Origin of the sequence: Streptomyces sp. NPDC051133, from assembly GCF_040682635.1 — a bacterium.
GTDB lineage: Bacteria > Actinomycetota > Actinomycetes > Streptomycetales > Streptomycetaceae > Streptomyces.
In genome coordinates this window covers 1-45976 of sequence record NZ_JBFBBK010000064.1, presented here as the reverse complement: position 1 = coordinate 45976, position 45976 = coordinate 1, and the positions used below count along the sequence as shown (strand labels likewise).

The 45976-nt window shown below is 69.1% G+C and carries 47 protein-coding genes and 9 pseudogenes; 28 read left to right on the top strand and 28 right to left on the bottom strand.

The window, feature by feature from the left end; translation table 11 throughout:
- Nucleotides 1–263: 263 nt before the first annotated feature.
- A pseudogene (locus AB0N17_RS39710) lies at nt 264–1009 on the bottom strand (NADP-dependent oxidoreductase).
- 70 nt (nt 1010–1079) lie between these two features.
- Between AB0N17_RS39710 and AB0N17_RS39705 the strand changes: the two are divergent.
- A complete protein-coding gene (locus AB0N17_RS39705; protein ID WP_366016536.1) occupies nt 1080–1688 on the top strand; it encodes a helix-turn-helix domain-containing protein in 609 nt (202 codons plus the stop codon).
- 158 nt (nt 1689–1846) lie between these two features.
- Here AB0N17_RS39705 and AB0N17_RS39700 read toward each other — a convergent pair whose 3' ends face one another.
- On the bottom strand, nt 1847–2386 hold the full coding sequence (locus AB0N17_RS39700) for a hypothetical protein (protein ID WP_366016535.1): 540 nt from the start codon (nt 2384–2386) through the stop codon (nt 1847–1849).
- A gap of 30 nt (nt 2387–2416) precedes the next feature.
- Here AB0N17_RS39700 and AB0N17_RS39695 point away from each other — a divergent pair, with 30 nt between their 5' ends.
- Nucleotides 2417–3163, top strand: coding sequence for a winged helix-turn-helix domain-containing protein (locus AB0N17_RS39695; RefSeq protein WP_366016534.1), 747 nt, complete (start codon nt 2417–2419; stop codon nt 3161–3163).
- Nucleotides 3164–3344: 181 nt separating this feature from the next.
- Nucleotides 3345–4136, top strand: a complete 792-nt coding sequence (locus AB0N17_RS39690) for a DUF4239 domain-containing protein (RefSeq protein WP_366016533.1) — start codon at nt 3345–3347, stop codon at nt 4134–4136.
- Nucleotides 4137–4178: 42 nt separating this feature from the next.
- On the opposite strand, the gene AB0N17_RS39685 is transcribed toward AB0N17_RS39690, so the two are convergent.
- Complete coding sequence (locus AB0N17_RS39685; protein WP_366016532.1) at nt 4179–4634, bottom strand: VOC family protein; 456 nt, start codon at nt 4632–4634, stop codon at nt 4179–4181.
- 332 nt (nt 4635–4966) lie between these two features.
- On the opposite strand from AB0N17_RS39685, the gene AB0N17_RS39680 reads away from it, so the two are divergent.
- On the top strand, nt 4967–5260 hold the full coding sequence (locus AB0N17_RS39680; protein ID WP_366016531.1) for a hypothetical protein: 294 nt from the start codon (nt 4967–4969) through the stop codon (nt 5258–5260).
- 239 nt (nt 5261–5499) lie between these two features.
- Nucleotides 5500–5952 (top strand): RICIN domain-containing protein, encoded by a 453-nt coding sequence (locus AB0N17_RS39675; protein WP_366016530.1) that lies wholly within the window; start codon nt 5500–5502, stop codon nt 5950–5952.
- Nucleotides 5953–6070: 118 nt separating this feature from the next.
- Here AB0N17_RS39675 and AB0N17_RS39670 read toward each other — a convergent pair whose 3' ends face one another.
- The 3 genes from AB0N17_RS39670 to AB0N17_RS39660 all read right to left on the bottom strand — a co-directional run bounded on the left by AB0N17_RS39670 (nt 6071) and on the right by AB0N17_RS39660 (nt 9667).
- Nucleotides 6071–7936, bottom strand: a complete 1866-nt coding sequence (locus tag AB0N17_RS39670) for a SpoIIE family protein phosphatase (RefSeq protein WP_366016529.1) — start codon at nt 7934–7936, stop codon at nt 6071–6073.
- Between the two features lie 183 nt (nt 7937–8119).
- On the bottom strand, nt 8120–8473 hold the full coding sequence (locus tag AB0N17_RS39665; RefSeq protein WP_366016528.1) for a hypothetical protein: 354 nt from the start codon (nt 8471–8473) through the stop codon (nt 8120–8122).
- Between the two features lie 483 nt (nt 8474–8956).
- Nucleotides 8957–9667, bottom strand: coding sequence for a type 1 glutamine amidotransferase domain-containing protein (locus tag AB0N17_RS39660; protein ID WP_366016527.1), 711 nt, complete (start codon nt 9665–9667; stop codon nt 8957–8959).
- 493 nt (nt 9668–10160) lie between these two features.
- Between AB0N17_RS39660 and AB0N17_RS39655 the strand changes: the two genes are divergently transcribed.
- The 3 genes and pseudogenes from AB0N17_RS39655 (at nt 10161) to AB0N17_RS39645 (ending at nt 12736) form a co-directional block, all read left to right on the top strand.
- Nucleotides 10161–11135, top strand: a complete 975-nt coding sequence (locus AB0N17_RS39655) for an alpha/beta hydrolase (RefSeq protein WP_366016526.1) — start codon at nt 10161–10163, stop codon at nt 11133–11135.
- Between the two features lie 201 nt (nt 11136–11336).
- Nucleotides 11337–12065: pseudogene (locus AB0N17_RS39650) on the top strand (aldehyde dehydrogenase family protein); the annotation flags it as partial.
- Between the two features lie 149 nt (nt 12066–12214).
- A complete protein-coding gene (locus AB0N17_RS39645) occupies nt 12215–12736 on the top strand; it encodes a hypothetical protein (RefSeq protein WP_366016525.1) in 522 nt (173 codons plus the stop codon).
- Nucleotides 12737–13347: 611 nt separating this feature from the next.
- Here the strand turns inward: AB0N17_RS39645 and AB0N17_RS39640 are convergent.
- On the bottom strand, nt 13348–14340 hold the full coding sequence (locus AB0N17_RS39640; RefSeq protein WP_366016524.1) for an immunity 49 family protein: 993 nt from the start codon (nt 14338–14340) through the stop codon (nt 13348–13350).
- A gap of 446 nt (nt 14341–14786) precedes the next feature.
- Between AB0N17_RS39640 and AB0N17_RS39635 the strand changes: the two are divergent.
- Nucleotides 14787–14894: pseudogene (locus tag AB0N17_RS39635) on the top strand (IS5/IS1182 family transposase); the annotation flags it as partial.
- A gap of 320 nt (nt 14895–15214) precedes the next feature.
- Here AB0N17_RS39635 and AB0N17_RS39630 read toward each other — a convergent pair.
- Nucleotides 15215–15397 (bottom strand): annotated as a pseudogene (locus AB0N17_RS39630) (helix-turn-helix domain-containing protein); the annotation flags it as partial.
- Between the two features lie 83 nt (nt 15398–15480).
- Nucleotides 15481–16725, bottom strand: a complete 1245-nt coding sequence (locus AB0N17_RS39625; protein ID WP_366016523.1) for an NADH:flavin oxidoreductase/NADH oxidase family protein — start codon at nt 16723–16725, stop codon at nt 15481–15483.
- Nucleotides 16726–16819: 94 nt separating this feature from the next.
- On the opposite strand from AB0N17_RS39625, the gene AB0N17_RS39620 reads away from it, so the two are divergent.
- Nucleotides 16820–17443 carry a TetR/AcrR family transcriptional regulator gene (locus tag AB0N17_RS39620; protein ID WP_366016522.1) on the top strand — a complete coding sequence of 208 codons (624 nt, stop codon included), beginning with the start codon at nt 16820–16822 and terminating at the stop codon, nt 17441–17443.
- Nucleotides 17444–17558: 115 nt separating this feature from the next.
- On the opposite strand, the gene AB0N17_RS39615 is transcribed toward AB0N17_RS39620, so the two are convergent.
- Together AB0N17_RS39615 and AB0N17_RS39610 are read right to left on the bottom strand one after the other, a co-directional pair.
- Complete coding sequence (locus tag AB0N17_RS39615) at nt 17559–18071, bottom strand: GNAT family protein (RefSeq protein WP_366016521.1); 513 nt, start codon at nt 18069–18071, stop codon at nt 17559–17561.
- A gap of 189 nt (nt 18072–18260) precedes the next feature.
- Nucleotides 18261–19505 (bottom strand): DUF2993 domain-containing protein, encoded by a 1245-nt coding sequence (locus AB0N17_RS39610; protein ID WP_366016520.1) that lies wholly within the window; start codon nt 19503–19505, stop codon nt 18261–18263.
- Nucleotides 19506–19729: 224 nt separating this feature from the next.
- Here AB0N17_RS39610 and AB0N17_RS39605 point away from each other — a divergent pair, with 224 nt between their 5' ends.
- From AB0N17_RS39605 to AB0N17_RS39590, 4 genes are all read left to right on the top strand, one after another.
- Nucleotides 19730–20632 (top strand): NADP-dependent oxidoreductase, encoded by a 903-nt coding sequence (locus AB0N17_RS39605; protein WP_366016519.1) that lies wholly within the window; start codon nt 19730–19732, stop codon nt 20630–20632.
- Between the two features lie 74 nt (nt 20633–20706).
- Entirely contained in the window at nt 20707–20979 is a 273-nt protein-coding gene (locus AB0N17_RS39600) for a hypothetical protein (RefSeq protein ID WP_366016518.1), read from the top strand.
- 353 nt (nt 20980–21332) lie between these two features.
- Nucleotides 21333–21779, top strand: a complete 447-nt coding sequence (locus AB0N17_RS39595) for a hypothetical protein (RefSeq protein WP_366016517.1) — start codon at nt 21333–21335, stop codon at nt 21777–21779.
- Nucleotides 21780–21903: 124 nt separating this feature from the next.
- Nucleotides 21904–22350, top strand: coding sequence for a VOC family protein (locus AB0N17_RS39590; protein WP_366016516.1), 447 nt, complete (start codon nt 21904–21906; stop codon nt 22348–22350).
- A gap of 27 nt (nt 22351–22377) precedes the next feature.
- Here the strand turns inward: AB0N17_RS39590 and AB0N17_RS39585 are convergent, their stop codons facing one another.
- Complete coding sequence (locus AB0N17_RS39585) at nt 22378–22770, bottom strand: hypothetical protein (RefSeq protein ID WP_366016515.1); 393 nt, start codon at nt 22768–22770, stop codon at nt 22378–22380.
- A gap of 118 nt (nt 22771–22888) precedes the next feature.
- On the opposite strand from AB0N17_RS39585, the gene AB0N17_RS39580 reads away from it, so the two are divergent.
- The gene (locus tag AB0N17_RS39580) at nt 22889–23542 is read left to right on the top strand and encodes a methyltransferase domain-containing protein (RefSeq protein WP_366016514.1); all 654 of its coding nucleotides are present in this window, start codon (nt 22889–22891) and stop codon (nt 23540–23542) included.
- 90 nt (nt 23543–23632) lie between these two features.
- On the opposite strand, the gene AB0N17_RS39575 is transcribed toward AB0N17_RS39580, so the two are convergent.
- The gene (locus tag AB0N17_RS39575) at nt 23633–23950 is read right to left on the bottom strand and encodes an antibiotic biosynthesis monooxygenase (protein ID WP_366016513.1); all 318 of its coding nucleotides are present in this window, start codon (nt 23948–23950) and stop codon (nt 23633–23635) included.
- A 114-nt stretch (nt 23951–24064) separates the two neighbouring features.
- Nucleotides 24065–24751 carry an SDR family oxidoreductase gene (locus tag AB0N17_RS39570; protein ID WP_366016512.1) on the bottom strand — a complete coding sequence of 229 codons (687 nt, stop codon included), beginning with the start codon at nt 24749–24751 and terminating at the stop codon, nt 24065–24067.
- 350 nt (nt 24752–25101) lie between these two features.
- Between AB0N17_RS39570 and AB0N17_RS39565 the strand changes: the two genes are divergently transcribed.
- Together AB0N17_RS39565 and AB0N17_RS39560 are read left to right on the top strand one after the other, a co-directional pair.
- Nucleotides 25102–25632, top strand: coding sequence for a hypothetical protein (locus tag AB0N17_RS39565; protein WP_366016511.1), 531 nt, complete (start codon nt 25102–25104; stop codon nt 25630–25632).
- Between the two features lie 183 nt (nt 25633–25815).
- On the top strand, nt 25816–26388 hold the full coding sequence (locus AB0N17_RS39560; protein ID WP_366016510.1) for an EF-Tu/IF-2/RF-3 family GTPase: 573 nt from the start codon (nt 25816–25818) through the stop codon (nt 26386–26388).
- A 97-nt stretch (nt 26389–26485) separates the two neighbouring features.
- Here AB0N17_RS39560 and AB0N17_RS39555 read toward each other — a convergent pair whose 3' ends face one another.
- On the bottom strand, nt 26486–27082 hold the full coding sequence (locus tag AB0N17_RS39555; RefSeq protein ID WP_366016509.1) for a TetR family transcriptional regulator: 597 nt from the start codon (nt 27080–27082) through the stop codon (nt 26486–26488).
- A 54-nt stretch (nt 27083–27136) separates the two neighbouring features.
- Here AB0N17_RS39555 and AB0N17_RS39550 point away from each other — a divergent pair, with 54 nt between their 5' ends.
- Nucleotides 27137–28024: an NAD(P)H-binding protein gene (locus AB0N17_RS39550; protein WP_366016508.1), complete on the top strand. Its 888-nt coding sequence runs from the start codon at nt 27137–27139 to the stop codon at nt 28022–28024.
- Between the two features lie 207 nt (nt 28025–28231).
- Entirely contained in the window at nt 28232–28657 is a 426-nt protein-coding gene (locus AB0N17_RS39545) for a DUF3592 domain-containing protein (protein WP_366016507.1), read from the top strand.
- A gap of 225 nt (nt 28658–28882) precedes the next feature.
- Here the strand turns inward: AB0N17_RS39545 and AB0N17_RS39540 are convergent, their stop codons facing one another.
- Nucleotides 28883–30013: a transposase gene (locus AB0N17_RS39540; protein WP_366016537.1), complete on the bottom strand. Its 1131-nt coding sequence runs from the start codon at nt 30011–30013 to the stop codon at nt 28883–28885.
- Nucleotides 30014–30665: 652 nt separating this feature from the next.
- Complete coding sequence (locus AB0N17_RS39535; RefSeq protein ID WP_366016506.1) at nt 30666–31238, bottom strand: HutD family protein; 573 nt, start codon at nt 31236–31238, stop codon at nt 30666–30668.
- A 496-nt stretch (nt 31239–31734) separates the two neighbouring features.
- On the opposite strand from AB0N17_RS39535, the pseudogene AB0N17_RS39530 reads away from it, so the two are divergent.
- A pseudogene (locus AB0N17_RS39530) lies at nt 31735–31899 on the top strand (hypothetical protein); the annotation flags it as partial.
- Between the two features lie 58 nt (nt 31900–31957).
- A complete protein-coding gene (locus tag AB0N17_RS39525) occupies nt 31958–32098 on the top strand; it encodes a hypothetical protein (protein WP_366016538.1) in 141 nt (46 codons plus the stop codon).
- 113 nt (nt 32099–32211) lie between these two features.
- Here the strand turns inward: AB0N17_RS39525 and AB0N17_RS39520 are convergent, their stop codons facing one another.
- A complete protein-coding gene (locus AB0N17_RS39520; RefSeq protein WP_366016505.1) occupies nt 32212–33060 on the bottom strand; it encodes a class I SAM-dependent methyltransferase in 849 nt (282 codons plus the stop codon).
- A gap of 326 nt (nt 33061–33386) precedes the next feature.
- Between AB0N17_RS39520 and AB0N17_RS39515 the strand changes: the two genes are divergently transcribed.
- On the top strand, nt 33387–33950 hold the full coding sequence (locus tag AB0N17_RS39515) for a dihydrofolate reductase family protein (RefSeq protein WP_366016504.1): 564 nt from the start codon (nt 33387–33389) through the stop codon (nt 33948–33950).
- 15 nt (nt 33951–33965) lie between these two features.
- Here the strand turns inward: AB0N17_RS39515 and AB0N17_RS39510 are convergent.
- The 5 genes and pseudogenes from AB0N17_RS39510 to AB0N17_RS39490 all read right to left on the bottom strand — a co-directional run bounded on the left by AB0N17_RS39510 (nt 33966) and on the right by AB0N17_RS39490 (nt 36517).
- Nucleotides 33966–34810, bottom strand: a pseudogene (locus tag AB0N17_RS39510) (IS5 family transposase).
- Nucleotides 34811–34909: 99 nt separating this feature from the next.
- The gene (locus AB0N17_RS39505; RefSeq protein WP_366016503.1) at nt 34910–35293 is read right to left on the bottom strand and encodes a barstar family protein; all 384 of its coding nucleotides are present in this window, start codon (nt 35291–35293) and stop codon (nt 34910–34912) included.
- Between the two features lie 83 nt (nt 35294–35376).
- Complete coding sequence (locus AB0N17_RS39500; RefSeq protein WP_366016502.1) at nt 35377–35979, bottom strand: dihydrofolate reductase family protein; 603 nt, start codon at nt 35977–35979, stop codon at nt 35377–35379.
- Complete coding sequence (locus AB0N17_RS39495) at nt 35976–36113, bottom strand: hypothetical protein (RefSeq protein WP_366016501.1); 138 nt, start codon at nt 36111–36113, stop codon at nt 35976–35978. Before AB0N17_RS39495 ends, AB0N17_RS39500 begins: the two co-directional genes overlap by 4 nt.
- The gene (locus AB0N17_RS39490) at nt 36110–36517 is read right to left on the bottom strand and encodes a YciI family protein (RefSeq protein ID WP_366016500.1); all 408 of its coding nucleotides are present in this window, start codon (nt 36515–36517) and stop codon (nt 36110–36112) included. Before AB0N17_RS39490 ends, AB0N17_RS39495 begins: the two co-directional genes overlap by 4 nt.
- 279 nt (nt 36518–36796) lie before the next feature.
- Between AB0N17_RS39490 and AB0N17_RS39485 the strand changes: the two genes are divergently transcribed.
- Nucleotides 36797–37330, top strand: coding sequence for a 2'-5' RNA ligase family protein (locus AB0N17_RS39485; RefSeq protein ID WP_366016499.1), 534 nt, complete (start codon nt 36797–36799; stop codon nt 37328–37330).
- Here AB0N17_RS39485 and AB0N17_RS39480 read toward each other — a convergent pair.
- The 4 genes from AB0N17_RS39480 to AB0N17_RS39465 all read right to left on the bottom strand — a co-directional run bounded on the left by AB0N17_RS39480 (nt 37256) and on the right by AB0N17_RS39465 (nt 42214).
- A complete protein-coding gene (locus tag AB0N17_RS39480; protein WP_366016498.1) occupies nt 37256–37558 on the bottom strand; it encodes a carboxylesterase family protein in 303 nt (100 codons plus the stop codon). The genes AB0N17_RS39485 and AB0N17_RS39480 overlap by 75 nt on opposite strands.
- Nucleotides 37559–37575: 17 nt before the next feature.
- Entirely contained in the window at nt 37576–38031 is a 456-nt protein-coding gene (locus tag AB0N17_RS39475; protein ID WP_366016497.1) for a GNAT family N-acetyltransferase, read from the bottom strand.
- A gap of 734 nt (nt 38032–38765) precedes the next feature.
- Nucleotides 38766–40625: a gamma-glutamyltransferase gene (gene ggt / locus AB0N17_RS39470; protein WP_366016496.1), complete on the bottom strand. Its 1860-nt coding sequence runs from the start codon at nt 40623–40625 to the stop codon at nt 38766–38768.
- Between the two features lie 323 nt (nt 40626–40948).
- Nucleotides 40949–42214 carry a M20 family metallopeptidase gene (locus tag AB0N17_RS39465; protein WP_366016495.1) on the bottom strand — a complete coding sequence of 422 codons (1266 nt, stop codon included), beginning with the start codon at nt 42212–42214 and terminating at the stop codon, nt 40949–40951.
- Between the two features lie 11 nt (nt 42215–42225).
- On the opposite strand from AB0N17_RS39465, the pseudogene AB0N17_RS39460 reads away from it, so the two are divergent.
- The 4 genes and pseudogenes from AB0N17_RS39460 to AB0N17_RS39445 form a co-directional block, all read left to right on the top strand.
- A pseudogene (locus AB0N17_RS39460) lies at nt 42226–42720 on the top strand (polysaccharide deacetylase); the annotation flags it as partial.
- Nucleotides 42721–42825: 105 nt separating this feature from the next.
- Nucleotides 42826–42991, top strand: a pseudogene (locus tag AB0N17_RS39455) (IS5/IS1182 family transposase); the annotation flags it as partial.
- A gap of 187 nt (nt 42992–43178) precedes the next feature.
- Nucleotides 43179–43757 carry a GNAT family protein gene (locus AB0N17_RS39450; protein WP_366016494.1) on the top strand — a complete coding sequence of 193 codons (579 nt, stop codon included), beginning with the start codon at nt 43179–43181 and terminating at the stop codon, nt 43755–43757.
- 160 nt (nt 43758–43917) lie between these two features.
- Nucleotides 43918–44547 (top strand): hypothetical protein, encoded by a 630-nt coding sequence (locus tag AB0N17_RS39445; RefSeq protein WP_366016493.1) that lies wholly within the window; start codon nt 43918–43920, stop codon nt 44545–44547.
- A gap of 138 nt (nt 44548–44685) precedes the next feature.
- On the opposite strand, the gene AB0N17_RS39440 is transcribed toward AB0N17_RS39445, so the two are convergent.
- Entirely contained in the window at nt 44686–45363 is a 678-nt protein-coding gene (locus AB0N17_RS39440) for a hypothetical protein (RefSeq protein ID WP_366016492.1), read from the bottom strand.
- Between the two features lie 346 nt (nt 45364–45709).
- Here AB0N17_RS39440 and AB0N17_RS39435 point away from each other — a divergent pair.
- A pseudogene (locus AB0N17_RS39435) lies at nt 45710–45976 on the top strand (hypothetical protein); the annotation flags it as partial.

The following is a 45976-nucleotide window of genomic DNA, read 5'->3' as shown; positions in this document are numbered from 1 at the left end:
AACTACGCCGCACACCGCTACGGCTCCATCGACAACGTCAACTCCGCCTACTGACCAGGCCCCTGGCAGTACTGACCAGGCCTACTGAGCCGACTACGGCGGCCGGTCAACAGCCGGCCGGCCGAACGTGAGGCGGAGTCGGCCCGGCCGGTCGCGCCCGGCGTGCGCGCCTCTCGCCCCCGTCCGGCCGACCGGGTCACACCCCCGTAGGCTGATCCTTCACGTCGCCTCTTACGGCGGGTCGCCGACGGCGCAGCCGACCGTCAGACGACCAGGACCCGGCGCCCGCGTGTGTGGCCGGCCTGGCTGTCAATGTGTGCCGCCGCGGCTTCGGCGAGCGTGTACCTCTTCGCGACGGGGATGTGGAGCTTTCCCCGCGAGATGAGGCCGACGGCCTCGCTGAGGGCGTCCGGCATGTTCCCCGCCGTACCGGAGAAGCGGACGCCGAACTCGGGCGCTGTGAGGTCGGCGATGGAGACGCCCGCGACCGCGGCATCACGGTGATCGGCACGGCTGGGGCGGAGAACCAGGACTACCCGATCTGCAGCACCGCCGATCCGACACCTCCGGACGCGCCGCTGACCAGCAGAGTCTCCCCGGACCGCACACCGACCTCGCCGATGATGCGCAGTGCGGTCTCCACCACGCTGGGGTAGCCGGCCGCCTCTTCGAACGACAGGCCCTGGGGCATATGGGCCCAGGCTGTCAGCACGGCGTACTCGGCATAGGTGTTGACGCCTTCGCCGAACACGGGGTCGCCGGTTTCGATCCCTTCGACGCCCTCGCCGATCTCGTCCACCACGCCGGAGGCGTCCAGTCCGAGCCCGGAGGGCAGCTCGACCGGATGGGCCTTGAGGATCTGGCCCTCGCGGATTCTCCAGTCGGCGGGGTTCACGCCCGCCGCCCGCACGGCGATGCGTATCTGGCCAGGGCCCGCGTGGGGCTCCTCGGCGTCGATCAGTTGCAGTACGTCCGGACCGCCGAAGGCGGCGAAGCTCACTGTCTTCATGGAGCCGAGCATAGCCCTAACGGTTAGTGTTTCGAAACGGTTGTTGTTTCGTATCTGGTAGCGTCAGGACATGACCGACGTGCCGTCCGGACGCCGCGAGCGCAAAAAGGCCGCGACCCGCCAGAAGATCGCCGACACCGCCCTGCGGCTCTTCCTGGAACAGGGGTACGACGCGGTGGGCATCCGTGACGTGGCCGCCGAGGCCGACGTGGCCGTCACCACGGTCTTCTCCCACTTCGCCTCGAAAGAGGCCCTGGTGTTCGAGCAGGACGAGGACTTCGAGCAGCGCCTCATCCGGGCGGTCAGCGACCGCGGGCCGCACGAGCCGCTGATTCCCGCGCTGCGTCGCGAGGTCCAGGCCCTGGTGCGGCACTGTACGGCGGACAGCGCCGCCCCGGTCTGGCACATGATCGACCAGTCACCCGCCCTGCGGGAGTACGAGGAATCGATGAGACTGCGCCATGCCGAGTCGCTGGCCACCGCCATCGCCGCCGATCCCGGCCTGTCGCGGACCACGACGACCTGTCGGGCGATCGCGCGGTTCGTGATCGACGCCTATGCGCTGGCCCGAGAGGCGGCCGACCCGCAGGCAGCGGTGGAGGAGATCTTCCGGATGATCGAGGCGGCCTGGGCCGTCACCTGCTCCAGCGCCGACTTCGCCGACTCCGCCGACCGCTGACTCCGCCGACCGCGCCGGCACGGGACCGTAGCCGGGCCGGGCGTAGGGCGCGTACCGAGTCGTGATCGATCGTGACCGAGCGCTTCCTCCGGCGACGAGGGCCGGAGTGAAGCGCTCCCTCCATCGTGCGCCGTGATGCAGCCGTGCCGCACCGCTCCCTATGTGCTGGACAGACTGCGCTCGAAGAACGTGAGGACGTAGTCGCGCACCATCGGTATCGAGCACGCCGGGTCGAGCGCCCCCACCATCCGGTCGCGGCCTTCGACGGTCATCAGCCCGTCCGCCTGGAGCTGGGGGACCATAGCGGCGAAGTCGCTGATCACCCAGTGCATCGCGTCGTCGATCTGCCGCCGGCGGGTGCGCCGGTTCGGGTGGTCGAGCATGGCCGCCCAGGAGCGGTCGATGTCCGCGTCGCGGAAGCCGTCGGTGCCCAGCAGGAGCATCGGCCGGTTCATTCCGTACCGGGCCACGGGAACAAGCGGCGCCGGCTCGCCGGGCCGGTCCGACGGATGGTCCAAGTAGCCTTCCAGGTTGACCACCGCGCGGATGCGGCGGTCCTCGTACGCGGCCTGGGCAGCCGCCGTGCCGCCCGCCGAGTGCCCGTACATGCCCACTCGTGCCGGATCCAGCGCTCGCGGAAGGTGCCGGGGCAGCGGGCGTCCGACGGCGCGGCGCTTCCACTGAGGGACCTCGTACACGCGGGGCGGGCCCCTGGTTTCCTGGATGTATTGCGCGACACGCTGCAAGACGGGCTCGAAGCCGCCCGGTCCTGGCGCCCGGAGCCGGTCCGCGCCGAACTCGAGCGCGTCTACGCCGGCATCCCGAGCCTTTCTCCGCCCCCGCCCTGGGTCCGCGACCTGCACCGGGGCGACGCTGACGCCTGGCAGATCCTCAGCCGCGCGCAGCAGGCCGCCTTCGAAGCCGTACTGCGTCAGGTCTGGCCGGCCGTACAGGACCTGCATCAAGCGCAGTTCACCCGTCATGCCGTGACCGTCGCCGAGCACGGCATCGGCGTCGCCCTCACCGACCTGGTCCCCGGCTCCCGGCTGCTCGGCGGCGTCTGGGAACTGGACGCGCCGGACGGACTCGACATCCGGCCGGAGGGCCGGGGGCTGCTGCTCCTGCCCACCTTCCACTGGACCGGCAACCCTCTCATCTCCGACCTGCCAGACCACCCCGTGGCCGTGACCTACCCGGCCGGTCCCGGCTTGCCGCTCCACCCGTCCGCAGGTGAGACCTCACTTTCCGAGGTGCTCGGCCGCACGCGCTTCGCGATCCTCCTGCTCCTCGAACACGAGCACACCACCAGTGACCTGGCCCGGCGGCTCGGCGTCAGCAACGCCACCGCCTCGGCCCACACCACCGCCCTGCGCGGCGCGGGCCTGATCACCACGTTCCGGGACGGGCGTGCCGTCATCCACCACCGCACCCACCTGGGCAGCCTCCTCGTGCACCGTACGCAGAACCAGCCCTGACCGCCGGGCCACAGAAGGCGGGCGCAACTCCGGCCGAAGGCCCCTCTCCTGAGGCGTTCGCGGGGTACGCAGGGGCCGTCACGGTGCCTCACTCGTTGGTGTGAACCCCGCGCGGACCCACCGCGGTTGTGCGGGATCGGGGTGCCGGAGGGGAGCTCTGCCAGGCCTAGACTCCGCGCTCATGTCGTTGTGGCTGCTCAACCATTTCAGCACCGTCACCCTTGCCGTCGTCACTGTGGGCGGGAGCGTCCTCGTGGCGCTGGCCGGCAGTGTGCTGCTGCGCCGCAGGTATCCGTCGGTGGCGCGTGGTGAGCACAATGACATGGTCGGTGTCACTCTTGGGATGTTCGGCGCGATCTACGGGATCATCCTCGCGTTCGTGATCGTCACTTTGTGGACGCAGTTGGAGGACACGCAGAAGATCGTCGCGTCCGAGGCCACCGACGCGGCGCTCATCTCCCGGGACGCCGCCGCGTTTCCGGCCCCGGTCCATACCCGCCTCGACTCCGCTCTGAGCGGCTACGTGCACGCGGTCGTGGAGGACCAGTGGCCCCGGATGCGTGCCGGGCACCCCGGCTACGGTGCCACGGAGAGTCATCTGCAGGCCGCCTTCGAGGTGCTGCAGACGTATGAGCCGAAGGGGCAGCGTGAGGAGGTCTTCTACGAGCAGGCGGTCAGCCATCTCGACGACGTCGCTTCCCAGCGTCGCGCCCGCATCACCATGGCGCAGCAAGAACTCCCGCCGCTGCTGCAGGTCCTGGCCTTCGGCGGAGCGATCGTGCTGATCCCGCTGACCTTCCTGTACGGCATGCGCAAGCTGCGGGTCCAGCTCCTGTTCGTCGCCTCGGTCGCCGGCCTGGTCGGCTTCAGCCTGCTCCTGGTCTTCGTGTTGGACCGCCCCTTCGCCGGTGAGCTCAGCGTCAGCCCGGCCCCGTACCGGGAAGGGGCGCTCGCCCAGTACTGGAGGCCGTGATCGGGCCCGGGCTTGGTCCTTCGCCGTCCGTCACAACGGTCCTCAGACGACATCGAATTCGTTGCCCTCGGGATCCTGCATGGCGGCGGCGTAGAGCCCCGTGTCCGGCTCATTCCTGATCCGCAGCACGGTGGCACCAGCTTTGACCAGCCGTTCCACCGTAGCGTCGACCCGCTGTGCGCGGACGTCCAGCGGGACGTCACGACCCCCACCGACCTTCAGGTCGAAGTGCCACCGGTTCTTGGCGACCTTCGGCTCCGGAACCTGCTGGAACCACACCCTCGGTCCACGTCCCGCGGGATCGATGATCGACTCCGGAATGTCCCCGGCACCGGCCGGCAGTTCTGCCTCGGGCACTCCCACTGCCGCCCAGTAGGCACGCCACGTGGCGTGCCCACCCGGCGGAGGCTCAGGCACGTAGCCCAGCGCCTCGGCCCAGAAAGCCACCATTCTCTGCGGATCGGAGCAGTCGATCGTCAGCTGCACTGTCATCTCCATGCTCGAAGCATCCCAGGCAGGTCTGACAGAGGACCACTTTCGCAACAGGCTTGGACCGTCGCGCCGTTGAGCCGAGTCTCTGCGTCGGCCGCACTCCCATCGCCGCCCTCGGCCGCCGTGTCCGGGACCCGGCGCTCGCTCGGTCGGGGTCGGGAACGCGTGCCCCTCTCGACCCGTCCTCCCCTTCGGGATCGGGACGATCATGATGGTTCCCGTGTGATCACGGCGCCTGCGGACGACCGCGATCGCACCCCGTCGCAATACCCCCACCGCAACCCCTTCACCGCAACCATCCGCACCGCAAGACGCCCCGCAGGACGAGGAGATCAATCATGGCGACCGGCAAGCACGATCAGACTGACGGACCTCACCCTCAGGCGCCGTGGTGGTGGGGGATCGGTCCGGTGGGCGCCCTCGTCCTTGTCCTCGCCGGGATCGCCTTGGCGCTGTGGGCGTTCTTCGGCCCGTCCGAGGCCGCGGACCACCCGATGCTCGGCTACCAGGCGAGCAAGGCCATCGCCGTCGGCCTTGTCGTGCTGGGCGGCGCCCTTCTGGAACGCCTGCGCAGTCGCAGGTCGACCACCCACCACGCAGAGGGTGAAGACAACGGTCAGGGCCGCTTGTAAGGGCTCCTGGACGGGCCCGCGCAACCGGGTGACGGTCGCGGTGACCGCCCAGGCGGCCCTCGACAACTCGGGGAACGCCTTGTGGCGGCACCATGCGGCGGGGTCCGGAATAGTCCTGAATGTGATGCCGGATGTCGGATCGGGCGCTGATGGAAGTGGGTGCGTACCCGGTAGTCTCCGGTTCAGCGGAACAGGCCTCGACGTGATCTCGGCCCATGGAGCCGGGCAGAGGGGGACTCGTGCTTGTGAACCGGCTGGCCGCGGTGGGAGTAGGAATCGTGCTGGCAGTGGGCCTGAGCAGTGGCCCGGCGAACGCGGCGTCGGTGACCACCCGTTTCGAGAATCAGGTCGAGCCGTTGAAGTGCCTGGACTTCAGGGCCGATCGAGGCGTGTACGTCACCGGATGCAACAGCGGCGACTACCAGAAGTGGATCTGGAGCAGAACCCCCGACTTCACCGCACTGCGGCAGGTGGCGACCAGGCTGTGTCTCACCTTGCGCAACGGCCAGGTGACCATGAAGCCCTGCGCCGCTGCGGACAAGGCGGCACTGTGGTCCGTCATCGAGACACCGAACGGTACGCAGCTGGTGAACAGCGTGAGCGGCACATGCCTGGCACGGCTGGCGAACGACAACGTCCACGTCGCACGGTGCACCTTCGGCGACTCCCAGCGCTGGCTGGTCTTGCCGTAGTACGTGCCCGGCCGGTCTCCTCGATTCGCGCGGGCGTTTCGCGGACCACGCGGACCCCGGTGACGCGCACGGCGTTCCTGACGGGCACTCGATCACCTGCGGGGCAGTCGGCTTCCGACTACAGGTCGGGTCTGCTGGGGTCCTGCAGTGCCTCGCGCGTCTCTCGTGTGGGGTCTTGAACGGGAGCTTGCTCCTCGAGGGAGCCGGGGGCGGCTCGTTCCGGGGCGGCGGGGCTGTGGGCGCCCTGCGCGGGTGGTGGCGTGCTGTGATCGCCGGTGGTGCCGGCTCCGGCCGGTGGGAGGCGTAGGGCGAGCAGAGCGGTGTCATCGCCGTGAGGGGCCAGGCATTGCAGAAGTTGGTCGCAGAAGTCGTCGATGCTTCGGTCGGGTGATTGACGGGCCAGGACGGAGGCGTGATGGCGGAGTCTGGCCATGCCGGCGTCGATCGGGCGGTCGCGGTTCTCGACGAGGCCGTCGGTGTAGAAGAGGACGATGGCTTCCGGGGGGAGCGTTTCGTGCGCGTCCGGCCAGGTCAGGCCGAGGTGCAGGGTGGCACTGATTCCGATCAGCGGTCCATGCCCGCTGGTGAGGAAACGGGTGGCTCCATCAGGCGTGATCAGCAGCGGCGGCGGGTGACCGGCGTTGACCCAGTGCAGTTGCCAGGGGCCTCCTTCGGGGCCTTCGATGCGGGCGAAGACCAGGGTGGCCATCGGCGCGTCGCTGGTGTGGGTCACCGCCTCGTCCAGCCGGCGCATGATCATGCTGGGTGGCTCCACGTGGGTCCAGGCCAGAGCACGCAGCATGTTGCGTACCTCGGCCATGTGGACGGCGGCCTGAAGGTCGTGGCCGACGACGTCTCCGATGACCAGGGCCATGATGCCGTCGGCGAGGAGGAAGGCGTCGTACCAGTCGCCTCCGATCTCCATGGCGCGCTGTGCCGGCAGATAGCGGGCGGCCATGCGCAGGTGGTCGACTTGCGGCAGGGGTGCCAGGAGCTGGCGCTGCATGGTCTCCGCGACGTTGCGCTGTTCCTCGTAGAGCCGGCTGTTGTCCAGCACCAGCGCGAGCCTGCGTCCGATGTCGGCGAGGAGCCGTGTCTCGGCCTCGGTCGGCGGCCGGCGGTCGTCGGCCCGGGCGACGGTCAGCAGGCCGTGGTAGTGCCGACGGGAGCGGATCGGTACGGCGGTGGCCCAGTGGCCGCCGAGCTGCTCGAACAGGATGCGGTGGGTGGCTGCGAGTGGGGAGCTCGGATCGGTCGTGTCGGCGGCCTGGAGCAGGATCGGACGGTCGCCGCGGAAGGTCTCCGGCCGATGCGAGACGGGCAGTGCGAGCGGTCCCGTCAGCCCTTTGGCGTGATCCGGGTGGGCGGGGCTGCGCACCGCGACGCGTTCGAGGGCGCCGGAGTGTGCGTCGATGAGGTCGACGGCGGCCCAGTGGCCGAGTTCCGGTACGAGGAGGGGAAGCAGTTTCCGCGCTGCCGCGGCGGCGTCGATGTGGGACATCAGGACCGACGACACTTCGGAGAGGAGATTCAGCCGGTTGGTGAGTGCTTCCAGTGCGGCGGTGTGGGCGCTTGCCCGTTCTTCGGCGTCCCGGTGCAGGCTGAAGTCGCTGAAGACGACGACCAGCCCGGCCGGCTCGCCTGCCAGCAGCAGGGGCGTCGCCGACCAGATGATCGGCAGCAGGACGCCGTCACCGCGCAGGAAGTACTCCTCGCTGCCTTCGACGGCGTCCCGGCTGCCCGTCAGCGGGGTCCGCATCAGGCACTGCTCACGCGGGACCGGACTGCCCTCGGGGCTGCGGTGGAGGAGGTCATGGGAATCGTGTCCCCGCATCTCGGCTGCCGGCCGGGCCAGCAGCCGTTCCGCCCATGGGTTGGCGTAGGTGATCAGCCCGGCCGTGTCCAGGGTGAAGACACCGGCGCCCACGTCGCGCAGGACGGCACCCGCGAAGTCAGGATCCAGCACGTCACGCGAACCGGTCATGGGCCACCACTACTCCTCCCGACCAGGCTCTAAGCCGCCGGGATCCCCGTCAAACCCGCCCGGGAGGCAGCCGTCGCCCTGAGGGGACCTGTTTGAGGCCGCCCGGGTCCCTTTCGCGCTCCGTCATCGAGGGGTTTTCGGCACGATCGTCCTGGGCTTCGTCTTCATGGCGGCGTGGCTTGTTCATAGCGACGCGGCTTGTTCGTGGAGCCGAGCGAAGGCGGATGCGTGGGGTGAGGTGGCGGCGAGGGTGTAGGTGACGACGGTCAGGCCGGGGGCGGCGGGGATTTCGAGGGCGTCGTAGTCGAGGTCGAGATCGCCGACGTCGGGGTGGTGGAAACGCTGTCGCCCGCTGCGGTAGTACTCGACGTCATGGGCGTCCCAGCGGGCGGCGAACTCGGTGCTCTGGGCGGCGCCTGGACGCCGCCGTTGCGTCGGCCGCCGCGCTGGCCACCCCCCGCCTGGGCGCCGCCCGACGAGCGGCCCCGTAACATGCTCTTGGCGTGCAGGGGCGCCACGCGCCAGCCGTCTTCGCAAGAGGACGGTCGCCGGCCCCGGTCATCGGGGTGCGTCGCTGCGCGCCGGTCAACCCACACGGCGCACCGAGTGCGCGTCCGCCTCGGGCGTGCCCTAGCGTGGAAGTGCCTTGCGCGTCGACAGGACCGGCAGGGCCTGGGCGGCCTCAGTACCCCGCGCTCTGGGCACGGGGGCCGCCCCCTCGGTTTCGATCCTGACCCCTTCCCGAGAAGGGTGCCGGCCCCCCGTTCGTAGCCGCGACCGCTGAAGAGGGCGCGTACGGCGGCGCCTGTCGTAAGGGGGCTACGAGCGTTGGCAACTGACGTCGGCGCCAAGCGTTCCGTGCTGCCCGCTGCCCGCTGCCCGCTGCCCGCTGCCCGCTGCCCGCTGCCCGCTGCCCGCTGCCCGCTGCCCGCTGCCCGCTGCCCGGCTGCCCCGTTGCCGCGCCGCCCCACCGGCAGTCCGGCAGTCTGGCAGTCCGGTCCGCCGGTCGGCGGGATCGACTCAGCGCGTCGCCCCGCTCAGATCGGCCACCAGCCGCCTGGCGAGCCGTTCCGAGGAAGTGGGGTTCTGGCCGGTGTACAGATTGCGGTCGACCACCACGAACGGGAGCAGGGGCAGGCGTCCCTTGACGTAGTTCGCGCCCTCATCGCGCAAGCGGTCCTCCAGGAACCAGGGAGCCTTGCGGCCGAAACCGTTGAGCTTCTCCTCCGCGTTGGACAGGCCGGTCATCCGGTACCCGGCGAACGGCCAGGTCCCGTCCGCGTCCCTGGCCGCCAGCGTGGCGGCCGGAGCGTGGCAGAGCAGTGCCAGCGGTTTCCCGGACCGAAGTACCCGGGTGAGCAGTGCGCCCGAGCCCGGGTCGTACGCAAGATCCTCCATCGGGCCGTGTCCGCCGGGGTAGAACACGAGGTCGAACTCGTCCGGGTCGATGTTCTCCAGTGCCTCGGGACGGTTCAGCGCGGCCTGGATCGAGTCCAGGTACCGGGCGACCTCGCGCAGCTTGGACGGCAGGCCGGCGGTTCGGGACATGCTCAGCCGGTCCAGTGTCGGAGCCGTGCCGCCGGGGGTCGCGATCGTGACGTGCCAGCCCGCCTCGGTGAAGATCTTGTGCGGCATCGCGAGTTCCTCGCCCCAGAACCCTGAGGGGTGCTTTGTTCCGTCGTTCAGCGTCCAGTGGTCGGCTGCGGACACGACGAAAAGGACCGCGGTCATGTGCGCCTCTCTCCTCCTGCGGTGGTGACGGATCCAGCGCCTCGGGGCAGCGGGACACGACGTCACGGGGTCGGTGATCGGCTCGGTGGCCCCGGGCAAAGGCCGGGCGTCGAGCCATGTGTGCGTTGCTTACATGACCCTAGGGGGCGATGCAGGCAGTGTCAACATTCCTGCCCGGGGCCCGGTGCCCGGTGCCCGGGGCCCGGGCGTCGGTCGCCCGGGGCTGAGGGGAGGGCCATCCGGACCCGGACGGGTGCGAGCCGGGCGCGCCCGACTCGCACCCGTCCGGTGCGATCCCTTCTCGTACCCGATACGTCCGGCAGGAGGGGTCGGAAGTCCCATGGGGGCCGTGTGCGGCGGTTGCGGGCTGCGCTGGGTGCGCCAACGATGGATCGGGGGAGTTGTGTCCGGGGGGCGACCGTCGCCAGCAGCGGCTGCTTCGTCAGGCCGTACGACTGGGCACTCCTGTGCCCGAGACGTGGAGTGAGTGAGCATGACCGATCTTCCACCGCCGATCACCCCGTACCTCGAACCCGCCGCGAAGGAGCTGACGGAGGCGACCGACCCCCACCCCCGGATCTACGAGGTTCCCCCGGAGCAGGGGCGCGAGATCCTGCTCGGCCTGCAGAGCGACTCCAGCGTGCCTCGCCCGGACGTCGACGAGGAATGGGTCGACGTCGACACCGGCGAGTGGGGTACGGTCCGCACCCGCATCATCCGGCCCAAGGGGGCGACGGGGCCGCTGCCGGTGGTGTTCTACATCCACGGCGCCGGCTGGGTCTTCGGAGACGACAAGACCCACGACCGCATCTTCCGCGAACTGACCGTCGGCGCGAATGCCGCGGGCGTCTTCCCTGTCTACGACCGCGCGCCGGAGGCGAAGTACCCCACCCAGGTGGAGCAGAACTACGCCGTGGGCCAGTGGGTCATGAAGGACGGGGCGGAGCATGGCCTGGACACCTCACGCATCGCCGTCGCCGGCGACTCGGTCGGCGGCTGCATGTCGACGGTCTTCGCGCTCATGAACCAGGAGCGTGGCGGGATCGACCTCAAGGCCCAGTGCCTGCTCTATCCGGTGACCAACGCCGACTTCGACACCCCCTCCTACCGCCAGTTCGCCGAGGGTTACTACCTCACCCGCGATGGCATGAAGTGGTTCTGGGACGCCTACACCACCGACCCCGCCCAGCGCGCCGAAGTGCATGCCTCCCCGCTGCAGGCGTCCCTGGAGGAACTCCGGAGTCTGCCGCCCACTCTGCTCATCACCGACGAGGCCGACGTGCTGCGCGACGAGGGTGAGCAGTACGCGAACAAGCTGCGCGAGGCCGGTGTCGACGTCACCGCGGTCCGGGTGGCCGGCATGGTGCACGACTTCCTCCTCCTGGACAGTCTGCGCGACACCCGCGCCGCCAACGTCGCCCGCAAGCTCGCAGTCGACTTCCTCAAGGCCGCGCTGCACGGCAGTTGAGGGGAAATCACGTCGTCCGCTCCCTCGTGTGCGGGGACTTTCGGGCCGGACCGGTCTGGCGTGGGTCGGCGGGTCGTGCGCCACTTCCGGATTGTTGACGGTGCTCACATTGGCGGATACGGTCATGTAATCGCTGTCAACATACGAGCCAGGGAGCCGCGCCGATGCCCTCGCCCCAGCAGGAAACAGTCAAGGTCGCGCGCCGTCGCCGCGTGCTTCCCCTCGGCCGGCCAGCTCTGCGTCTCCATCGAGCGCCTGTACGTGGCCGAGTCGATCCGTGACCGGTTCGTCGACGCGTTCGTCGCGCGCACCAAGCGGCTCAAGATCGGTGCTGCCTACGACTACAGCATCGACGTCGGCAGCCTCACGACCTCCTCCCAGCTTCGGACCGTCACCGCGCACGTCGACGACGCCGTCGCCAAGGGCGCCACCGTCCTTGCCGGCGGAAAGGCACGGCCGGACCTGGGGCCGCTGTTCTACGAGCCGACGATCCTCGCCGATGTCACCCCCGACATGACGCTGCACGAGCACGAGACCTTTGGTCCGGTCGTGTCGATCTACTCCTACGGCAGCGTCGACGAGGCTATCGCGCAGGCGAATGCCACGCCGTACGGGCTCAATGCCAGCGTCTGGTCCGGCAACGGGGCTCGTGGCCGGGCCGTCGCCGCCCGTGTGCACGCCGGCACCGTCAACGTGAACGAAGCATTCGCGGCCGCGTGGGGAAGCATCGACGCGCCGATGGGCGGCATGGGCGACTCGGGACTCGGTCGCCGCCACGGAGCCGACGGCATCCTCAAGTACACCGAGCCCCAGACCGTCGCCCACCAGCGCATCCAGGGCATCACCCCACCGGCGGGCATCAGCCCCGAAACCTGGGCCACCCTCCTGACCGGCGCACTGAAGGTCCTCAAGGCGGTCGGCGTCCGCTGAAACGCCAGAGCCCAGACGGCGCGGTTCTGACGGAACCGCGCCGTCAACGGCCGTCAGGAGGCGCGCCGTTCAGCCGCGTTCATCTCAAATGGGTGCGGTCCCCCAGGTGGTGCGGACGGGAAGCAGAGTATGCGCCTAGGTTGGCTCGCATGAGCGTGCGGGGGCGGAGTTACCGGTATGTCGGGCCTATTGAGGTGAAGGCTGCGGTCCGACCTGGCAGCGGCGGGTGCCGGATCGGCTCGGCGGCTGACTTCGGGAGATGGGTCGCTGAGCAATCGGCAGTGGAACTGGCCGAACCGTTCACCTTCGTGGTCGACGTGGAGGGTGTGCTTCGGCTGGCCCCACGGCGAAGCGAGCACGTTGCTTGCGCTGGAGGAGCATTGGTTCTGAGCGCTGGCGAGATCCGCTTCAGCCGTGAGGCGGGCCGATGGACGGTCGGTGATGTAAGCAACCACTCCACCGGGTACTGCCCGGACGTCAGCTCCTGGTCTGAAGTCGCCCGGGCGCTGGACACCGTAGAACTTGGGCGGCCGTCCGGCTTCACCTATGAGGTGGTATTCCGGCGGTGCCCTGGCTGCCAGGAGCACAACATCGTGCGCGAGGAGGATTTCGTCTGCGTCTTCTGCGGCAGTGATCTGCCTGAGGCGTGGAATGTGGATTCCAGCGCATGAGGGCGGTGGGTCACAGTCACCCGTTGATCGCTTGTGCCAGGTGCCGTTTCGCAGTCATCGGCGGAACAGATGGTAGGCCCAGGCGGCCCACGGGACATACCCGACGGGTACGTCCCTCCATGGAACGCCTGTCCGAACCCGGCACCGTATGCCGTCGATCAGCTGCCGTCGGAACCAGACGGGGATCATCGCGAAGGACACGGACTGAGACTCGGCGCCGGCGGGGCTACCGGGGTCGCAGGGCGTGGAGATGCGGCAGATGGCGTTCGCTGACGTGGGGCAGGGTGGTCTTCCGACCTTGGCTCTCGCACAGACGTACGTGCTGCCTCGGTAGGGGCGGGTCCGTCTCCACGACGATGTCCTGGATGTCGGTCCAGGCCCACTTCCGCACCCGCACCGCACCGCCCCCACCACGGCGATCCCGCTCGCCCGCACCACCGTGTGGGTTCGCTACAGGGACAGGGCCCACAAGCCGTCGACTCGAGCACCCTGCACGCCAGCATCAGCGCGATGAGCGCGAGCACCTTCAGCCGCGCGCGTCTGTCGGCGCGGTACTCCCGCAAGATCGCATCTGTCACGCCCGTCACGCCGATGCCCCGCCCCCGGGTGGCCTACTTGGCGACCCAGTAGCCCAAGTTGTTGCGGTTCCCCTCCGCCGCCCGGCGCTGCGCTTCCGGCGATCCCAGCAGACCGTACGGCAGATACCCGGACCGGACACCGAGTTCCCACCCATGGACCTGGACGGCGAGGCAGGCCAGGGCGAGGGTGCCGAGGGGGAGGAGGGACCGGGGCGCGGGATCACCGGCATCGGCCTCGACGCTCTCCCGGTACGCGACCAGCCGGGCGACGAGGGCGTCCTCGAAGGCGTGCTGGTCGTCGTCGAGGAGTACGCGGAGCAGCCGCTGGTCCGCGCTCAGCGCGTCGCCGACCTCGTCGAGCCGCCGGGCGGCCTCCGCGCGCTCTCCGGCTTCGGGCTTGCGCAGCGGGACCGTCGGCCAGTCGCGGGGCAGATGCCCGGCCGCTTCGGTGAGATAGGGGCACAGGGCGTCCATGGCGGCGAGGTCGGCGGGGTCGGAGACGGAGGTGTACCGGTTGTAGGGCACGCCGTCACGGATGGCGGGCGCGTAGTCGCCGCGCAGCAGCAGCCCGGTGACCCGCTCCCAGTCCCACACATGCCCGCTGACGACACACATCTCGAACATGTCGAGCCAGGTCCGCGCGGTGGGCGCCTCCTTGACGACGTCCCGGAAGGTGATGGGCCCGTCCCCGAACTCGTCGTCGTCCGGGTCCGTGCCGATCCGCTCCCCGACGAGGGGGAACCGGAGTTCCTGGTCCCCGTTCGGGAAGCACATGATGCTCAGCACTCCGTGCACACACTCCGCGGCGGTGACGGCGACCGTGCCGGCCGCGGCGTCGAGCCCCGGCTCCGTCACCGTTCGCGCGGCGACATGGTCGAGCAGTTCGTCCGCCATGGCCCGGATCAGCGTCGGTGAGATGCTGCCGTACCGCAGCGAGTGCCACCGCGTGTAGGCCCGACCGTCGATGTCGTCGAGCGCCTCGGCCAACCGCTGCTCACCAACATGATGGCAAGTCACATCCCGCACGCGCCCCGTCCCTTCACGAACTCCACGACTGGACGAAGCACGATATCAACGGGCACTGACAGCACCAGAGCGTATTCCTTCGGATCACCTTGCCGACCAGATGAAGATGGCGGCGATGCGGAGTCCGGCGAGGTGGATGGCGGCGGTCCTGACGTATCGAGTGGGTGCGCCACGAGGCGCCATGGAATCGAGTGAGGTGAGAGACCTTCACCACCGGGTTGTCGTAGCAATCCGATTGCAGCTGGGGGCAGTTCGGCTCGGGGGATGCCGAGCCGAGCGGTAAGCAGCCCCGACAACGCCGGGACGGGTTGGTACTGCCAGACGACCCGGGTACGGCTAGCGAGACAGGAAGGTGCACGCGAGAAATCAGTGCCTGACGCCCCGTAATTACGACACCGGCTCGAACCTGGCGGATCTGGGCCGGACGCAGTGCACGACCACCAGCACTCGCCGGCCGCCGACTCCACCGCCGCTACGACCGCAAGGCCGAACACTTCCTCGCGTTCGCGGGCATCGCCGCAGCCCTCATCTGCTCTCGCAGACTGGCCCGATGAGATGTCTTCTTGACGGGCCTCAGTTGGTCGCGGCGAGCGACGCGCACCTGGGACCCTTCCCGCGGTATGCCTAGTGCTCTGACCGGCAACGTTCACCGGTTTGCCATGGATGAACGGAAAGTCGGGCAAGACGGAGCCGATGTCCGGGCTACTGCGCTGAGGGAGCGCGCTGTGCGGTGAGCACGGGCTGGTAGTACCCGCTGGAGGCCGGACTGTGCCAGACGATGTTGGTGAATCCGGCTTCAGCCACGAACTCTGTCAACTGCGGGGGCGTCAGCGCCCAGTGGGTGGTCCGGCGGACTCGGACCTGCCAGGTCTTTGCGGGGACGGCCTCCCGCCCACCGAGGGTCCAAGCGGGCCAGACCGATCTCGTCGAACCGGTGGATCACGTCCCGGACCGTGTCCTCGTCGGCCTGCACCAACTTCGCGATCACCGGCACGATCTGCTGCAGCTTCTGCCCCTCCCGGTCCGTCAACCTGCGCACACGGGCAGGCTCAGCCACCACACCCCCAGCGGTCAGATCGGACGTCACCGTTCATCCAACCGCTCGGACACCCAACCCGGCGAACCTACGTGGTCAGAGCACTAGGCGGCGCCCTGTGACGCGGACAGCCAGGCGCGGTAGCGGCGCAGGGCCCGTCGCTGCTTCCGCCGTTCGGAGATGAGGGCGAAGGCCGGGTGGGTGCTGGGGGTGGGACGGCTTCCGCGGGCGATCCGGCGCATCTGGTGGCGGACCTGCGCCATGCCGGCGGCCGAGGCGAGGGCCTTGTCGGACCAGGTCACAGGCCGCAGCTGCCCGTCGGCCTCGCGGCCCTGGCGCCAGCGGTCGGGCAGGTCCGGGGTAACGGCGAGGGCCGTGCCCATCCCGATGAGCGCCACGCCGTTGTCGAGGACCGTCTCGGCGGTGGTGCGCTGGGTGATACCGCCGGTGAGCATGAGCGGCAGCGGGCTGGTCTTGACCAAGTCCTTGGCCAGGTCGAGGAAGTAGGCCTCGCGGGCCTGCGTGCGCGCGTCGGCGGGGCGGCCCGACATCGCCGGGCTCTCGTAGCTGCCGCCGGACAGTTCGACCAGGTCGACGCCGAGCGGTGCGAGCATCTCGATCACCTGGCGTGCGTCGTCGGCGTCGAACCCGCCGCGCTGGAAGTCGGCGGAGTTGAGCTTCACCGCGACCGCGAAGGAGGGGGAGACGGCGGCGCGTACGGCGCGGACGACGTCCAGCAGCATCCGGGCCCGGTTCTCCAGCGATCCGCCCCACTGGTCGGTGCGCTTGTTGACCAGGGGTGACAGGAACTGCGACAGCAGGTATCCGTGTGCGGCGTGGATTTCCACGCCGTCGAAGCCCGCCTGTTCGGCGCGCCGGGCCGTGACGGCGTACCGGGTCACGGTCGCCTGGATCTGCTCGGGGGTCATGGCGACGGGGCGGCCGAAGCGGCTGCTGTGCTTGCCCAGGTCGACGGCGACCGCGGAGGGACCCCACACGACCCCTGGCATGTCGGATCCGATCTGCCGGCCGGGGTGGTTGATCTGCATCCAGATCGCCCCGCCGCCGCACTTGCCGGCCTTGGCCCACTCGATGAAGGGCTCCAGTGGCGCCGCCTCGTCGAGCACCACACCGGCGGGGCCGGTCAGCGCCTCGGCGTGGACCATGACGTTGCCGGTGATCAGCAGGCCGGTGCCGCCGGCGGCCCAGCGCCGGTACAGCCCGAACAGCTCCTTGTCCGGGAGCTGGCCGTCGCCGGCCATGTTCTCCTCCATGGCCGCCTTGGCGATCCGGTTGTTCAGCACGTGCCCGGAGCGCAGGGACAAGGGCGAGAACAGCTCGCTGGTCATCCGAGTTCCCCTCTCGATCTCAATCGCTTACGATGTATACAGCGTTCACATTAGAGCGGCGATGTAAGCGATGCAAACATGGGGAGTGTGACCTATGCCGCAAGCGGGCGGCACCTACCACCACGGCGATCTGCGCGCCGCCTGCCTGCGCGCCGCGCGGGAACTCCTCGAGGAGGACGGCAGCGCCGGACTCTCCCTGCGAGCCGTGGCCCGGCGGGCCGGCGTGTCACCGACGGCCCCCTACCGCCACTACGCGGACCGCGACGCACTCGTCTCCGCGGTCGCCGCCCAGGGCTATCGCGAACTCGCCGAATATCTGGCCGCGGCGCACCCCTCACCCACGACTCCGGACGGGCTCGCGGCGATCGCCGTCGCCTATGTCCGCTTCGCGCTGGAGCGCCCGGCGCTGTTCCGGGTGATGTTCGCGGAACCCTGCGATCCGAACAGCGAGGAACGGGTCGCCGCGACCACCGCGATCTCGGAATACGTCCGCGGGATCGTCCGTGGCGCCTTCCCCGGCGCCGACGTGGAGGCACTGTCGACCACGGTATGGGCCCTCGTCCACGGCCTGGCCTTCCTGCACCTCGACGGCAAGCTCGACGCCTCCACCCCCGAGGTGGTCGCCGATCAGGTGCGGGCCGCCGTCCATGCGCTGTTCACCGCCCCTGCCGCGATGTCACGTACGGCGGGGGGACCGCCCGAGCAGGCGAAGGCGTAGCGGGTCGCACGGCATCGCGGTCGGCGAGCCCTTTTTTGGGCGCTGCGCATGCTGGCGCGGGCCGGTCCTCGTCGGCGGCTGCTCCCTGCCATCGCCCCCCGGCCCGTGGGCGGGGTCAGCGCGTCAGTTCGGTGGCCAGAAGGTCCATCAAGAGGCCGTCGTGCCAGGTGCCGTCCGGACCGCGCTCGTACTGCCGCATGATGCCGACCGGCCGGAACCCGGCCTTTTCGTAGCAGCGGATCGCCGGGATGTTGTCGGCCGCCGGGTCGATGACCAGCCGGTGGTAGCCGTACTCGTCGACGAGGTGGCGGGCCAGTGTGCGAACGGCGTCGGTGCCCAGTCCGCTGCCGTGCACGGCGGGATCGAGAAAGAGATCGATACCGGCGTGCCGATAGTCCGGCTCCTCCTCGGAATGCCACTGGATCATGCCGGCGATCCGCTGCCGATAGCGAACGGTCAGGCAGTTGCAGCCGGGGTCTTCGAGGTCGGCGGCGACGTCGGCCTCGAGATCGTCTCCGCCCCTCCATCGAGCCCGTACCTCGGGAGTGGCCCGGATGACGGCCAGGGCGGGAACGTCCTCGGTGACGGTGGGGCGGAGTACGACGAGGGCGCCATGCAGCACGGTCATGGGCTGGGAGATTACGTGACGGGAGCCTTGCTGCGCGCGACGAATTCGGGTCGACCGGTCCTCACGAGCGGCACGCTCCCCGCCGAGGCCGGCGTCCCGGACGTCGCGGTCACGGGACGCGGGCACCGTCCTCGGCGCCCCCGTCCCGTGCCCCTGAGCGTCGGCCGGCGCCCGGTCCGAAGACCGCGATCAGTGGCCCAGAAGCAGCCCAGACGCCGAGACGTCGGCGCGGATGCCGTCCTTGTCCACCGTCACGCGCTGCAGGCGCAGGGCGCCCGCGGGCGGTTTCGGCAGCTGGAACGCGAAGGAGAAGCGGTCGGCGATCTGCGGACGGGTGAGCTTGGTCAGCGTCGTGAGCAGCGACAGGTCCAGGCCCAGCCGCTTGAGGAGCTGCGGGTGGGCCATGGCCGCGTCCACCAAGTTGACGCGAGTCAGGCGGTGCAGGAAGCGCGGCGCACCGGTCAGTCGGTGCAGGCGGTCCTCGTCGTGCAGTGCCGTCCGGACCGCGCCGTCGGGGACGCCCAGGCGGTGCACGATCTCCGGGATCGACAGAAACGCCTTGATCTTCTCCGCCTCACGGGTCAGACGGCGTGCGGAGGCGCCGGTCAGGTGCAGCCCTTCGGCGGGCCCGGTGCCGGGGCGGTACGTCGCGAGATCGCCGATGTCGAGCCGCATTCCGTCCACGGAGGCCGCGATGCCGCGCTCCCCGTCGCGCCGGATGCGCGCGTCGGCCCGTACCCACAGATCGCGCCCGGCGATGCGCAGCGAGCCCCGCGCCTGCACACGGCCGGGACCGTGGGCGGTGAACGAGACCTGAGAGGCGCCGAGTTCACGGTTCATGTCGGCGAAGGAGAGGAGGACCCGGCCGTGCATCTTCCGAACGAGGGCGCCACGGATGGCGGTTGGGCTGTCACCGTCGATACGGATGTCGTCGGCGTCGGCGGTGACCTGGGTGAGGGTGACCCGTTGGGCAGGGATGTCGGGGACGGTGACCTGGACCGAGTCCAGGTGCCGTGCGGCCAGCTGGGTGAGGAACGGGAAGCCTCCGATGCGCACCTCGGGCGCCGCGGCGAGGTCGAGTTCGTCCTTGAGCCGTTCCGAGGCCTTGTGCTCCGCGTAGAGCAGAGCCCAGCGATCGGCGAGGGTGACGAGGCAGGCGAGGGTGAGGGCCCAGGCGAGGAGTCTGACGATCGTGGGCAGGCCGGTGGCGCGGTTGCGGCGGCGGCCGCCCCGCCGGTGGTTGGGCGGCGCCCACGGCTCCTCGGAGTCGTCCTCCTGCCGGGGCACGGTGGTGTCCTCGGCAAGGAAGCTGTCCAGCGGATCGTCCGCCAGTGACGCCAGTTCGTCGTACGGATTGCGGCTGAGCGGAACCCTTTCGGAGGGAGGGCCGTCGGACTGGGCAGGTTGATGCGTCTGTATGTGGGGGGTACGCATCGGTAGATTTGATCACATACCGCCACCCGAACCGCAAGTCCTTCTCCAAATCATTGGCGAAATAGGCCAGTTCGGGGTCGGTGCGCCCTTCCACGGATGCACCCGGGTAGGCTCGACGCATCGGAGTAGAAACGTGCTCTGGAGCCGAGCCGATGGCCGGACAGGGCGTACGCGCGCACGCGGTATCGGACGATCCGCCACTCCTTCCGCGGAAGGAGTGCGTCATGAGGGCAGCACAGTTCAGCCGGTTCGGCGGCCCGGAGGTTCTTGAGATCGTCGACCTCCCCGATCCCCGTCCCGGCGCCGGCGAGATCCGGATCAAGGTCCGTGCCGCCGGGATCAACGCCAGCGACTGGAAGAAGCGTCAGGGCCTGATGGATCAGGAACTGCCCCAGACCCTGGGCTATGAGGCTGCCGGCATCGTTGACGAGATCGGCGACGATGTGTCAGGTGTCGAAGTCGGTGACCGGGTCTTCGGAGCCTCACCCTACGGAGCCGCGCAAGCGGAGTTGGCCCTGCTGTCCTCTTGGGCGCCCATCCCGAAGGCGCTCGACTGGGCGAGGTCTGCGGCGATCCCCGCGGCCGCCGAGACCGCAGCGCGCTCGCTCGACCAGCTTGGTGTCACGGCGGGCAGCACCGTGCTCATCAACGGGGCGTCTGGCAGTGTCGGGAGTGCCGCTGTCCAACTCGCCGTGGAACGCGGGGCGCGGGTCATCGGCACAGGGAGGCCAGGCGCGCACGACGCCCTCCGCGCGCTAGGGGCCGAGCCGGTGGCATACGGCGACGGGATACCGGAACGAGTCCGGCTGATCACACCTACGGGTGTCGATTTCGCACTGGACGTCGCCGGCAGCGGCGTCCTTCCCGAACTCGTGGATCTCACGCGCGCACCCGAACACGTCATCACGGTCGCCGACTTCCACGGCGCGCGGCAGACGGGTGTCCGCTTCAGCCGCGGCGACACCGGCCGTGCCACCTACGCGCTGACCCAGGTCGCTCGAATGGCCGAGATGGGACGGTTCTCCGTCCAGGTCGGCCGGACCTTCCCCTTGGCCGATGTGGCCCACGCCCACCGCGTCGGCGAAGCCGGGACCGTGCGCGGCAAACTCGTGCTGCTCGTGGACTGACGGGTCTTCAAAGTGAGTAGTCGCTCCTTTGGACAGCATCCTGACGATGACGTGCAGGGGTGGAGAACCGGGGTTTGCGCCCAGGATGGCTGGACGACGTTCTGGACTTCATAGGGATCAACTTCCCGAACGTCGACGAGGACGACCACCGCGACATGGCCGACGCCATGCGGGAGTTCGCAGACAAGTTCGAGGGTCACGGCGCGGACGCGCACCGGGCGGTGTCCCGGATCCTGTCCTCCTCCCAGGGCCGGGCCGTCGACGCCACGGAGAAGCACTGGAACCAGCGCCCAACCCCATCGCATACGTCACCAACCCGCACACCCGGATGGACCCCGAGGGCCTGATCGCCACACCTGGACACGCCCGGCTTCCGGACCGAACTGTCGAGCACGGGATCCAGCAAGCAGAGCGACGAATGGCTGGCGAGACAGCGGAAGCTGATCGACGCCGGACGCTGGGACCAGGCCATGAAGATGGACATCGACGAAACCGTTGTCTATACGGCAACAAGTACGACACCCACATCAAGGACATGGTCGACAGCCTCAAGAACAACAGGAAATTCCAGGCCGTGCTGACGAAGAAGGGCTGGCGATAAACTACGACATCCTGAAATGACGCCGTCATGGAACCACGAGGTTCGGCAATGGATCTGGTACTCGACCCTCCGCGCGGCGTTGCGCCGATCCTGCTGGGCATGACGCTCGACGAAGCGGTCGCCGCAGTGCCCGACTGGGGTGAGCCCCGTGTGCTGCGGCGCCCGAGCCGGAACTCGGCGAAGGCGTCCTGGACCCTCGACCACGTCGGCGTACAGGCCTTGGCCGAGGGCGGAACCCATGTCACGGCCATCGAGTTGTGGTGGCCCGGTGAGGGCCGCACGTCCAGCACCCACGTGCTGCTCGACGGAGACGAGGTTTTCACCTCCCCCGCCGCGATCCTCTTCCAGCGCGCCGCCGAGCGAGACTGGACGGTCGACACGTCGCAGCCTGAGTACCCGGTGATCCCGGGCGTGTCGCTGGGCTTCACCCGACAGACGTCTCAGGAGGTCGAGCGCGACGCCGACGGCCTGCCGACGTACGTCACCTCGGTCCTGGTGGCCGGCAAGGATTACTACGACTACCGGTACCAGGACCGGGGGAAGTAGGGGACCGGGACATGGGCCGATGACTCGGGGGACCTGCTTCGGTCACGCCGGGTCAGAAGGGCATCGCGGTGACAGGTCCCCGTCCGCACCCAGTGATGAGTACGAGGACGAGGGAGAGACCAGCATGGCGATTCAGCGGATGGACAACGTCGGCATCGTCGTCGAGGACATGGATGCCGCCATCGCGTTCTTCGTGGAACTCGGTATGGAGCTGGAGGGCAGAGCGGAGGTCGAGGGCCACTTCGCCGACCAGTGCACCGGACTCGACGGCGTCCGCTGCGACATCGCGATGGTCCGGACCCCGGACGGTCACAGCCGGCTCGAGCTGGCGAAGTACCGCAGCCCCGCGGCGATCACCGCCGGGCCACGCGACCGGCCGCACAACATTGTGGGCACGCACCGCGTCATGTTCGCCGTCGACGACCTCGCGGACACCGTTGCCCGCCTGCGCCCTCACGGCGCCGAACTCGTCGGCGAGATCGCCCGGTTCGAGGACAGCTATCTGCTCTGCTACCTCCGCGGCCCGGAGGGCATCATCATCGGACTGGCCGAGCAACTGCGCCTGGGCTGACCGTTGGTGGGGGTAGGCTGCGCCCGGCTACTTCTTGTGCTTCTCATCGTTGTTCTTGAAGCAAATGACGAAGTTTCCGGGGCCTGACTGGGTGAGCGAGCCGGTCGTGCCCGGGACGTCGGAGCAGGAGAAGGTGTCGACGACCCCGTTCTTGTCCATCTTGAGGACTTTGTAGTCGGCGTGCGGGTCGGTGCAGTCGAGCTTCTCGGCCTTCGCAGCCTTGTCCGTGCCGACGTTCTCGAAGCAGTCGCCGGCCTTGAGTGTCGCGGACTGGTCCTTCGTGTCGCGCGGACCCCAGACGCAGAACGCCACCAGGCCCGCGAGGACGAGGACCACACCGAGGAATATCAGGCGATTGCGTCGTATCTGCGCCGAGGTGTACGAGGCGTTCGGGCCGCCCAGGGGCGGTATGTGGGACACGGCTGGTTCCTCAGGCAGTTGGGACTTGCGAAGGGGTCCCGAATCTAGCGCATGTTTTGGATCGGCCGTGACCGCTGCTCGCCGCCGGTTCGTGAGTCGCTGCTCTAGGGTCTCCCGCATGGCCGAGCCCTCCTTTCTGACCGCTGTCCGGGAGTCGTACGACACGGTCGCCGCCGAGTACGTCGAACGCGTCCCGCCTCCAGCCGAGTTGGACCCGTTGTCCCGCGCGATGCTGGCGGGGCTCGCCGAACTCGTGCGGACGGCCGGTCTGGGACCAGTCGCGGACTTGGGGTGCGGGCCCGGCCGCATAACGGCCCACCTGGCCGGGCTGGGAGTGTCCGCCTTCGGCGTCGATCTGTCACCGAAGATGATCGCCCTGGCCCGCCACGCCTATCCGGACCTGCGGTTCACCGAGGGCTCGATGACGGCCCTGGAGACGAGAGACGACGCACTCGGCGGCATCCTGGCCTGGTATTCCACCCACCACACGCCCCCGCAGTGGCTGCCGGCGGTGTTCGCTGAATTCCACCGCACGCTCGCGCCCGGCGGCTTCCTGCTCTGGGGAGACTACGTCGGCGATGAACGGCTGCAGCCGACCCACGGCTATGGCCGGCCAGTGTCCTATGAATCGCACCTTCTGCCCCTGGGCCACATGGTCGGCCTGCTGGGCCAGGCCGGACTCGTCGTCACCGCGCGACTGGAGCAGGAGCCCGCCGGACGGGTGAACAGACCGCACGCCTGCCTCCTGGCCCGCAAGCCCGAAAGGCCCTGACGGGGCATTCGGGCACCCGTTCGGGCACCGCCGGCACCGCCGGCCGGCCGGTCGCGTGGAACTGTCCCAGGGGCGTCCCGATGAACCGTGCTACTCGCCTTGGGCAGGGTATTTGCCGGCGTACGGGCGGAGGCGTTCGATCAGCGTCGATTCCGCGTACTTCTCGCACTCGCGCAGGAAATGGCGGACATGCGGCTGACGTGCGTGCTCGTCGAAGGCGGCGCGGTCGGCGTAGAGCTCGTAGAAGAGGCGCTGGTTCGGCGCTCCTTCGACCTCGCAGCAGGCGTACACGAGTGTGCCTGGCTCATGCGCACGGACCGCTGCGGCAGCCTCTCGGACCAGCTCGTCGAATGCCTCTCCCGCTCCTTCACGCAGTGTGAAGCGGACGCACAGCGCGATGTGACTCATCCTGCCTCCTCCTTCGCACCACCAGTCTCACCACGTATTCGCCGGCCCGCTCGCGGAAACGCGGCCGACTGCCACGCGTCCATGACGTTCGCAGCCCGGTGCTCCGACGAGTCCTCAGCGTTCGGGCGGTCGTGACAGGGCCTGCTTGACCTGCCTGGTCCGCTCGTCGGCGAGGACCTCGACCTGGTCGTTCGCCAGGGCCTCCATGGTCTGCTCCGCGACGTCGGTGGCACTGATCTTCGCTGCGTCCGTGAAGGAGCTGAGATCCGTCTCCACGAAACCGGCGTGGACACCGACCACGAGCGTCCCCTGGTCCCGCAAGCCCTGTCGCAGCGCACCCGTCAGCGACCACTGGGCCGCCTTGGAGGCCGCATACCCGGGGTAGTCGGGCCGCGAGGCCCAGGAGGCAACCGACAGCATGTTCACCAGTGCGCCGCCGCCGTTGCGGGCCAGGATGGGGGCGAAGGCACGGGAGACGGCCCAGGTGCCGAAGTAGTTGATCTCCATCGCCTGTCGCGCACCGTCGAAGGAGCCGGTCAGGAGCTTGGTGTCGAATCCTCCGACGCCGGCGTTGTTGATCACGATGGTGACGTCGCCCGCCGCGGCAGCCGCCGCGGCCACGTCCTCGGGCTCGGTGACGTCCAGGCGCAGCGGAGCCAGGTCCGCATCGTCGACACTCGCCAGGTCGCGGACCCCGGCGTAGACCTTGGCCGCACCGCGGTCGATCAGCGCACGGGCGAACGCGCGCCCGATGCCGCGGTTGGCGCCCGTCACCAGGGCCACCGATCCTTTGATCTCCATCGCGCTTCCTCCCTGCGGACAAGGGGTGCTCCCTGGGATCGGCCCAGCGCGCCTCGAACCGCGGCGGACGCGCCCACGCCCATGCACGACATACGCTGAGGGGCACCGCTGTCCCAGGGCCGGGCCCGATTTCTCAGCTGCTTCCAGGGCGATGCCGAGCGGATCGTTTCCTCACTGCCAGCCTGCACCGGATGTCGCGGCTTCGCATGAGCGGTCCCCGGGGACGCGCCGGCCGTCCAGGCCGTATGTGACTACGAGCGCGTTCGTCATACGGCGAGAATGGCGGCATCGCCGTGGCGTCCTTCGACGGAGGGCCCGGCCGGTTTCGCGGCCTCCTTAGAGTGGACGCGATGAACGATGACGCTGAGGTTCTGGACCTGCTGCACACGCTGGATCGGCTTGCGGCGCCGGACCATCTCGAGTTCCCCGAAGGCTTCGACTACTCGCTGGCCAGGGCGCAAGCGGGCCGGCTCAAGGACCGGCTGGACGAGGACTTCCGGCAGGCGTGCAAACTCGATGACCAGATACAGGACGCCAGTTACTACTTCAAGATCACCATTCCGGCCGAGGCGGCCGAGGCGGGCATACCCGTGGGTGTGCGGCTGAGCAACTACGGCAACCTCGCGGTGGTCACCACCCCGATGCCCGACAGCCATGACGACCTGGACCATGCCGTCCTGGGAGGCGCCCTGTCGGCAGCGGACCGCCGCCGGATAGAGTCCGCACTCACTGAGTGCGGCTACACACTGATCCCGCCACGGCTACTGCACCGCCCCTATGACGGCGTGACGCCACTCGCCGACGAAGGGCCCTTCTATGCCGGCTACGGCCCCCATCAAGGCCGCGCGACCTGGTGGACCCGCTACTTCGAATACTTGTGACGTGCCACGTCCACCGGCTGCTTGCACGTGGCTGCCGGCGCAGGCCGGCCAGGTCGTACGCGCCCGCCCTCCTCAGTCACGCACACTGGTCCTGGTCCTGGTCCTGGTCCTGGTCCTGGTCCTTGCCCTGGTCCGGGTCCTGCTAGCTTCGGATCCCGGTCGTGGCCGGTGACAAGGAGCCTGATGGCAGCAGGGAACGAACCATTTCTGATGTGTGTCGAGGACGTCTTCGAACGCAACCAGGGACGGATGGTCATGCTGACGGGCCGGATCGAGCGAGGGCGGGTTCGCGAAGGCGACGAGGTGGAGATCGTCGGCTTGGACGGCGGTCCGATCCTTCCTGTCCGGGGCATCGAGACGCATCGCCGGCGTATCGGGGAGGCGGGTGCGGACATGAATGCGGGCCTGCTGCTGCCCGGCGGGGCGTTGGGCTCCGTCGAACGAGGACAGGTGCTGGCGACGCCCGGCTCGGTCGGTGCGCATGCCTGCTTCACGGCGGACATCACACTGCTGGCCGACGAACACGGCGGTGCCGACGTACGCACTGGTGATCGTCTGCAGTTCCACCTCCGTGCCGCCGTGGTACGAGGGGCCGTCACCCTGCCCCACGGCATGGACGCGCTCCAACCACTGCACGGGGGAACGGTCACGGTCGCGCTCGAACGGCCCGTCGCCCTCACGGAAGGCCAGTCGTTCGCCTTCCGCCACCACGGCCGTGCCGCCGGGACAGGGACCGTCACCCGGCTCTCGAACTGACCGCCCTGTCGCTACCGCGCCGGGCTCAAGCGCGGAACCCCCCTCGCTGGCCACGGGCAGGTGGCGAGAGCCGTGCAGCGGCCCGAAAGATCAACTGTCACCGCAGCTGGCTGAAGGCCAGATCGGCATCGGCCACGGCCTCGGGATGGACGTCGTGGGCGGTTCGACCGTCGGCGATCTTCTGCCAGTTGGTCCGGGCGAGCACCCGTTGGACCGCGAGCACCTGGGCGGCGCGCAGGCGCGCCTGGATGCCATCCCCGAGGGCGTCCGCCAGTGCCTCCTCGTCCTCGAGCTGGTACCGCGTGAGCCGTCCCGCAAGGCTCGGTGTGGTGAACACCAGCCGATGGAAGGCCACCACCTCGGGATGATCGTTGAGGCCGGTGACGGGGTCGTACCGATCGAGGCCGGCCCGGAAGTGCCGGTGCAGCGCCGTCATCGGCTCGACGCCTGACCCGCGGTCACGGACGACGCGTGCCGCTTCGCCCTGGTGGTCCGCGAACCGGTGCAGCACCAGGTCTTCCTTGGTGGGGAAGTACCGGAAGAGGGTCGGCTTGGAGATCTCGGCCGCGGCGGCGATGTCGTTGACCGAGACGCGGTCGAAGCCGCGCTCCAGGAACAGCGAGACGGCCGCGCCGCCGATGGCGTCGCGCGTCCGCTCCTTCTTGCGGGCCCGCAGCCCTGTCGGCTCGCTCATCCGACCACCGTAACATTCATGACCGAGTTGCGTTTTTAACCGAGTAATGTTTTCATGGTCGGCGTGAATCAGACAGACACTCCTCCTGTGCTCGTCACCGGGGCGACGGGCCGGATCGGCCGCGTCGTCATCGACCAGCTCCTCGATGCCGGCGTACCGGTCCGCGCCCTCACCCATCGCTCCGAGGCAGCGGTGACGCTGCCGACGGACGTCGAGGTCTTCACCGGCGACCTCACCGTGCCCGAGTCGCTCGACCCGGCATTGAACGGCGCCGGTGCGGTCTTCCTCGTCTGGACCGCACCGCCTCAGACCGCGGCGGCAGTCGTCGAGCGGCTGGCAGCCCACGTGCGGCGGGTCGTCTTCCTCTCCTCCCCGCACCAGACGCCGCACCCCTTCTTCCAGCAGCCCAATCCCATGGCGGTGATGCACGCCGACATCGAGCGGCTCCTCGCGGCCACCGGACTCGAGTCGACGATCATCCGGCCGGGGATGCTCGCGTCGAACTCACTGGCCTGGTGGGCACCCGCGATCCAGGCCGGCGAAATCGTGCGGTGGCCACACGGCGCTGCCGAGACGGCACCGGTCGACGACCGCGACGTCGCGGCCGTCGCGGCGCGAACGCTCCATCAGGACGGGTACGTCGGAGGCGACTACGTCCTCACGGGCCCCGAATCGCTGACCCAGGCCGCGCAGGTGGACGTCATCGCTGACGCCCTGGGGCGCCGGATCGTATTCGAGGAGATGACGCCGGACGAGTTCCGCAGCCTGTCGGAGGGTACGGCACCCAGCTCGGTCGTCGACATGCTGCTCGCCGCGTGGAGCGCGGCGGTCGGACAGCCCGCGTACGTCACCACGGCGGTGGCCGACATCCTCGGCACGGCGCCGCGAACGTTTCGCCAGTGGGCCGCCGACCACGCCACCGCGTTCACAGAGGGTTCGTAGCCCCGTCGACCGCGGCCTGCGGCCGAGCCGCAGCCCCCAGTTGGGCCCTCAGCCGGCCGTCGCCCGGCCCGGGCCCCGGCGGCTCTGGAGCGCCTGCTGCGCGACTCGGTCGTCCGGCTGCGCGACTCGGTCGTCCGGCCACGCGACGGCGGCGACGAACCCACGCCAGTCGCAACCGACGCCCCCACGCCACGCGTCGCAAGGCACATGGAACGCGCATGGCTCTTCTCGCTCATCCCGCTGGTGATCGGCGTCGGTCAACTCTCCTTCGGCGTGTACGGTCTCCGCCGCGCCAGTGCCATCCGGCGCACAGGCGTCACCGTGCGGGGTCGCATCGTCCGCCACGACGTCAACCGAAGCGACGAAGGTGCCACATTCGTCCACCCGGTCGCAGCCTGGACGACCCTGGACGGCCGAGCATGCGAGTACCCGTCCAGGTTCGGCCGCGGGTCCCTCGGCGGGCGCCTCGGTGTAGGAACCACGGTCAGCGTCCGATACGACCCGGAAAACCCGCGCCGGTTCGCCATTCTGGGGTGGGACACAGAGGTGGTGGACAAGCTGTTCACCGTGGTGGGTTCGGTGCTCACAGGGGGGACATTGGTGGTGCTGCTCGTCCGTATCATCGCCTTCTAGCGGGAGCCCGCTGCCCTCTCCTTCGGCGACCACAAGCGTTGGTCGCGGTGCTTCTCGGCGCCGACCTTCTGCAAGCAGCCGGCCGGACGGCCCGTCTCAGCTCGACGCCCGCAGGTCATGGACCAGCCGGGTCACCGCTTGGGTCAACTTGACTCGGCCCTAGAGGGCCGGGCTTGGAGGTAGCGCCCAGCCGGTTGCTGGGTTGGCTCCTCCGTCCAGACACCCCTATGGGGTGGCAGGGACGCGTGACTCACGCCCCGCATTCCACACGTTCTCGCCGCGTCGGGCGATGTTGTGGGAAGCGTTCCGGTCGGCGTGGGCAACGACCCCGCACGCCCGGCAGATGAAAAGACCCTGGCCGACACGGTTGCGCTTGTCGACGTGGCCGCACTCGGCGCACGTCTGCGACGTGTACGCGGGATCAACGAAGACCAGGGGCACGCCTGCCCGCCTGGCCTTGTAGACGACGAAGTCCGCGAGCTGGGCGAAGGCCCAGGAGTGGAGTGCGACCCGTTGGGGCTTGCGGAGCCGTACCCTCTGCCGGATTCCCTTGAGTTCTTCCAGGGCAATCCCGGCCGAGGTGCGTTCAGCCTCGGTCACAATCGTCTTGGCGATGATGTGGCTGGTGTTCTTGACATGCCGCGCCTCACGACGCGAGCGCTCTTTCAGCCGGCGTTTCGCGGACTTGGTGCGCTTCTTCTGGAGCTTGGCCCGCAGGGCAAGCTGACGCTTGCGGTACCGGTTCAGGCAGCGGCCGGCGGCCTGGTAGCCGGTGGACGTGGTGGCGATGCTGACGATGCCGAGGTCCACACCGATGAAGCCGTCCGGCTCGTACTGCTCGGCTTCGGGGACCTCACAGGTGGCGATTAGGTAGAGGACCCCGTCACGCTCGATCAGGTCCGACTCGCCTCTGCGGTACTTGCGGAGCGTCTTGAGCGCGTCGGCGGAGCAGGCGAAGCGGACGTTCTTCAGACGCCCGGCAGTTGTCCATATGGAGACTGTCTGTGTGTCGTACTGCCACGACAGACACCGGTCGTCGTACGGCTGCGCGGACTCAGGCCGGAAAGTGACCGGCTTCGCCCCGGCGTTCCGGCGCCCGTTCGACCCCGGCTTGCCGAGATTCCCGGCACGGACGTTGGCCTGCAGGGTGGTGTACGCGTCCCGCACCTTCTTGATCACGTGTTGTGCGGCCTGCGCCCCGAGCCCTTCGGCCTTGAGGCGCGCGTAGGTGTGCTTACGCAGCTCGTACTCGCGCGGGACACCATGGGCGAACGCCACCTCGGACACCCAGTCGGCCAGAGCGTTGACCGTGCGCAGGGTCGCCGACAGCGCCGACGCCTGTGAGGCGTCCGGCATCAGCTTCACCTGCGTCACAATCTTCACGTCTGTGATCGTACCGTTGACCTCTGTCACCACGCCGGGAAACCGACTCCCGGTATGTGCAGGGGCTGTACGGCCGTCTGCACCCCTATGCCGCGCAGTCCTTGAAGTTCGCCTCCGACAAGTCGCACTGGCCCAGACGCAGGTCATGGAACTCGCGGCCGGTGAACTCCCCCGGTTCTGCGGCGTACTCCGCGGGCAACGCCGCAGTGGCCTCTTCGCCATCCGAGTCCGATTGCGTCACTCCCTCAGTGACCGACGCTTCAGGTCGGTCAGCGCCTCCCTCAGTCCGCGGAGCGCATCGTCGCAGCTGCCGTCCGTCTCCGCACCGTCAGGCGCCATGCCCGACCACGTTTGCCGTGAACAGCAGGGTACGGTGACCGGAGCGGCGCCGAACTCCACTCAAGGCAAGGCAAGTTGTCCGCCACCGGCCGTTGTCGCGCGGGCTCGGCACTGCGTCTTCGCGTTGCCTCCGGATTGCAGGAACAGGACCACACGGCGAAAACGCTCCTGCGCGGGGAGGCGCGGTAGGGATACGTTGCAGGCAGCTGTCGGCGTTCGCCCGTGCCCCCTCAACGCTGCATCGGGTTAGGGCGATGACCATGGTGGGGCGACCGGGCCCGCCGGGTCAGCCCGAATCGCGGTCGGTGACAGTGACCAGCGCGAGGACCCCGTCCACGTCGATGTCGTCGGCGTCCCCCTCGGCGAGCAGTACGGCATCCAAATGGCTGAGACGATGAGGCTCCCGACCGAGGGTGACCGACCCTTGAAGGACCACTGCAAGCACGCACGTTCCGGCTTCCGGTCGCACCGCGACGCGATCGCGTACGATCCGGACCCGCGCCGTCGCATCGGCGCGCCGCACCATGACGTTGAAGTCGACGATCGGGCCGCCGAGCAGCTCGCACATCGTGTCGGAGTCACCGGAGAAGGTGAACGGCTCGTACGGGTCGGTCATCACGTGCGGGACACCGTCGACCGTCAGTTCCATGCCGGGGCCATCGACGACGGTGATGATTCGGTCCACGCCCTCGAAGGCCGAGAACGGTCCGCTCTGTGCGACATCGGCAACGCTGACACGCCAGACGAAATCGCCGGTCCCCGCCCCCTCGGGACGGACGGCCACCTCGGAGGTGACACCTCCGCCGTTCTTCCACGGCGCGGGTGTTCTCTCCTGCGCCCGCAGAACCTGCAGTGCCATGTACTTTCCTTCCCCGATGGGACGTCGCGGAGCCTTCGATGGGACGGTCGCGGAGCCCGTTCCTCCAGCTCGGCAGCGGACAAGCCGAGAGGACCCCGCGGGGCCGGGCTGCGAACCCGGACCTTGAGGCCCTCGTCACTGCACTGTACGCGACGCTCTCAAAGCCACGCACGAGCCGGAACACCCGGCGGCACGTGGACTCGGATCTCCTCTGACCGGGCCGGGGGTATTCGGGCCGGTGTCGGCTGGGCGGCCACCGCCGACTCCCCGCCGCTGGGGCACCGGCAACGGCGCACGCGCGTGCGGGCAGCCCCCGTCGGCGCTGGCGGCGGAGGCCTCGGAGCCATCCCCGTCTGGGGTCGTACGGTTCCTCCCCCGAGGGGCGGAGGCGGACGGTTCGAAGGGGCGACGACGCCCTCGGCCGGGGCCCCTAGGTTCGAACCACGCGCCGCGGCCGACCGGGGTTCGCGGAGCTGACAGCTCCTCACCGACCACAATGGGGAACGCAATGAAACACACGTTGACCGCGCTGTTCGCGGTTGCCGGCATTGCCGCGGCAACGCAGATCACCCTGGCAGCCGCGCCCGCGTCGGCCTCCGGCGCCGCATACCAGATCAAGAACGTGGCCACGGGCAAGTGCATGCGGGGCGTCCGTTCCAGCTCCACGTACGCCGTCACGATGACCGAGTGCAACCGCAACGACGCCAACCAGTGGTGGGGTGAGCACGATCCCCAAGGCGAACAGGCCCACGACCCTCGGCACCGTTGCCGGATACATCGGACACTACTCGTCCACCGACACCTACCCCAACTGCTACCAGATCGATGGCAACCACACCAAGTGGCTCTGGGTGCCCTGACCACACCCCTGTAGCGAAGGCCTCCCTACGGCACGGACGAACCCGGCGCCCAGCCATGGAAGTCGACGTGGCCGGCTTGGAATCGACCACCCAGGGAACCGGAGGGAGGCGTTCTACCGGCGGATCGCCGAGATCAGTCCGCCGGGGTGCTCTTCGCGCTGTGGCGGGGTGCTGATCGGGCGTCCGTAGGCGGCAGCGCGCTCGCGCAGGGTGTGGCTGTCGGCCTCCCAGCCGTGCCCGGCCAGCCAGCCCACTGGGTCGTCGGGCATCTCCGAGACCCACATGGAGGCCGCCGATCCCGGCACCGCGTCCGCGCCGAAGCGCTCGATCACGCCGCGCGAGCCCAACGTCAGCCCCATCCGACTGCCGGCCGCCGACTGCTTGCTGATCCGGGCCAGCAGCAGCTCCACCGCGTCCTCGGGCAGATAGATCAGCAGTCCTTCGGCGATCCACACGGTCGGCTCCGCCGGGTCGTGCCCTGCGGCGGCCAGCGCGCCCGGCCAGTCCTCACGCAGGTCCACCGCGACGGTGATCCGCTCGCAGCGTGCGACGGCCCGTTCCTGGCGCAGGACCGAAGCCTTGAAGTCCAGTGGCGCGGCGGTGTCGACCTCGAACAGCCGGGTGCCCTCGGGCCAGTCCATCCGATAGGCCCGGCTGTCCATGCCGGCGCCGAGTAGCACGACCTGCCGCACCCCGGAGGCGGAGGCCTGCTGCAACAGGTCGTCGAGGAACTTCGTCCTGATGACGATGGAGAACGCCACGGCGAGCCGACGGCGTCGCGCGGCCTCGTCACCGGGCGGCGGCGAGGAGGGCCACAGGCCGCCGGCGGTGGCGAAGGCCTGGGCCAGTGGGTCGCGGAACAGCGGGTTCTCCCGCTCGGTCTCCAGCGCCCGCACCCTGGCCACCCCCACCGCGGTGGCCCACACTCCCGACGGCTGCACCCGCTCCTGCTCATCAGTCACCGCGCCAGCCTAACGACCTCGTGCGCGGCTGGCTGTGGCACGTCGAGGTGTGCGTTGTGTGACGCCGTGCTCGACGCGGGTGCTGCGTGAGGAGGGGGTCTTGCGCTGCTGCTCGTGCCGCTCCTCGTACCAGGCGGGAGCGTTCATCTGGCCTGCTCCTCGCGGCCCGCGGCCCGCGGCCCGGCGTCGCAGGGGGGTCTCCGTGCCGTCGGTGATTCCGGGCGGCCTGCGAGCAGCGACACGGGCCAGGGCATTCCGTGAGTCGCGATGAGTCCTGTGGCGTCCGGCGGTCGTACTGTCGAACCCGTCACCGAGGAGGACATCTGATGCGCAGCGTGACCTATTCGATGGGCGTCTCACTTGACGGCTACATCGTCGGGCCGGACGGCGGCTTCAACTGGACGGCGCCCGACGAGGAGGTCTTCCGCTTCTGGATCGACGAGATTCGAGAGGTCGGCGTCCACCTGATGGGACGACGGCTTTACGAGACGATGCTGTACTGGGAGACCGCCGATCAGGATCCCTCGCTCGACGACTCCATGCTCGAGTGGGCCGCGCTCTGGAATCCGCTTCCGAAGGTGGTGTTCTCCACCACGCTGTCGGCGGTGCAGGGCCATGCTCGCCTGGCTACCGTCGGTCTGGCGGAGGAGATCGAGCGATTGCGAGCAGAGCCGGGGGAGGGCGACATCGCGATCGGCGGCGCGACCCTCGCCGCCGAGGCGGCCGCACTGGGTCTGATCGACGAGTACCGGACCATGGTCTACCCGGTGCTGGTCGGCGGCGGCACCCCGTTCTTCCCCCGACACGAGCGCCGAGTGGATCTCGAACTCGTCGAAACCAGCACCTACGGTTCGAAAGTCGTCTACCTCCGCCACCGCGTGGTGCGCTAGGGCCTTTCCTTTGGATCACCTCGCTGACCAGATGAAGATGGCGGCGAGGTGGAGTCCGGCGAGGTAGATGGTCGCGGTCTTGTCGTAACGAGTGGCCAGGCCGCGCCACTGCTTGAGTTGGTTGATGCACCGCTCGACGGTGTTGCGCTGCTTGTAGGCCTCGCGGTCGAAGGCCGGCGGTCTACCACCGTGGCGGCCGAGCCGCTTGCGGTTGGCGGCCTGGTCAGCGGGCTGCGGAATCACCGCGCGGATGCCGCGCCGCCGCAGATGACGGCGGATCGCCCGGGACGAATACGCCTTGTCGGCCAGGACCACGTCCGGTGTGACTCTGGGGCGGCCTGTCTGCCGCGGCACTCGAATTCGGGACATGACCTGCTCGAATGCAGGTGCGTCACCGGCCTGGCCGGGCGTGATGAGGAAGGCGAGCGGTCGGCAGCGGCCGTCAGCAGCGAGATGAATCTTCGTGGTCAGCCCGCCGCGGGAGCGTCCGAGGGCATGGTCAGCCGGCTCGCCGGCAGGAGCCCCTTTTGACGGGCCCCGGCCGCGTGCTGATGAGCCCGCACGATCGTGGAGTCGACCGCGACGACCCACTCCAGATCGCCCTCGGCGTCAGCCTCGGCCAGCAGGGCGGTGAAAACCTTCTCCCAAGTGCCGTCGGCCGCCCACATCCGCAGCCGGTTGTGGGCGCCCTTCCACGACCCGAAGCGCTCGGGCAAGTCCATCCACGGCGTCCCGGTGCGGTACTTGAACGCGATCGCATCGATCACCTGCCGGTGATCACGCCACCGCCCACCCCGCTTCGGCGTCCGATCCGGCAACAACGGCTCGATGCGGGCCCACTGGGCGTCGGTCAACGACACACATCAACCAACGATCAGATGATCTGAAGGAAACGGCCTAGCCGGCTCGTCGTCGCCGGCACTCCGGCGTCGGGGGCCTCTACCACGAAAGGGGAGGAGTCAGAGAAGGCGCAGCCCTCCTGGGAGTTCCTCTTCCATCATCTCGACCAGCCAGTCGAAGACGGTCGGGCCGCGGCCGGCACGGGCTTCCGCCAGCCTGGCGGCCATGCGTGTCTTGTTCGTCGGATGACAATGGGCGAGCCACATCTCGAGCTGACGAGCCGTTTCGGGGTGCCCGAGATTCTGGCGCGAAGCTTCGTGATCATGCCACTCGATCACGAAGTCACCGTCGGCCGGTGTCCCGAAGCCGCCGCGGAGGCAGTCGGCGAAGGCATCGAGGTTTCGGCCGAAGTAGCCGCCGCAGCCGATGCTCTGGCCCACGACCTGCCAGAAGTCCTCCAGTGTCCCGACCCTGCTGCCGTCCAGCACATATCTCACAGTCACGATCCGCAGACTACGTCCGGCTCGGTATCGGTGCTGATCATTGCGGCAGGGGGGCGGCCGTGGGCGGGCTTGAGGGGTTTGGTTCAGCGGATGCGGTCGTAGACGAGGGCCAGCGTGCCGTGCTCGCCTGCGGTCTGGCTGACGAGAGACCACTTGCTCGCCGGCAGGCCGTCGTCGAAGAGGCGTGGCCCGCCGCCGAGGAGCACGGGGAAGACGGTGAGGGCCAGCCGGTCGACCTTGTCGGCTGCCAGAAGTGCTTTGATGACGCTCGCGCTGGCGAGTACGAGGATGTCGCCGCCCTCGGTGGCTTTGAGGTCTGCGGCGACCTGGGCGCTCGGCTTGTTGGCGATCGTCGTCCGTTCCCACGGTGCCTGATCGAGTGTGGAGGAGAGGACGACCTTGTCGGTGTCCACGAGCCACTTCGCGAAGCCTTCGTCGCGCGGGTCGGCGCCCTCCATGCCGATGACGCCCGGCCAGAACCCCATGAAGCCCTCGGCGTTGACACGGCCGAGCAGGGCCGTCGTCGCCGTCGCACAGAGGCCGGCCAGGTGGTCACGAGCGACGTCGGTGACGGCGTAGGGCATCACCCAGCTCATGTCGAGCGGGTTGTCCGGGGCGGCGTAGTGGCCGTCGAGAGACAGGGCCATGTTGGTGACGATGCGGCGGCCGTCGGTCCGCTGGGTCATGTCGTGCTCCTTGTGTCGGTGCCATCGGTGCCATCGGTGCGCTGTGGGTCTTCATCGAGGACTGCGCGAGCCTGTTCACGCGCTGAGCGAAGCCGAATCTCGATGCCGGCGACGAAGTCCGCGGCGTCGTTCACTCGGTGATGGTGGGCGGGGCGGCCAGGAAGGGGCGTACCTCGAGCCACTCATGGATCGGCCGGCCGCCCGCTCCGGGGGCGGCCGACAGTTCCCCGGCCAGTTCGGCGGCGCGTTCGTGGCTGTCGACGTCGATCACCATCCAGCCGGCGATGAGGTCTTTGGTCTCGGCGAACGGTCCGTCGGTGACCGGTGGGCGGCCCTCGCCGTCGTAGCGGACCCAGGAGCCTTCGGGGGCGAGTGCCTGGGCGTCGACGAACTCGCCGGTCTTCTCGAGCCGGGCGGCGAAGTCCTGCATGTATTGCACGTGCGCCGAGATCTCCTGCGGTGTCCACTGGTCCATGGGTACGTCGTTGCACGGTGCCGGAGCGCCGCGGTAGTGCTTGAGCAGCAGGTACTTGGCCATCGTGGTTCTCCTGGTTGCGGGTGCGGCCCATTGTGGTCGCGTTCACCCCTGGGACGGAGCCGGTCACGGATTCTCGACAACGCCGCCCAAGATTCTTTGAGATCTCGTACACGGTGCCGATCAATGCCCAATCTGCGCCACCTCCGCCCTGCGCCAGCCCCGTCATGCGCCACCTCCGCCCTGCGGCTGCCCGCGGCATCGGTCCCGGTCCCGTCATTGCCCTGCAGCTGTCCTTCGCCCGACTGTGGAACGGCGGGCGATCGCCGGTAGGCTGCGGCGGTGCGTACGGTCGAGCTCCTGCTGGATGAGGCGGCGGACCTGGCGGTCCGGGAGGCCTGGCGACGGCTCGCGGACGCGGGGCTGCCCAGTCAGGCGCGCCACCGGTCACCGACCAACAGCCCGCACCTCACCCTGGCTGCCTGCCCGGAGCTGACCGCCCCGATCTGCTGGGAGCTTGCCGAGGTGGCCGCCGCGCTGCCGTTGCCGGTGCGGTTCACCGGCGTGGTCCGATTCGAGCGGCCCACCTCGGTGCTGGCCTGGGCGCTGGATCTCGACTCCGCGTTGGCCGGCTTGCACCGCAGGGTGTGGGAAGCGGTCGCCTCCGACAGCCCGCCCGAGACCCTCAGCCCTTTCCATGCCCCCGAACGCTGGAGCCCGCACATCACCCTCGGCCGGACCCGACGGGCCGGTGCTTTCGCCGGCCGGCGAGTCCCCGAACTGCTGCCGGCACCACCGCTCTCAGCCCGGCTCACCACCCTGCGCAGCTACGACACCGAGACCGGGGCCCTGGAGGTGCTGGAGCCCCGCCGCTGAGCCACTCTGCAGCAGCACTCGGGTGATGGATCCGTTCGTCGCGGGGTCGAGGGCGAGCATCAGGGCGGAGTAGGCCCCGGCTGACTGCCCGCCGACGGTGACGGTGCGCGGATCGCCGCCGAAGGAGGAGATGTTGTCCTGGACCCAGCGCAGTACGGCGGCCTGGTCCTGAAAGCCGAGGTCGGCCGCGTCGATCTGTGGCAGGTGGAGGCAACCCAGGGGGCCCACACGGTAGTTGGCGGTGACTAATCGGCGGGGAAGGTGAGCCGCAGAACGATCTCGCCGTCGTCGATCTCCCCGGTGGGCTCGAACCCGAACTTCTGGTAGAAGGGCCACGGTTCGCCGTCGCCGGGATCGTAGCTGGTCAGCAACTCGGTGGCGCCGTCGGCCCGAACCAGGGCGGCGATCTGCGTGAGAGTCTCTCGGCCGATCCCTCGCCTCTGGTGCCGTTTGTCGACGAGGAGGCGCCAGATGAAGTGCCGCCCCGTGTAAGGACCGGTCGGCGGCTTCCACGACAGCATCACGAAGCCGACTGGCTCGTCGCCGATGTACACGGCGCGGTACCAGGGATTGGCCTCCGGGTGCTGTGCCGCCTGCTTGAGCGACTTGGACACGGAGGCGACGAACTGTTTCTGATCACGTCGGACGCGGAGGGCACGAACGGCATCCCGGTTGTCGTCGGTGATCTCCCGCAGATGCACGTCTGGCGGCCTCATGCCACACCCCTTCCCGCAACCAAGGACGTCAGGTTGGACGTTTCCGCAGCGTATTAGACGTCGCCGACTTGGAGCGGGACTGGCACGCCGGGTTGTGGCAGCTCCGAGGCAGGCGCTGAGACCTGAGCAGACGCGAAGACCCCGGCCTGGCCGGTTCCGCTGGTGACGGGCTCTGCAAGAGTTGTCCCGCAGTTGGTCGGTGGAGCGGCGGCACCAGCTACTGAGCGGATACTCGCGAGACTCCGACGCGGCAGCTGTGGCAGCCTGCGGACATGCCAGAGCTGCGCGTTCATGCAGGCCGCCACTACGCCATCCAGTTCCACTACGCCTTGCCGGACGACGCCTGGTACGTGGAGTTGAGCGAGGCCGTCGCGGCGCCGGCTGCGTGGGCTGAGACACCAGGTCCTCAGCGACGCTGACACCCGCCTGGTCGCCGCCGTCGGCCGGCCTCGCCGACCCGAATCCCCATGTCGCCTCGACCCGCACCGCTTGCCTGTCTGCCCCCCGTTCGAAGGCGGGGGAGCAGACAAGACGACCAACCTCATGGTGAGCCGGTGTGGTGCGCCCGCCCGCAGGCCCGTGGGCCCTCGCGCGGCCGCGACGGCGGAGCGCCATGGGCCATGCCAGTCAGCCGGCTCGCCGGCAGGTGTACGACCACCGGCCCACCCACCCGCATCCGTCGCCAGACGAGGTAGACGGCGGAGGCTTCGGTGCGGCTCTCAGGAGGTCGCGCGGGCCGGGTGGACCACCATCGCGGAGCCCCCTCCGCGGCGCTGGGGTTCGGCCACCGCTGTGACCGTGCCGTGGGGGCCGAATTCCAGTGCGGCGACCGCGCCGATCTCCGGCGACGGTGTGAAGGTCGGCGGGGCCAGGACGAAGTGTTCCCCGAGGGCTTCGAGCGCGGGGCGCTCAGATGAATCGAGGAAGGCCGGTTCTGCCTCTGTCGTGGTGCGGTTGCGCTGCGAGATACGGGGTGCGGCGACCGCTTCCGGCAGGGTCATGCCGAGGTCGAGGCGGTTGACGAGAGTCTGCAGCACGGTGGTGATGATGGTTGCACCGCCCGGGGAGCCTACGGCGATCACCGGCTTGCCGTCGCGCATCACGATCGTCGGTGACATGCTGCTGCGGGGCCGCTTCCCCGGGCCGGGCAGGTTCGGGTCGGGCACGCCCTTCTGCAGCGGGGTGAAGTCGAAGTCGGTGAGCTCGTTGTTGAGCAGGAACCCACGGCCGGGAACCGTGATCGCCGAGCCTCCGGTCTGCTCGATGGTCAGCGTGTAGGAGACGACGTTGCCCCAGCGGTCGGAGGCCACCAGATGGGTGGTCGACGGGCCCTCGTACGGCTCCTGGCTACCGGTGCCAGGCGGGGTGCAGCCCGCAGGGTTGCGCGGGTCGCCCGGGGCGATGGGACTGGTCAGTGACGTGGTGGGCCGGATCAGACAGGCGCGGTCCTTGGCGAACTCCTTGGACAGCAGTTCCTTCGTCGGTACGTCGGAGAAAGCCGGGTCGCCCACCCAGCGGTTGCGGTCCGCGAACGCGATCCGGCTTGCCTCCAGGTAGTCGTGCAGCGCCTGCACCGTGTCGCTCGGCGAGAGGCTGAAGTTCTCCAGGATGTTCAATGCCTCACCGACCGTGGTGCCGCCGGAGGAGGACGGTGCCATGGAGTACACCTCCAGGCCGTGGTACGCCGTGTGGGTCGGCTCCCGCAGGATCGCGCGGTAGCCGGCGAGGTCCGACCGCTCCATGAGCCCGGGACGCACGGTGCGCGTGGAGCCTTGAGCCACCGGAGGGTGCTGGACGGTGCGCACCACGTCGGCTCCGATGTCGCCGTGGTACAGGGCGTTCACGCCGTCACGGGCGAGTTCCCGGTAGGTGCGCGCGAGGTCGGGGTTGCGGAAGCGGCTGCCCACGACGGGCAGTTGGCCGCCTGGCAGGAACAGCTGGGCGGTCGGGGTGAAGTCGCGGAACCGGGCCTCGTTCATCTCGGTCTGGGCGCGGAACTGGTCGTTGACGACGAATCCGTCGTCGGCGATGCGGGCCGCCGGACGCAGGGCCTCGGCCAGGGGCACGCTGCCCCATGCGTCCAGTGCCTTCTGCCAGGTCGCCGGGGTGCCCGGAATGCCCACGGACAGGCCGGAGTTGACGGCCTCGTCGAACGGGATCGCCTCGCCCGTGGAAGGGTCGGTGAAGGAGTCGGACCGCATGCGGGCCGGCCCCGTCTCGCGGCCGTCGATGGTGTGGACCGTCTTGGTACGGGCGTTGTAGTAGACGAAGTAGCCGCCGCCTCCGACGCCCGCCGAGTAGGGCTCGACTACACCGAGCGCGGCGGCGGTGGCGACGGCCGCGTCGACCGCGTTGCCGCCGTGTCGCAGCACGTCGATACCGACCTGCGTGGCGTAGGGATTGACGCTGGAGACGGCGCCTCCGCTACCGGCGGCGACGGCCTGTTTGGCGGGCGGCCGAAGCCCGCCGGACGCCTTGCGGTGAGCGGTCGTTGATGCGGCGGCAGCGGCCTGGGGGAGCAGGGGGAGGGGAAACAACGCCGCGGACGCGGCGGCCAGCAGGGTACGGCGGGTGGTCACAAAGCCTCCGATGTGTCCCGATGGGAGAAGAGGATCGCTGACGGGGAGGTTGGGGGGGTGTGCGAAACCTTGGCAAACAGCGGTGAGACGAGCAACGTTGTGGATCTAGGTTTGCGGAACATTTGAGGTTCGCGGCAGTGAAGCGACCTTCTGCTGGGACGGCGACCCGGCCCCACACCCTGCCTGCCGTGCGATGGCGGCAGGGTGGTTGGAGGTTCCCGTGGTCCGCATGCCCGCATGCCCGCATGTGCAGCATGTTTCGCATGTGCCGCAACGCCGAGGAGCGCAGTGGGGCTCGCCGCGCTCGTCGCCATCCGCTGCGATCAGGTGCCCGTGTTCGTCACGCCCTCGTTCCTCGCCCGGGCGACGGTGTGATGCGCAGGGCTGTGGGTCGCCGGGGTCTCGGTGCGGCCCGCGAGTTCGGTCAGCAGGCCGGCGAGGAGTGCGGTGCGCTGGACCAGGGTGTCGGTTTCGATGTATTCGTGGCAGGCGTGCGCTCCGTCGCCGACCGCGCCGAGACCGTCAAGGACGGGCACGCCGAGGGGGACGACGAAGTTGCCGTCGCTCGCGCCCCCGACCTGCGTGGCGGCGAACGGGATGCCGAGTGCGGCCCCGATCCGCTGAGCGCGTCGGAAGAGGGAGTCGGTGGCGTCGTTGCGGGCGAAGACAGGCCGGTTCCAGCCGCCGCTCACGGTGAGCCGTACCCGTGGGTCGGGGGGAGACAGTGCGCGCAGTGCGCTTTCGACTCGGTCCGCTTCTGCTCTGTCGCTGACCCGGACGTCGATGTGCGCCGCGGCTTCGCCGGCGACGACGTTGCGCCGGCTGCCGCCGGTGACGCCTCCGGCGTTGAGCGTGGTGCCGCGTCGAGGGTCGGCGAGGTCCGCCACCGCCAGAACGGCGTGGGCGATCGCGGTGACGGCGCTCGCGCCGAGCTCCGGTTCGAGTCCGGCGTGGGCTTCGATGCCGGTGGCGGTGATGTCGAAATCGGCGACGCCCTTGCGGGCGACTTTGAGGTCTCCGCCGGCCGCGCTGGGCTCCAGCACGAGGCAGGCCCGGCATCCGGCCGCCTGCTCTTCGATGACCTGGCGTGAGGCGGGGCTGCCGATCTCCTCGTCGCCGCTGAGCAGCAGGCGTATCGGCGGGCGGGGCCTGCTCAGCTTGTCGAGAGCGCGTATCGCCCATACGCCTTGCACCAGGCCGGCTTTCATGTCGTAGACGCCGGGTCCGCCGGCCCGTCCGCCGGTGATGGTGAAGGGCCAACTCGCGAGCGTGCCGGCCGGCCAGACCGTGTCGTAGTGGGCGAGGATGAGGACGGGCGGCCCGGGCAGGGGGCCGGGCAGGTCGACCACCGTGACGGCGCCATGGGTCTCGTGAGGGTATGGATGGACGGTCGCCTCGCCGCAGCGGTCGCCGATCCAGGACAGCACGTAGTGCAGTCCTTGGTCGAGGAGGGACTTGTCGTCGCTGGGTGTTTCCCGCATGACGTAGGCGGCGAGGTCGTCGAGGAGCGTCTGATACCGGTCGGCGAGCCAGTCGTGTGCGGCGAGGGCCGTGTCGGCGCCGGGTCTGCGGAAGGGCGGCGTGGTCATGCCTTCAACTACGGGCCGCCGACACCCTCGAACAGATCACAGGCGTCCGCCCCGTCGGACTGCGCACCCCGTCGTGGGACTTCTCCCCACACACCCTCGGCATCATCCAGGAGATGGGCCTGCTCTACGACTCCTCCCTCATGGCCGACGACGACCCCTACGAACTCCTCGCCGAAGGGCAACCGACGGGCATCACCGAGATACCGGTCCAATGGATACGCGATGACGCCCCGTACTTCGTCATGGAACGCTTCGCCGGACTGCGCCCCTACACGCCTCCGCGTTCGGTGCTCGGCATCTGGCAGGACGAATTCCGCGGCGCCCTCGCCTCCGGCGGCCTGTTCCAGCTCACCATGCACCCCCACATCATCGGCCACCGCTCCCGCATCGTCATCCTGCGCGAACTGCTCGAAGAGATGACAGCGACCGACGGAGTCTGGTTCGCGACCCACGCCCAAGTCGCCGAACACTGCTCCAGCCACGCAAGCACGGTCCCGCAGCCCTGACCCGCGGCACCCCACGCGAGCAAACGCGGCGCGCAATTCACGGAGGTGGCCGCGGGCTGCGGCCGGCCTGCGCGTGGGTGGCTCGTCGTGGACCACAGGAAGCAGGTGGGCATCGACGTCGAAGTCGTAGAGCGTAATCCGGCGGAGACGGGGTTCGTGGGCCAGCCCGCGCGGTGGAGTGGAACAGCCGAACGGGATCTTGATGCTCCACCGCAGGCTGATGGACGACTACGAGAACTGGCCCGCCTCGGCCGAGTCCCGGGTGTACTGGTCGACAAGAGAGCGGGAGCACGACATCATCACGCAGGCCGAAGGGGCCGGGACAGGATCCCGGAGCTGACCGCGCTGCTGGACGGATTCGACGCGGACACGTCGTAATGCCGGCCCGCCGAGAAAACCCGTTGCGAGTGGCCCGCAACGGATGTCTGATTGATCGGCCACCGATCAGGGGACGGAACATGAGGACGTCGCTGCCCACCCCCTCGTTGCACACCGCTCGGCTTCGACTGCGTGCCTTCGAAGACGCGGATGCGAACGACCTCTTCGCACTGCACAGCAGCGCCTATGTGCTGCGCTACTGGGACGCGCCTGCGTGGAGCGAACGCGTGCGCGCCGAGAGGTTCATCACGGCTTGCCGGCAGATGGCCCAGGAGGGCACCGGGGCGCGGCTGGCCGTAGATCGTGTCTCCGACGGGGCGTTCATCGGCTGGTGCAGCCTGAACAGGTGGAATCCGGACTACCGCAGCGCGTCGCTTGGCTACTGCTTCGACGATGCGGCGTGGGGCCACGGCTACGCGACCGAGGCCGCGCGCGCTCTGCTGCGGTGGGCATTCGACACGCTGGACCTGAATCGCGTCCAAGCTGAGACCGATACGCGCAACGTGGCTTCCGCCCGCGTGTTGGAGAAGCTCGGTTTCGTGCGTGAAGGGACGTTGCGGGAAGACTGCGTCGTCAACGGCGAGGTCTCTGACTCGTGGGTCTACGGGCTGATCAGGCGGGAGTGGCAGCCGTCGTCCGAGCCGGTTCCCACCCATTGACTTCCGTCGCTCGACAAGAGGCATCGGCTAACCCCAATCAACTGCCGGAATTGGCTCCGTCCGCGGTACCGCGAAAGATCTTGAGTCTGATGTAATGCCAGGGTGATGCTGAGTGCCCGAACGGGGGCGGCTCGATGTGTGGGCGGGGACGGGCGGAGACATGGCGGCAGCAGAGCTGGCGGGTGCCGCTGAGGTTCCGGCGCGTTTGAACTGGGAGTTGATGCCCCTGGAGGGTGTCGGTCCGCTGTGTTTCGGCATGCGCATCACTGAGGTCACCGAAGCATTGACGGGCATGACCGAGCTGCGCCGGTTCCAGGCCACCCCCTATTCGGAAACCCTCGGCGTGGAGTTCGGAATGGGAGGTGCGAAGCCTGCCGTGTACTCCTATTTCGTCGACGGCCGCTTGTTCTGCGTCGCGATCGACGCGGCCCACGGCCCTCAGGTAACTCTCTGGGGACGGGAGTTGACGGCGTGCGTCCCTGCCGATCTGGAACGCTTCCTCTTGCACGCTCACTGGTGTGAGGTGCTCGATGTGTCCTACGGCCCGCGGGGGAACCCCGGAGCCAATGAACTCGGTCTGGTGTTGCGAGTGCAGGAGGTCACCAACGGCGTGGTGACCCGGCCGGTCATGGTGAATCGGACCTGGGCCGACCGGTGCACCGACGACTGGGAAGGCGCGATCCCGGAATGTGAATGGGTGGGCCGTCTGTGGCCCCATCCAGGCGGAACGGAATCCTGGCCCCCGCCCGGTCACAAGACACGCTGGGCCGGCTGGCAATCTCCTTTCTAGCCTAGTCCCTTCCGGCGGTGTCCTTGTGACGCCTGCGGAGTCCCGGAACTCCCGCGTCTCGCCAGCATCCGGCAGTCCGGGCATCGGCCGGGGCGAGCGGTGGACACCGGCCGGTCCATATTCGGCCGAAACGATCCCTCACTCACTCAACTGACCTGGGGATGTGGCACCGTCCCCACGGTCAATCTCGTAGATCCGCTCTTGAAGCCGTTCACCGGCCCAGTCCAGCCCGACCCCCAGGTCGAACCAGTGCCGATCCTTGCGGACTCCGGGAGGTGAGAGGTTCACCGCCGCCCAGGAGAACACCCCCAGGAGGACGGAACGCCCGTGCTGCGTTGTGCGCACGGACAGCGCGAACGGCGCGGCGAGAGCCGCGCGGGTGACCAACATGACTTGTTCGTCCTCAGAATGCCGACGCCCACCCGTCAGGAACCGAGGTGTTTCAAGGATTTTGACCCACTCGACCACTGCGTCTGCCACCTGGGCGCGCAAGGACTCTTCAATGCCCTTCCGGACGGCGGTGGCGGGATCATCGCCGAGCCAGCCAAGCCAGTGATCAGGATCAGTGAGCTTGCTGAAGTCGTCCTGTGGCATCCCGTGACGGGGATTCTCCTGGTACTCACCCGTCAGTTTCCCGTTGCTGTCCACCAACCACGCACCGCGTATCGCCTCGGGAGGTACGTAGCCGTTCGGGTCGTCGATGTACGACGGGTCGATCTCGGCGACGCTGCCACCAGGATTCTCGGCAGCCGCAGCCAGTAGCGCCGGCTCGTTCGGTATGCCCTTACGTCGACTTCGCGAGCCAAAGAGCTTCACGTTCGCACCCCCACCACTGCCTGCCCAATTGACTGCGATTGTGCCGCACTGGTCAGGACAGTCTGAGAGGGGGCGCGCCTGGCAGCGACGCGTGGGTGAGGAATCTCAGCGAGCAGGTCTGTCCCACCCCCAAGCAAGGAGTGGGGACTGTCAAGAACGTCATCAGCCGGACACGGCGAGCACCAGCCCCAGTTGGCTTGTTGCCGAATGCGGACATACCCGGGGGAACAACGCTCGTCTGATCGTCATCTTCAGGGGTGCAGTGACACAGGCGATGTGGCCGGTCACCCTGCGGGTGCAGGGGGGAGGTGCCGCGTCCTGACCAGACCATGGGGGAGTTTTCATCATGACCACGTACCGTGCTCGCCGTACCGCCCGTTGCGCCACCCTGGCCGCCGTCACCGCCGCGCTGGCGTTGGGCCTGACCGCGTGCGGCGGCGCCGATGACGGCGCGAAGGCGGCGGGCGGCGACCACGCCGCCGGCACCGCGCAGAGCCGGTCCGCGTCCCACGGGGACGCCAAGGGCGCTGCGGAGCAGGCCGACAGCGGTGGCACCACCAAGGACAAGACGCGTTCGGCGACGGCCTCGGGCGGGACGGGCAAGGTGGCGAGC

What these genes read in the sequence shown, in the direction of transcription:
- AB0N17_RS39705 (WP_366016536.1), top strand. Translation starts at nt 1,080, where the DNA reads ATGACCGACGTGCCGTCCGGACGCCGCGAGCGCAAAAAGGCCGCGACC.
- AB0N17_RS39690 (WP_366016533.1), top strand. Translation starts at nt 3,345, where the DNA reads ATGTCGTTGTGGCTGCTCAACCATTTCAGCACCGTCACCCTTGCCGTC.
- AB0N17_RS39685 (WP_366016532.1), bottom strand. Translation starts at nt 4,634, where the DNA reads ATGGAGATGACAGTGCAGCTGACGATCGACTGCTCCGATCCGCAGAGA.
- AB0N17_RS39680 (WP_366016531.1), top strand. Translation starts at nt 4,967, where the DNA reads ATGGCGACCGGCAAGCACGATCAGACTGACGGACCTCACCCTCAGGCG.
- AB0N17_RS39670 (WP_366016529.1), bottom strand. Translation starts at nt 7,936, where the DNA reads ATGACCGGTTCGCGTGACGTGCTGGATCCTGACTTCGCGGGTGCCGTC.
- AB0N17_RS39660 (WP_366016527.1), bottom strand. Translation starts at nt 9,667, where the DNA reads ATGACCGCGGTCCTTTTCGTCGTGTCCGCAGCCGACCACTGGACGCTG.
- AB0N17_RS39655 (WP_366016526.1), top strand. Translation starts at nt 10,161, where the DNA reads ATGACCGATCTTCCACCGCCGATCACCCCGTACCTCGAACCCGCCGCG.
- AB0N17_RS39645 (WP_366016525.1), top strand. Translation starts at nt 12,215, where the DNA reads ATGAGCGTGCGGGGGCGGAGTTACCGGTATGTCGGGCCTATTGAGGTG.
- AB0N17_RS39625 (WP_366016523.1), bottom strand. Translation starts at nt 16,725, where the DNA reads ATGACCAGCGAGCTGTTCTCGCCCTTGTCCCTGCGCTCCGGGCACGTG.
- AB0N17_RS39620 (WP_366016522.1), top strand. Translation starts at nt 16,820, where the DNA reads ATGCCGCAAGCGGGCGGCACCTACCACCACGGCGATCTGCGCGCCGCC.
- AB0N17_RS39615 (WP_366016521.1), bottom strand. Translation starts at nt 18,071, where the DNA reads ATGACCGTGCTGCATGGCGCCCTCGTCGTACTCCGCCCCACCGTCACC.
- AB0N17_RS39610 (WP_366016520.1), bottom strand. Translation starts at nt 19,505, where the DNA reads ATGCGTACCCCCCACATACAGACGCATCAACCTGCCCAGTCCGACGGC.
- AB0N17_RS39605 (WP_366016519.1), top strand. Translation starts at nt 19,730, where the DNA reads ATGAGGGCAGCACAGTTCAGCCGGTTCGGCGGCCCGGAGGTTCTTGAG.
- AB0N17_RS39595 (WP_366016517.1), top strand. Translation starts at nt 21,333, where the DNA reads ATGACGCTCGACGAAGCGGTCGCCGCAGTGCCCGACTGGGGTGAGCCC.
- AB0N17_RS39590 (WP_366016516.1), top strand. Translation starts at nt 21,904, where the DNA reads ATGGCGATTCAGCGGATGGACAACGTCGGCATCGTCGTCGAGGACATG.
- AB0N17_RS39580 (WP_366016514.1), top strand. Translation starts at nt 22,889, where the DNA reads ATGGCCGAGCCCTCCTTTCTGACCGCTGTCCGGGAGTCGTACGACACG.
- AB0N17_RS39575 (WP_366016513.1), bottom strand. Translation starts at nt 23,950, where the DNA reads ATGAGTCACATCGCGCTGTGCGTCCGCTTCACACTGCGTGAAGGAGCG.
- AB0N17_RS39570 (WP_366016512.1), bottom strand. Translation starts at nt 24,751, where the DNA reads ATGGAGATCAAAGGATCGGTGGCCCTGGTGACGGGCGCCAACCGCGGC.
- AB0N17_RS39565 (WP_366016511.1), top strand. Translation starts at nt 25,102, where the DNA reads ATGAACGATGACGCTGAGGTTCTGGACCTGCTGCACACGCTGGATCGG.
- AB0N17_RS39560 (WP_366016510.1), top strand. Translation starts at nt 25,816, where the DNA reads ATGGCAGCAGGGAACGAACCATTTCTGATGTGTGTCGAGGACGTCTTC.
- AB0N17_RS39555 (WP_366016509.1), bottom strand. Translation starts at nt 27,082, where the DNA reads ATGAGCGAGCCGACAGGGCTGCGGGCCCGCAAGAAGGAGCGGACGCGC.
- AB0N17_RS39550 (WP_366016508.1), top strand. Translation starts at nt 27,137, where the DNA reads ATGGTCGGCGTGAATCAGACAGACACTCCTCCTGTGCTCGTCACCGGG.
- AB0N17_RS39545 (WP_366016507.1), top strand. Translation starts at nt 28,232, where the DNA reads ATGGAACGCGCATGGCTCTTCTCGCTCATCCCGCTGGTGATCGGCGTC.
- AB0N17_RS39540 (WP_366016537.1), bottom strand. Translation starts at nt 30,013, where the DNA reads ATGCCGGACGCCTCACAGGCGTCGGCGCTGTCGGCGACCCTGCGCACG.
- AB0N17_RS39535 (WP_366016506.1), bottom strand. Translation starts at nt 31,238, where the DNA reads ATGGCACTGCAGGTTCTGCGGGCGCAGGAGAGAACACCCGCGCCGTGG.
- AB0N17_RS39515 (WP_366016504.1), top strand. Translation starts at nt 33,387, where the DNA reads ATGCGCAGCGTGACCTATTCGATGGGCGTCTCACTTGACGGCTACATC.
- AB0N17_RS39500 (WP_366016502.1), bottom strand. Translation starts at nt 35,979, where the DNA reads ATGACCCAGCGGACCGACGGCCGCCGCATCGTCACCAACATGGCCCTG.
- AB0N17_RS39490 (WP_366016500.1), bottom strand. Translation starts at nt 36,517, where the DNA reads ATGGCCAAGTACCTGCTGCTCAAGCACTACCGCGGCGCTCCGGCACCG.
- AB0N17_RS39465 (WP_366016495.1), bottom strand. Translation starts at nt 42,214, where the DNA reads ATGACCACGCCGCCCTTCCGCAGACCCGGCGCCGACACGGCCCTCGCC.
- AB0N17_RS39450 (WP_366016494.1), top strand. Translation starts at nt 43,179, where the DNA reads ATGAGGACGTCGCTGCCCACCCCCTCGTTGCACACCGCTCGGCTTCGA.
- AB0N17_RS39445 (WP_366016493.1), top strand. Translation starts at nt 43,918, where the DNA reads ATGGCGGCAGCAGAGCTGGCGGGTGCCGCTGAGGTTCCGGCGCGTTTG.